55 protein-coding genes and 1 pseudogene (2 of these 56 cut by a window edge) are annotated in these 57,671 nt (G+C 40.7%); 33 read left to right on the top strand and 23 right to left on the bottom strand.

The genetic code is table 11. From position 1 onward, the window contains the following. A protein-coding gene (locus MKY65_RS19860) for a ribose-phosphate diphosphokinase (RefSeq protein WP_193064644.1) crosses the window boundary here: on the top strand, positions 1-529 show its 3' portion. Its footprint begins 419 nt before the window's first position; only the last 529 of its 948 coding nucleotides appear in the window; its start codon lies off the left edge, out of view; it ends in the stop codon at positions 527-529. A gap of 122 nt (positions 530-651) precedes the next feature. After that, positions 652-2,046: a serine hydrolase domain-containing protein gene (locus MKY65_RS19855; protein ID WP_339179932.1), complete on the top strand. Its 1,395-nt coding sequence runs from the start codon at positions 652-654 to the stop codon at positions 2,044-2,046. 58 nt (positions 2,047-2,104) lie between these two features. Here the strand turns inward: MKY65_RS19855 and MKY65_RS19850 are convergent, their stop codons facing one another. Further along, positions 2,105-3,616, bottom strand: coding sequence for an MFS transporter (locus MKY65_RS19850; RefSeq protein WP_339179930.1), 1,512 nt, complete (start codon positions 3,614-3,616; stop codon positions 2,105-2,107). Positions 3,617-3,965: 349 nt separating this feature from the next. Between MKY65_RS19850 and MKY65_RS19845 the strand changes: the two genes are divergently transcribed. From MKY65_RS19845 to mobB, 11 genes are all read left to right on the top strand, one after another. Then, on the top strand, positions 3,966-7,649 hold the full coding sequence (locus tag MKY65_RS19845) for a nitrate reductase subunit alpha (RefSeq protein WP_339179927.1): 3,684 nt from the start codon (positions 3,966-3,968) through the stop codon (positions 7,647-7,649). Beyond that, positions 7,639-9,111 (top strand): nitrate reductase subunit beta, encoded by a 1,473-nt coding sequence (gene narH, locus MKY65_RS19840; protein WP_339179925.1) that lies wholly within the window; start codon positions 7,639-7,641, stop codon positions 9,109-9,111. The genes MKY65_RS19845 and narH overlap by 11 nt, the downstream gene beginning before the upstream one ends. A gap of 60 nt (positions 9,112-9,171) precedes the next feature. Beyond that, the gene (gene narJ, locus MKY65_RS19835; protein WP_339179923.1) at positions 9,172-9,708 is read left to right on the top strand and encodes a nitrate reductase molybdenum cofactor assembly chaperone; all 537 of its coding nucleotides are present in this window, start codon (positions 9,172-9,174) and stop codon (positions 9,706-9,708) included. A gap of 11 nt (positions 9,709-9,719) precedes the next feature. Further along, positions 9,720-10,415 (top strand): respiratory nitrate reductase subunit gamma, encoded by a 696-nt coding sequence (gene narI / locus MKY65_RS19830; protein ID WP_339179921.1) that lies wholly within the window; start codon positions 9,720-9,722, stop codon positions 10,413-10,415. Between the two features lie 134 nt (positions 10,416-10,549). Continuing rightward, complete coding sequence (locus MKY65_RS19825) at positions 10,550-12,037, top strand: tetratricopeptide repeat protein (protein WP_339179919.1); 1,488 nt, start codon at positions 10,550-10,552, stop codon at positions 12,035-12,037. A 116-nt stretch (positions 12,038-12,153) separates the two neighbouring features. Then, positions 12,154-13,164 (top strand): GTP 3',8-cyclase MoaA, encoded by a 1,011-nt coding sequence (moaA, locus tag MKY65_RS19820; RefSeq protein ID WP_339179916.1) that lies wholly within the window; start codon positions 12,154-12,156, stop codon positions 13,162-13,164. 15 nt (positions 13,165-13,179) lie between these two features. Beyond that, on the top strand, positions 13,180-14,187 hold the full coding sequence (locus tag MKY65_RS19815) for a MoeB/ThiF family adenylyltransferase (RefSeq protein ID WP_339179914.1): 1,008 nt from the start codon (positions 13,180-13,182) through the stop codon (positions 14,185-14,187). A gap of 12 nt (positions 14,188-14,199) precedes the next feature. After that, positions 14,200-15,513 (top strand): gephyrin-like molybdotransferase Glp, encoded by a 1,314-nt coding sequence (gene glp / locus MKY65_RS19810; protein ID WP_339179911.1) that lies wholly within the window; start codon positions 14,200-14,202, stop codon positions 15,511-15,513. Continuing rightward, positions 15,506-15,979 (top strand): molybdenum cofactor biosynthesis protein MoaE, encoded by a 474-nt coding sequence (locus tag MKY65_RS19805; protein WP_339179908.1) that lies wholly within the window; start codon positions 15,506-15,508, stop codon positions 15,977-15,979. The genes glp and MKY65_RS19805 overlap by 8 nt, the downstream gene beginning before the upstream one ends. Continuing rightward, complete coding sequence (moaD, locus tag MKY65_RS19800; RefSeq protein WP_339179907.1) at positions 15,976-16,209, top strand: molybdopterin converting factor subunit 1; 234 nt, start codon at positions 15,976-15,978, stop codon at positions 16,207-16,209. The genes MKY65_RS19805 and moaD overlap by 4 nt, the downstream gene beginning before the upstream one ends. Then, positions 16,210-16,707 carry a molybdopterin-guanine dinucleotide biosynthesis protein B gene (gene mobB / locus MKY65_RS19795; protein ID WP_339179905.1) on the top strand — a complete coding sequence of 166 codons (498 nt, stop codon included), beginning with the start codon at positions 16,210-16,212 and terminating at the stop codon, positions 16,705-16,707. Between the two features lie 12 nt (positions 16,708-16,719). Here the strand turns inward: mobB and MKY65_RS19790 are convergent, their stop codons facing one another. Next, positions 16,720-17,442: a Crp/Fnr family transcriptional regulator gene (locus MKY65_RS19790; protein ID WP_339179903.1), complete on the bottom strand. Its 723-nt coding sequence runs from the start codon at positions 17,440-17,442 to the stop codon at positions 16,720-16,722. Between the two features lie 271 nt (positions 17,443-17,713). On the opposite strand from MKY65_RS19790, the gene MKY65_RS19785 reads away from it, so the two are divergent. Genes MKY65_RS19785 through modB form a run of 4 tightly spaced genes read left to right on the top strand, consistent with a single transcriptional unit; the run spans position 17,714 to position 20,299 of the window. After that, positions 17,714-18,313 carry a molybdenum cofactor guanylyltransferase gene (locus MKY65_RS19785; RefSeq protein ID WP_339179900.1) on the top strand — a complete coding sequence of 200 codons (600 nt, stop codon included), beginning with the start codon at positions 17,714-17,716 and terminating at the stop codon, positions 18,311-18,313. A gap of 12 nt (positions 18,314-18,325) precedes the next feature. After that, on the top strand, positions 18,326-18,844 hold the full coding sequence (locus MKY65_RS19780; RefSeq protein WP_339179898.1) for a MogA/MoaB family molybdenum cofactor biosynthesis protein: 519 nt from the start codon (positions 18,326-18,328) through the stop codon (positions 18,842-18,844). 15 nt (positions 18,845-18,859) lie between these two features. Next, positions 18,860-19,630, top strand: coding sequence for a molybdate ABC transporter substrate-binding protein (gene modA / locus MKY65_RS19775; RefSeq protein WP_339179895.1), 771 nt, complete (start codon positions 18,860-18,862; stop codon positions 19,628-19,630). Positions 19,631-19,639: 9 nt separating this feature from the next. After that, the gene (gene modB, locus MKY65_RS19770) at positions 19,640-20,299 is read left to right on the top strand and encodes a molybdate ABC transporter permease subunit (protein WP_339179892.1); all 660 of its coding nucleotides are present in this window, start codon (positions 19,640-19,642) and stop codon (positions 20,297-20,299) included. Between the two features lie 102 nt (positions 20,300-20,401). Here the strand turns inward: modB and moaC are convergent, their stop codons facing one another. Next, positions 20,402-20,884, bottom strand: a complete 483-nt coding sequence (gene moaC / locus MKY65_RS19765; RefSeq protein WP_193064651.1) for a cyclic pyranopterin monophosphate synthase MoaC — start codon at positions 20,882-20,884, stop codon at positions 20,402-20,404. Between the two features lie 123 nt (positions 20,885-21,007). Between moaC and cyoE the strand changes: the two genes are divergently transcribed. Together cyoE and MKY65_RS19755 are read left to right on the top strand one after the other, a co-directional pair. Beyond that, on the top strand, positions 21,008-21,892 hold the full coding sequence (gene cyoE, locus MKY65_RS19760) for a heme o synthase (protein WP_339179891.1): 885 nt from the start codon (positions 21,008-21,010) through the stop codon (positions 21,890-21,892). 116 nt (positions 21,893-22,008) lie between these two features. Continuing rightward, entirely contained in the window at positions 22,009-22,152 is a 144-nt protein-coding gene (locus MKY65_RS19755; RefSeq protein WP_193064652.1) for a lmo0937 family membrane protein, read from the top strand. A 470-nt stretch (positions 22,153-22,622) separates the two neighbouring features. Here MKY65_RS19755 and MKY65_RS19750 read toward each other — a convergent pair whose 3' ends face one another. The 4 genes from MKY65_RS19750 to MKY65_RS19735 form a co-directional block, all read right to left on the bottom strand. Further along, positions 22,623-23,369: a glucose 1-dehydrogenase gene (locus MKY65_RS19750; protein WP_339179888.1), complete on the bottom strand. Its 747-nt coding sequence runs from the start codon at positions 23,367-23,369 to the stop codon at positions 22,623-22,625. Between the two features lie 121 nt (positions 23,370-23,490). Further along, positions 23,491-23,862 carry a nuclear transport factor 2 family protein gene (locus MKY65_RS19745; protein WP_339179886.1) on the bottom strand — a complete coding sequence of 124 codons (372 nt, stop codon included), beginning with the start codon at positions 23,860-23,862 and terminating at the stop codon, positions 23,491-23,493. Positions 23,863-23,899: 37 nt separating this feature from the next. Then, positions 23,900-24,655 (bottom strand): glucose 1-dehydrogenase, encoded by a 756-nt coding sequence (locus MKY65_RS19740; protein WP_339179884.1) that lies wholly within the window; start codon positions 24,653-24,655, stop codon positions 23,900-23,902. 3 nt (positions 24,656-24,658) lie between these two features. After that, positions 24,659-25,060, bottom strand: a complete 402-nt coding sequence (locus MKY65_RS19735) for a MarR family transcriptional regulator (protein WP_339179881.1) — start codon at positions 25,058-25,060, stop codon at positions 24,659-24,661. Positions 25,061-25,353: 293 nt separating this feature from the next. On the opposite strand from MKY65_RS19735, the gene MKY65_RS19730 reads away from it, so the two are divergent. Continuing rightward, the gene (locus MKY65_RS19730) at positions 25,354-26,142 is read left to right on the top strand and encodes an SDR family oxidoreductase (RefSeq protein ID WP_339179879.1); all 789 of its coding nucleotides are present in this window, start codon (positions 25,354-25,356) and stop codon (positions 26,140-26,142) included. A 367-nt stretch (positions 26,143-26,509) separates the two neighbouring features. On the opposite strand, the gene MKY65_RS19725 is transcribed toward MKY65_RS19730, so the two are convergent. The 3 genes from MKY65_RS19725 to MKY65_RS19715 all read right to left on the bottom strand — a co-directional run bounded on the left by MKY65_RS19725 (position 26,510) and on the right by MKY65_RS19715 (position 29,142). Beyond that, the gene (locus MKY65_RS19725) at positions 26,510-27,058 is read right to left on the bottom strand and encodes a competence protein ComK (RefSeq protein WP_339179876.1); all 549 of its coding nucleotides are present in this window, start codon (positions 27,056-27,058) and stop codon (positions 26,510-26,512) included. Positions 27,059-27,377: 319 nt separating this feature from the next. After that, the gene (locus MKY65_RS19720; RefSeq protein WP_339179873.1) at positions 27,378-28,088 is read right to left on the bottom strand and encodes a DUF6612 family protein; all 711 of its coding nucleotides are present in this window, start codon (positions 28,086-28,088) and stop codon (positions 27,378-27,380) included. A gap of 166 nt (positions 28,089-28,254) precedes the next feature. After that, positions 28,255-29,142 carry a TetR/AcrR family transcriptional regulator gene (locus MKY65_RS19715; protein WP_193065466.1) on the bottom strand — a complete coding sequence of 296 codons (888 nt, stop codon included), beginning with the start codon at positions 29,140-29,142 and terminating at the stop codon, positions 28,255-28,257. A 330-nt stretch (positions 29,143-29,472) separates the two neighbouring features. Here MKY65_RS19715 and MKY65_RS19710 point away from each other — a divergent pair, with 330 nt between their 5' ends. The 4 genes from MKY65_RS19710 (at position 29,473) to MKY65_RS19695 (ending at position 33,905) form a co-directional block, all read left to right on the top strand. Continuing rightward, entirely contained in the window at positions 29,473-30,984 is a 1,512-nt protein-coding gene (locus tag MKY65_RS19710; RefSeq protein ID WP_332094492.1) for a DHA2 family efflux MFS transporter permease subunit, read from the top strand. 131 nt (positions 30,985-31,115) lie between these two features. After that, entirely contained in the window at positions 31,116-32,003 is an 888-nt protein-coding gene (locus MKY65_RS19705) for a protein phosphatase 2C domain-containing protein (protein WP_339179867.1), read from the top strand. Positions 32,004-32,207: 204 nt separating this feature from the next. Then, complete coding sequence (gene manA, locus MKY65_RS19700) at positions 32,208-33,164, top strand: mannose-6-phosphate isomerase, class I (protein ID WP_339179864.1); 957 nt, start codon at positions 32,208-32,210, stop codon at positions 33,162-33,164. Between the two features lie 165 nt (positions 33,165-33,329). Then, positions 33,330-33,905, top strand: a complete 576-nt coding sequence (locus MKY65_RS19695; RefSeq protein WP_339179862.1) for a GNAT family N-acetyltransferase — start codon at positions 33,330-33,332, stop codon at positions 33,903-33,905. A gap of 106 nt (positions 33,906-34,011) precedes the next feature. Here MKY65_RS19695 and MKY65_RS19690 read toward each other — a convergent pair whose 3' ends face one another. From MKY65_RS19690 to MKY65_RS19660, 7 genes are all read right to left on the bottom strand, one after another. Beyond that, the gene (locus tag MKY65_RS19690; RefSeq protein WP_256705054.1) at positions 34,012-35,058 is read right to left on the bottom strand and encodes a galactitol-1-phosphate 5-dehydrogenase; all 1,047 of its coding nucleotides are present in this window, start codon (positions 35,056-35,058) and stop codon (positions 34,012-34,014) included. Between the two features lie 14 nt (positions 35,059-35,072). Then, on the bottom strand, positions 35,073-35,225 hold the full coding sequence (locus MKY65_RS19685) for a hypothetical protein (RefSeq protein ID WP_175296999.1): 153 nt from the start codon (positions 35,223-35,225) through the stop codon (positions 35,073-35,075). 35 nt (positions 35,226-35,260) lie between these two features. After that, positions 35,261-36,295, bottom strand: coding sequence for a zinc-binding dehydrogenase (locus MKY65_RS19680; protein ID WP_339179859.1), 1,035 nt, complete (start codon positions 36,293-36,295; stop codon positions 35,261-35,263). A gap of 174 nt (positions 36,296-36,469) precedes the next feature. After that, entirely contained in the window at positions 36,470-37,729 is a 1,260-nt protein-coding gene (locus MKY65_RS19675) for a PTS galactitol transporter subunit IIC (protein WP_193065475.1), read from the bottom strand. Between the two features lie 65 nt (positions 37,730-37,794). Next, entirely contained in the window at positions 37,795-38,073 is a 279-nt protein-coding gene (locus tag MKY65_RS19670; RefSeq protein WP_339179856.1) for a PTS sugar transporter subunit IIB, read from the bottom strand. Continuing rightward, positions 38,070-38,561 (bottom strand): PTS sugar transporter subunit IIA, encoded by a 492-nt coding sequence (locus MKY65_RS19665; RefSeq protein WP_212928897.1) that lies wholly within the window; start codon positions 38,559-38,561, stop codon positions 38,070-38,072. Before MKY65_RS19665 ends, MKY65_RS19670 begins: the two co-directional genes overlap by 4 nt. 21 nt (positions 38,562-38,582) lie before the next feature. Further along, positions 38,583-40,646 (bottom strand): BglG family transcription antiterminator, encoded by a 2,064-nt coding sequence (locus MKY65_RS19660; RefSeq protein ID WP_339179852.1) that lies wholly within the window; start codon positions 40,644-40,646, stop codon positions 38,583-38,585. 1,438 nt (positions 40,647-42,084) lie between these two features. Here MKY65_RS19660 and MKY65_RS19655 point away from each other — a divergent pair. Next, positions 42,085-43,443, top strand: a complete 1,359-nt coding sequence (locus tag MKY65_RS19655; RefSeq protein ID WP_339179849.1) for a LysM peptidoglycan-binding domain-containing protein — start codon at positions 42,085-42,087, stop codon at positions 43,441-43,443. Between the two features lie 84 nt (positions 43,444-43,527). Here the strand turns inward: MKY65_RS19655 and MKY65_RS19650 are convergent. After that, positions 43,528-43,976: pseudogene (locus MKY65_RS19650) on the bottom strand (GNAT family N-acetyltransferase). Between the two features lie 225 nt (positions 43,977-44,201). Here MKY65_RS19650 and MKY65_RS19645 point away from each other — a divergent pair. The 3 genes from MKY65_RS19645 to MKY65_RS19635 all read left to right on the top strand — a co-directional run bounded on the left by MKY65_RS19645 (position 44,202) and on the right by MKY65_RS19635 (position 46,966). After that, complete coding sequence (locus MKY65_RS19645) at positions 44,202-44,645, top strand: hypothetical protein (RefSeq protein WP_339179847.1); 444 nt, start codon at positions 44,202-44,204, stop codon at positions 44,643-44,645. 23 nt (positions 44,646-44,668) lie between these two features. Beyond that, a complete protein-coding gene (locus MKY65_RS19640; protein ID WP_339179845.1) occupies positions 44,669-46,024 on the top strand; it encodes a tripartite tricarboxylate transporter permease in 1,356 nt (451 codons plus the stop codon). A gap of 96 nt (positions 46,025-46,120) precedes the next feature. Next, positions 46,121-46,966, top strand: a complete 846-nt coding sequence (locus MKY65_RS19635; RefSeq protein ID WP_339179842.1) for a Cof-type HAD-IIB family hydrolase — start codon at positions 46,121-46,123, stop codon at positions 46,964-46,966. Positions 46,967-47,081: 115 nt separating this feature from the next. On the opposite strand, the gene ytvI is transcribed toward MKY65_RS19635, so the two are convergent. From ytvI to MKY65_RS19620, 3 genes are all read right to left on the bottom strand, one after another. After that, the gene (gene ytvI, locus MKY65_RS19630) at positions 47,082-48,176 is read right to left on the bottom strand and encodes a sporulation integral membrane protein YtvI (protein WP_212928391.1); all 1,095 of its coding nucleotides are present in this window, start codon (positions 48,174-48,176) and stop codon (positions 47,082-47,084) included. A gap of 206 nt (positions 48,177-48,382) precedes the next feature. Beyond that, positions 48,383-48,883, bottom strand: coding sequence for a DUF3887 domain-containing protein (locus MKY65_RS19625; RefSeq protein WP_339179838.1), 501 nt, complete (start codon positions 48,881-48,883; stop codon positions 48,383-48,385). Positions 48,884-48,912: 29 nt separating this feature from the next. Then, positions 48,913-50,238 (bottom strand): alpha/beta fold hydrolase, encoded by a 1,326-nt coding sequence (locus MKY65_RS19620; RefSeq protein WP_339179836.1) that lies wholly within the window; start codon positions 50,236-50,238, stop codon positions 48,913-48,915. A 202-nt stretch (positions 50,239-50,440) separates the two neighbouring features. On the opposite strand from MKY65_RS19620, the gene MKY65_RS19615 reads away from it, so the two are divergent. Then, positions 50,441-50,848 carry a secondary thiamine-phosphate synthase enzyme YjbQ gene (locus tag MKY65_RS19615; protein WP_339179834.1) on the top strand — a complete coding sequence of 136 codons (408 nt, stop codon included), beginning with the start codon at positions 50,441-50,443 and terminating at the stop codon, positions 50,846-50,848. Positions 50,849-50,876: 28 nt separating this feature from the next. Continuing rightward, entirely contained in the window at positions 50,877-51,617 is a 741-nt protein-coding gene (locus MKY65_RS19610; RefSeq protein WP_339179831.1) for a tyrosine-protein phosphatase, read from the top strand. 63 nt (positions 51,618-51,680) lie between these two features. Here MKY65_RS19610 and MKY65_RS19605 read toward each other — a convergent pair whose 3' ends face one another. Further along, entirely contained in the window at positions 51,681-52,049 is a 369-nt protein-coding gene (locus MKY65_RS19605; protein ID WP_339179828.1) for a hypothetical protein, read from the bottom strand. A gap of 98 nt (positions 52,050-52,147) precedes the next feature. After that, on the bottom strand, positions 52,148-52,399 hold the full coding sequence (locus MKY65_RS19600; RefSeq protein WP_212928385.1) for a GlsB/YeaQ/YmgE family stress response membrane protein: 252 nt from the start codon (positions 52,397-52,399) through the stop codon (positions 52,148-52,150). A gap of 470 nt (positions 52,400-52,869) precedes the next feature. On the opposite strand from MKY65_RS19600, the gene MKY65_RS19595 reads away from it, so the two are divergent. The 3 genes from MKY65_RS19595 to MKY65_RS19585 all read left to right on the top strand — a co-directional run. Next, positions 52,870-54,840, top strand: coding sequence for a methyl-accepting chemotaxis protein (locus tag MKY65_RS19595; RefSeq protein WP_339179824.1), 1,971 nt, complete (start codon positions 52,870-52,872; stop codon positions 54,838-54,840). A gap of 484 nt (positions 54,841-55,324) precedes the next feature. Continuing rightward, positions 55,325-57,295, top strand: a complete 1,971-nt coding sequence (locus MKY65_RS19590; protein WP_339179822.1) for a methyl-accepting chemotaxis protein — start codon at positions 55,325-55,327, stop codon at positions 57,293-57,295. Positions 57,296-57,533: 238 nt separating this feature from the next. Continuing rightward, a protein-coding gene (locus tag MKY65_RS19585; protein WP_339179819.1) for a methyl-accepting chemotaxis protein crosses the window boundary here: on the top strand, positions 57,534-57,671 show its beginning. Its footprint extends 1,836 nt past the window's final position; 138 of the gene's 1,974 nt are visible here — the first part of the coding sequence; it begins with the start codon at positions 57,534-57,536; its stop codon lies beyond the right edge, outside the window.

Raw genomic sequence — 57,671 nt, 5'->3', positions numbered from 1 at the left:
TTTCGATCTGCCGGTAGACCAGCTTATGGGAGTACCTGTATTAGCGGAGTATTTTAAAAAGAAATTACCGACGGAAGAGGTTATTGTTGTTGCGCCGGATAATGGGGGCGTAGGTCGCGCCAGGAAGATGGCAACGATATTAGACGCGCCTATTGCGCTCATAGATAAACGGCGTCCCAAACCGAATGTATCACAGGTAATGAATGTGATTGGCGATGTGGCAGGGAAAAAGGTCATCCTTATCGATGATTTGATTGATACTGCCGGAACACTTATATCGGCTGCTGATGCGCTGGTTGATAGAGGAGCGGAAGAAATATATGCTTGCTGTACACATCCTGTTTTATCCGGGCCGGCAGTGGAGCGGATTAAATCCTCCATTATCAAGGAATTAGTGATTACCAATTCGATTTATCTGCCAGAGGAGAAACAAATTAATAAAATCACATCCTTGACCATTGCGCCGTTATTAGCTGATGCCGTGCTGAGAGTTCATAACAATGCTTCTGTCAGTGTCCTGTTTGAATAAGTTTTTAGCATTTAGAAATACCTGTATTAATGACAAAAGGATTCAGTTTAGATACAACACCCCAAATGTGAGAGCAAGCAACTGACGTTTGGGGTGTTTTTATATAGAGGGAGGTTCAAATCATGTTATCCAAATCTACACAAGAAAAATTGAATAATGAAATCAATCAAACCTGTGAAGAGCTAAAAATCCCCGGCATGGCACTAACTATTTACCAACACGGCAACAGCATTTATGAAAAATATTATGGATACAGAAACATGAAAGAAAGGCTTCCTATTACAAAGGATACAATATTCGGCCTGGCTTCCATCACCAAATCCCTGACATGTCTGATGGTTATGAAGCTGGAGGAAGAAGGCCGGCTGCATAGCAGTGATAAAGTAACCGAATGGCTTCCCAATTTGAAATTGCCAAGAGAGGATTACTTGAAACAGCTGGAGATTAGGCATCTTATGTCCCATACCAGCGGTTTACCGGGATTGCCCTCTATTCATCACGCCCGCATGAAAAGCATTAGGAAGGATCCGGATGGCGATTTTTTATTTGGAAAATGGCAGGGGGAGGATAACTCTGCCATTCAAACTGCGAATGAATTGATTGAACAAATAAGCAGGATGGACTTTGCATTGTCAGGTCCTCCAGGAACGGTGTTCAATTACTCTAATGAAGGATATGGGATGCTGCAAAAAATTATTGAATTGGCGAGCGGAATGACGTTTATCGATTATGTGGAGAGAAAATTATTTTCCCCGCTGCGGCTAAAGAACTCCTTTTTTCTGACTGAATCCATTATTAACAAAGAAAATGTAACGGAATTATATGCCTATCAAGAAAAGCAGTCGGGTATTTTTCATTCGCCAGCCTGGTGGGATGTTGGGGCTATTTACACGAACGGCTCCTGGAAGGCTTCGGCTGGCGATGTAATGAAGTATGCAGAACTGCTTCGGTTAAGTGGCAGGATTCAAGACAAGCAACTTATTTCAGAGGGGAAAATTGAAAAAATGACCTCCTCCGCTTATTCATTGCCAAATGCCGGTGATTACGGCTTTGGGATAGAAATAAATCCGATTGGGGGACACACCCGATTTGGACATGGCGGCAGCATAAAGGGAGTTTCCTCCAACTTTCAAATCATTAAGGAAAAAGGAATAGCTGCTTCCATTTTAATCAATATGGCAGATGTACCGGCTGAAAAGATATTGGTTTCTGCACTACATATTCTTTTAGGGATATCAGCGGAGAATCCTTTCAAGAAAGATGATGTGTTATCCGGAAAAACATTGAATTTAAGCCTGTTTTCCGGCGGGTATCAATCAGGAGAAGGGGATAAAGCTTCCGTTTCGATACAGGATGATTTGCTTTATTTGAATCGGAATGAACAAATCACATGCTTTTACCCGCTATCTGAAAATGGTTTTATCGCGGAAACCGGAGAGCGGATTTATTTTGCAAAGACTGGAGATTGCGTGCATTCGGTTCTTGTTGGGAAGAGGGTATTGGAAAAAGGGCAATGAGAATAGACGGAAAAAATCCCTTGGTTTTCATGATTGAACAGGAAACCAAGGGATTTTTTCAGCTTATAGAAGATTGCTTCATATTAGAAATATCATTAAACACGCCGACATACTGTATTATTTCACCAACATTATTTTTAACAGGACTGATGGTAAGCAGCTCTTTATATACTTCTCCATTTTTTCGCTGATTTTGGATTTCTCCTTGCCAGAATCCTTTGTTATTAATGGATTCCCACATGTCTTTATAAAATGCTTTATCATGCTTTCCAGAACTAATCACCTTAGGGGTTTTGCCAATGACTTCTTCTTGATGGTAGCCAGTAATTCTTGTGAAAGCAGGATTGATATGCTGAATGACTTTATTTTTATTCGTTATCATCATGCCCTCCGCAACGCCTTCAATGATTTTTCCTTCCACACTTACCCGATCTTGATAATACATAAATATAACGATGATAAAGCTGACGATAGCAAATTCAGACATTAACATAAATGCAATCGCATGATGTCCAGTGAGATTAGCTACACCAGTTAATAGTAATGGAGGGAAGAAACCGCCTAATCCACCCATCGCAGAAACAATCCCATTGACGATTCCAGCTTGCTTGGAAAAATATAAGGGAACTAACTTAAAGACAGTCCCATTTCCAATCCCTACGGTTACCGCAACGGCCAATGCCCCAACGGTATACCATGTGATGCCTGGTGAGAAGGATAATAGGATGCCTGAGAAGGCTACCCCAATGAATACAAACATTAAAATAATGAAAGCATTGAATTTATCAGCCAATAAACCCCCAATTGGTCTTAATGCTGTAGCAATCACAATAAAGATAGCAGTTCGAACGCCAGCGTCTACCGGTTCTAAACTGAAGTTATCTACTAAAAAGCTTGGCAGAAACATGGTGAAAGCAACAAAAGCACCAAATGTAATGAAATAAAATAGGCTTAGGAACCATAAGGTTGTATTTTTATATACACCTTTAATTTGTTCCGCCATCGATTTCTTCACTTTTTCTTCTGAACGGTCACCAAGGATAAAAACAAGTGCGGCAAATAAAAGTAAGATAATCAAAAAGATACGTATGGTTCCTTGCCATCCAATTGCTCCAGCGAGTACAGGTGCGCCAAAGGATGTAATTGCTGTACCAACGTTACCAATCCCATATACGCCATTGATAAACCCATGTTTTTCCTTTGGATAATATTTTGGAAGGGATGTTACTCCGATGGAGAATACCGCTCCGCCTATCCCCAATAGTAAGCCGCCAATGACCAAATCTGCGAAAGAGTCGGCAATGCTCAAGAAGAAAACAGGGAATAGTAAAATCAAAAAGCTAATGAGAAAAATAATTCGTGCCCCAAAACGATCGGCATAAAAACCAATTGGAATACGCAGTAAAGATCCCAAAATAACAGGGATGGCCGTAATAATAGATGCTTGGCCGGATGTTAATGAAATATCCATTGTAATGTATGGCATGAGCGATGAAATCAGTACCCACACCATAAATCCTATAAATAGATTTGAAGTCTGCAAGATTAATTGTAATCCAGGTTTTTTCATTTTTATTCTCCTTCCATGACGAGGTAATTCTTTCATTTGTTTTTTCGATGCTTCCAATTCCATTCATTTGATTACGTTGAAAATTTTAATCTTTCTTTAACAAATACGTAGTGAAATAAATCACATGATTTGTGTCATTTTTTTGAAGACAGAAAGAAGATTTTTTGCTGGAGCTTCATTTGGGCAGTAATAGCAGACTTTTTCAAGCGCCTGGCGGCAAGCAAAATGCTATCCATTTGACTGCATTTTTAATTTCTGGCCTACGTGTGATGTTTTTCACAACGGACAGAAATAAGAAATGATTTAATAGGTCATAGATTGATTAGCAATTCCATTAGGAGGGATTTAGATGGCGAAGAAACCATCTCCGCTTTGGCAAAGATTGAATTACTTAAAGCCGAAAGAGAAATATTCCAATAACCATAGTCAACTGCAAGAAGGAAACCGTGATTGGGAAAATGTTTATAGAAGAAGGTGGCAGCATGACACCGTTATTCGTTCTACCCATGGGGTTAACTGCACAGGATCATGCAGCTGGAACATCTATGTAAAAGACGGCATCGTGACATGGGAAGGGCAAGCGTTGGATTATCCGACAACTGGTCCGGATATGCCAGAATTTGAACCTCGCGGCTGCCCTAGAGGAGCCAGTTTTTCGTGGTACATTTATAGCCCTTTACGTGTGAAATATCCTTATGTAAGAAAAAAATTACTCACGCTATGGAGAGAGGCATTACAAACGCATGATAATCCATTAGAAGCTTGGAAAAGCATTGTAGAAGATAAAGAAAAGGCGGCATCTTATAAACAAGCAAGAGGAAAAGGCGGCCTCGCACGTGCAGATTGGGGAGAGGTAAACAAACTGGTTGCAGCCTCCTGTCTGTATACTGTCATCAAATATGGACCGGATCGAAATGTTGGATTTTCTCCTATTCCTGCCATGTCCATGATCAGTTATGCATCAGGCAGCCGTTTCATGCACCTTCTCGGCGGTCAAATGCTGAGTTTCTATGATTGGTATGCAGACTTACCGCCAGCTTCTCCACAGATTTGGGGAGACCAGACAGATGTGCCGGAAAGCTCTGACTGGTTTAATTCAAGCTATATTATTACCTGGGGTTCGAATGTTCCATTAACTCGTACACCTGATGCGCACTTTTTAGTGGAAGCAAGGTATAAAGGCACCAAAGTCATCTCGGTAAGTCCGGATTATGCAGAATCCACTAAATTCTCGGATGACTGGCTGTCGGTAAAACAAGGCACGGATGGCGCAGTTGCAATGGCGATGGGGCATGTTATTTTAAATGAATTTTATGATAAAAATAAAACGCCTTATTTTGAAGACTACGCGAAGCAATATACAGATTTTCCATTTTCCGTACGTTTGAAAAAGGAAAATGGGAGGTTCACAGCGGATCGCTTTTTACATGCAAAAGACCTTGGAATAGAATCAGAGAACAATGAATGGAAACCAGCGATGTACAACGACCTTACCGGGGATTTTTCCATCCCGCATGGCACGATGGGATCTCGCTGGGACGAAAAAGGAAACTGGAATTTAAAACTATTTGATGAAAGAACCAACGAAAAAATTGAGCCGGTTTTAAGTTTTCTTGACAGGGAGGATGAAGTCGTTTCTGTAGATATGCCGTACTTTGATGCAGAGACAAAGAAAGTACTTCCTCGTACCGTACCTGTAAAACGAATCCAGATAAATGGCGAGACAGAATATATTGCAACGGTGTATGATTTAATGCTTGCCAACTACGGAATCGACCGCGGACTGGGCGGGGAAGCGGCTGCGTCCTATGATGAGATTGCGCCGTTTTCACCTGCGTGGCAGGAACAGATTACCGGAGTGGACCGCAACTTAGTGATTAAAATTGCTCGTGAATTTGCTCAAAATGCCATTGATACAAAGGGACGTTCCATGATTATTATGGGAGCCGGAATCAACCATTGGTACCATTCCGATACGATTTACAGAGCTGTTGTTAACCTTGTTCTGATGGTCGGAGCGCAAGGGGTCAATGGCGGCGGCTGGGCACACTATGTCGGCCAGGAAAAATTACGTCCTGTAGAAGGCTGGACAACGGTCCAATCAGCAAAAGACTGGGGCGGACCTGCAAGATTGCAAAATGGTACTTCTTTCTTCTATTTTGCAACGGACCAATGGCGTTATGAAGAAACATCAATTAACGAGCTGGCAAGTCCAACGGTTGATAAGGCAAGATATGATCATCCGGCAGATTACAATGTATTGGCAGCACGTTTAGGCTGGCTTCCGTCGTACCCAACCTTTAATAAAAATGGGATTGATTTATACAACGAAGCATACGCAGCAGGAAATGAAACACCGGAACAAATTGGAAACTATGTAGCCCGGCAATTAAAAGATAAAAACTTGGAATTTGCAATTGAAGACCCGGATAATCCCGTAAACTTTCCGAGAAACTTATTTGTCTGGAGAGCGAACTTGATTTCCAGCTCTGGAAAAGGCCATGAATATTTCTTGAAGCATTTACTTGGTGCTTCCCATGGCGTACTCAATACGGATGAAGACAGTCTTCGTCCCGAGGAAATAAAATGGCGGGAAGAAGCCCCGGAAGGTAAAGTAGACCTTCTTATCAATCTGGATTTCCGTATGGCAGGAACCGCTTTGTATTCCGATGTTATTTTACCGGCTTCTACCTGGTACGAAAAATATGATTTATCCAGTACAGATATGCACCCATTTGTGCACCCGTTCAATGCGGCTATTTCTTCTCCATGGGAAGCAAAATCAGACTGGGATATTTTTAAATCATTGGCAAAAGGCGTTTCCAATTTAGCGGAAGAAATCGATATGGATACGATGAAGGAAGTGGTTGCTACCCCGTTAAATCATGATACGAAAGCTGAAATGGCCCAGCCTTATGGAGAAATAAAGGATTGGTCCAAAGGGGAATGCGAGCCGATTCCTGGAAAGACAATGCCGCAAATTCATGTGGTCGAACGGGATTATAAAAACCTTTATCATAAAATGACATCGCTCGGTCCGAATATTGTTAATAAGCCTTATGGAGAAAAAGGAATTAACTGGTCCATGAAAGAGGAATATAATCTGGCGAAAAATACCTTTGGAACGATTGATAATGGTTCGATTGCAGATGGTCATCCAGATATTACTGACGCGAAGGGTGCTTGTGAAGCCATTTTAATGCTTTCTTCTACCACCAATGGAAAGGTCGCTGTAAAAGCATGGGAAGCGTTAGAAGAGAAAACCAATCTCGAATTAAAGGATTTGGCGGAAGAGCGGGAAGAGGAATTATTTACGTTTGAACAAATTAACGCCCAGCCGAAGACGGTTATTACTTCTCCTGCATTCAGCGGCTCGGAAAAGGGTGGAAGAAGATATTCTCCTTTTACGACGAATATTGAACGAATGATTCCATTTAGAACCATTACCGGTCGTCAATCTTACTTTGTTGATCACGAAACAATGAAGGAATTTGGAGAATCCTTTGCGATATTTAAGCCAATTTTGAATCAAAAACCTTTCAGCTCAAAACGACCGGAAGTGGAAGGAAAGGAAATTACGTTAAATTATTTAACGCCGCATAATAAATGGTCTATTCATAGTATGTACTTTGATGCTCAGCCGATGCTGACACTGTTCCGTGGAGGGCCGACGATTTGGCTGAACAACGAGGATGCGGCAGAGGTTGATGTGGAGGATAATGATTGGATCGAATGCTTCAACCGTAATGGTGTGGTTGTAGGAAGGGCAGTTGTTTCTCACCGGATTCCTAGAACCATGGCATTTATGCACCATGCGCAGGATCGTCATATCCATACGCCGGGGACAAACTTAACGAAGAATCGCGGCGGTACACATAATAGTCCAACGCGAATCCATGTAAAGCCAACGCATATGATTGGCGGATACGGTCAATTAAGCTACGGATTCAATTATTATGGTCCAACAGGAAACCAGCGTGACTTAAATGTGGTCATACGAAAAATGAAGGAGGTGGATTGGCTTGAGGATTAAAGCGCAAGTCGGGATGGTCATGAACTTGGATAAATGTATTGGATGCCATACGTGCAGTGTGACATGTAAAAATACATGGACGAATCGCCCAGGTGCTGAATATATGTACTTCAATAATGTAGAGACCAAACCAGGTATTGGTTATCCAAAACAATGGGAAGACCAGGAGAAATATAAAGGCGGCTGGGAATTACACAAGGGTGAATTACGTTTAAAATCAGGCTCCAAAACCAATCGTTTAATGAACCTGTTTTATAACCCTCACCAACCAGAGCTGGATGATTATTATGAACCGTGGAACTATGATTATGAAACATTAACCAACAGCCCAGAAAAAAATCATCAGCCGGTTGCCCGGGCAAAATCGGCAATCACTGGAGAATTTATGGATTTAGAATGGGGACCTAACTGGGAGGATGATCTGGCTGGAGGTCATATTACCGGACTGCGTGACCCCAACGTGGTGCAGATGGAAGAGTCTATTAAGACGGAATTTGAAGAGGTATTTATGATGTATCTTCCGCGTATTTGTGAACATTGCATTAATGCACCATGTGTTTCTTCTTGTCCATCAGGTGCGATGTACAAACGGGATGAAGATGGCATCGTGCTTGTCGATCAAAATGCATGCCGTGCTTGGAGACACTGTACGACTTCCTGTCCGTATAAAAAAGTGTATTTTAACTGGCAAACCAATAAAGCAGAAAAATGCACGATGTGTTACCCAAGAATTGAAAATGGTCAGCCGACGATTTGTTCAGAGACTTGTGTCGGACGGATCCGTTATATCGGAATCATGCTGTATGACGTGGACCGAGTATTGGAAGCAGCATCTGTGGAAGACGAAAAGGATCTGTATCATGCACAGCTGGATATTTTTCTGGATCCAAATGATCCTGAAGTAATTGAGCAAGCAAAAAAAGATGGTATTCCAATGGATTGGATTGAAGCAGCACAGAAATCACCGCTGTACAAAATGATTATTGACTGGAAAATTGCCTTACCACTGCATCCAGAATATAGAACGATGCCGATGGTCTGGTATGTGCCGCCACTTAGCCCAGTGATGAATATGATTGAAGGAAAAGGAAGCACCGCAGATACTGCGGACATTTTTCCGGCAATCGATGACATGCGTATTCCTATCGAATACCTTGCTAATTTGTTAACCGCTGGAGATACCAATCATATTCGTAAGGTGCTTAAGAAAATGGCAGTAATGCGCAGCTATATGCGGGCTGAACAAACAGGAAAGGACTTTGACAGCGATCTGATTACAGAGCTTGGCTTAACAGAAAAAGCAATTAAAGAAATGTATCGTTTATTAGCGATTGCGAAATATGATGATCGATTTGTTATCCCTAGAAGCCATAGAGAAGAAGTTGCCGACCTTTACGAAGAACAAGGTGCATGCGGTTTGGACTTCGCAGGCGGGCCAGGAAGCTGTGGCGTATTGCAATAAGAAGGTAGGATTGGTAAACAAGGCTTTGCCAATCCTGGTTTCAAATAAGGAGTGAAGACAATGAATCCATCAATCTACCAGTTGATTTCTTTTCTTTTAACCTACCCAAATCAACAAATGAAAGAAATTTTGCCGGAAATAAGAGAGGAAATAGAAGAACTATCAACAGATGGTGTCAAAGAAAATCTGCAGCAATTTATTCATGAGGTTGACCGTTTGTCACTGGATGACTGGGTGGCGCATTATATTAACCATTTTGATTTCGGCAGATTAACCAATCTGTATGTAACGTATTTGAAATTAGGAGAACAGCGGGAAAGAGGTCTGGAATTATTAAAACTTAAAAAATATTATGAGGCACATGGGTTTGATGTAACAGATAAGGAACTGCCAGATTACTTGCCGCTTCTATTAGAATTTTGCGCCCATGTCCCGGTAGAAACAAGCAATGAGATACTAGATATGCATGGAAAAGCAATTGCTGAAATCCAAAAGAAATTACAGCAAGAAAATAGTTTTTATCATATCTTATTTGAGGCTCTTTTCATACAGATGGAGAATCATGGACTACATGTCGTAACAGAAGACGCCATTTAGGAGGGAAACAGATGGACCTATTATTATGGGGCGTATTTCCTTATATTGTACTAACGATTTTTATTTTAGGACATATTTATCGCTATCAAAAGGATCAATTCGGCTGGACAACCAAATCAAGTGAATTTTTGGAGAAAAAACGGCTGCGAGTTGGTTCGCTTTTATTTCACTGGGGGCTCCTATTCGTGTTTGGCGGACATGTTCTTGGCTTGATTATTCCGGTAGGCTTCTATAATGCCTTAGGGATTACAGAGCATCAATACCATATGATTGCCATCGGATTCGGGGTGCCTGCTGGTATCGCCGCATTTGCAGGAATCCTTCTATTAACCTATCGAAGGATTAGTGTAAAGCGCATTAAAGCGACCACCTCTCCCGGTGATTGGGCAGCTTTGATTTTTGTTCTTTTAGCACTTCTGTCCGGTTTGATAGCAACTTCATTCAATGTAGATACCCAGGGATTTGATTATCGAACAACCATTGCACCGTGGTTAAGAGGATTATTTATTTTTAACCTGCAGCCAGAGCTGATGCAATCCGTCCCAATTTGGTTTAAGATACACATCTACTGTACATTCGCATTATATGTTATCTGGCCATTTACCAGATTGGTGCACGCCTTTAGCTTCCCATTACGCTATTTACGCAGAAGCTATGTTATTTACAAAAAACGTGTCCCAAGGAATACAACCAAAGAGAGCTTTTAAACATGCTCTCTTTTTGACTATTAATTTATATCAACGAGAATATGGTTAACCATGTTTTCGGATTAACCTGACAACTTTGACATAGTTACTCATCTTACAAAAAAGTCAATAATAAATTAAGGTGGTGAGTGTTTATGATGACAAATGTGGAATTTCCTTTATCTATTTATCAAGAATTAAAGGAAGACATTATTAATGGAAAGCTAGATGAAGTGAAAGAATCGATCAGAGCATTAGAAAGTCGGCTGGGAGGTAAAGAATTCTCCATAACAGAGGAGTTCTTTGTCCGAAGTGTTTTGGGAAAGTATTATCGTAAAGTGAAAAATTACGACAAAGCTGGAGACTATAGCCGCAGTGCTATTCGCCTTTCCAAAAATATCGAGAAAGATTATTTAGAAGAGGTTATTGATACGTACTTGGATTATGCTCATTTAGAAATAGAATATGGACAGGAGTCCAATGGAAGAATAGAGCTTGCAAAATTATTAGCTCTTCTGGATACAAATCATTATCAGGATGACTACACATATGGCGTGATTTACAGTAGTTTAGCCAAAGTATCTTTACATGAGGAAAATATAGAAAGCAGTATTACACAGTTTGAGAAAGCATTGCTTTATTACAGTGAAGCGCTGCCCGAAACGCACCCCGTTTTAATTTCTGCTAAATACACATTATCTGATGTATTGGTGCAGATTGAAAATTATGCGGACGCTCTGGAGCTGCATCAGCAAATCTGGAATGCTTATACGAAGGAAAAAGATCCGCTTTCCGCAGCGAGAGAACTCTTAAAAATCGGTGAAATAAACTTCTATATCGATTTAAAAGAAGCAAGAAAAGTGGTAACGAAAGCAATCAAAACGCTTGCGTCGTTACCAGAGGAAGTTCCTTTAGACATAGTTAAAGCTGTGTTGATGCTAGCTGAAATTGATGAAAATATGGGGAATTTCCCTAGAGCAATCAATTATTATAAACAAGCGCTGGAGCAGTTAATAAAGATTTATGAGAAAAATCATTTTATGATTGTCTATATTTATTCAAAAATTGGCACCATCTCTATTCGGACGTTTAAAATCAGCCAGGCAAAAGAATATTTAGAAGAAGGATTAACATTATCTCATCCTTTTCCAAAAATTCGTATGCAGTTTCTATATGCATTGGGAAAAATTTATTCGGATGAGAAAAGCTATGACAAAGCAGAAGCGGTTTTTACAGCGTTTTTAGAAAGACTGGAGGGGGAAGACCGTAAAAATTCGATGGCGTATGGAAATACACTGCAAGCGCTTGCGTTTAACTATATCGACCAAAATCAAATTGAAAAAGCTTTTGAACTGTACGAAGAAGCCTTGACCATCTACGATAACATATCCAATTGCAAAGAGGAAAAGGGCCTGACTCTCATTCGGCTGGGATACTGTTATGAAAATAGGAAAGAACCTAATCGAAAAAAAGCGGAACAATGCTATGAAAAAGGGTTTAAACAAATCGAAAAAACGCCTAATCAAGAACTGCTGGAAGAAGTATTAGCCGGTATTATTGACTTCTACAGCAGAAATGACCAGCCAGAGAAAAGAAAAGTATATGAAGAAAAATTTGTACAGCTGACGAATAAGAACCAATAACTTCATCTATTGAAAAATAAATATGTACAAATATACACATGAGTGATGTTTTTCACAACCTCTTCGAATCGAATCATGTAAACTTGCCCTATGATAGATAAAAGGAGGGAGCCAACGTGTCCGTTATAACAGATAAATTGGGCCGCCCGCTGAAGGATCTTCGGATTTCCGTAATCGATCGTTGTAATTTTAGATGTACGTATTGTATGCCGAAAGAGATTTTTGGCAAGGATTTTGTCTTTATGCCAAGAGAGCAGCTATTAAGCTTTGAGGAAATCGAACGCATAGCCAAAATTTATGTCGGTTTGGGTGTTCGAAAAATAAGATTAACTGGGGGAGAGCCTCTTTTACGAAGAGATTTACCCAATTTAATAAAAAGATTAACAGAAATTGATGGGTTAGAAGATATCGGTTTAACGACAAATGGTTCGTTATTGGGACATATGGCAGAGCGGTTAAAAGACGCCGGTCTCCAGCGTGTCAATGTCAGTTTAGATGCATTAAATGAAGAATTATTTCAATCAATAAATGATAGTGGGGTCAAACCGGAGCGTGTCTTAAAAGGAATTGAGAAAGCGAAAGAAGCAGGCCTGGAAGTAAAAGTGAATATGGTTGTAAAAAAAGGAATGAATGATCAAGAAATTATTCCGATGGCCGCCTATTTTAAAGAGCAGGGAATTGCGCTGAGATATATCGAATTTATGGATGTCGGCCAGTCAAACGGCTGGGATTTTAGCAAGGTCATCACAAAGAAACAAATCTTCGAGGAACTAAAGCAACATTTTGATCTGGAGCCTGTGGAACCAGCATACCTCGGTGAAGTTGCCCAGCGATACCGTTACCGGGACACGAGTGCAGAGGTTGGATTTATCACATCCGTGTCAGAATCCTTCTGTTCCACTTGTACAAGAGCAAGGATTGCTGCAGATGGAAAAATGTATACCTGTTTGTTTGCAGAGAAGGGCGTTGATTTCAGAGAAATGCTGCGTTCCGGCATGAGTGATGAAAAAATCAAGGATGAAGTTGTTCACATATGGAATCATCGGACAGATCGCTATTCCGATGAACGAACCGAAGAATCAGCGAAAAACAGAAGTAAAGTTGAAATGTCTTACATTGGCGGTTAAAGGAAAGTGATAAAGATGGAGCGATATTCCCGGCAAATGTTATTTATGCCTATTGGGGAAGAGGGACAAAGAAAAATCACGGAGAAGCGTGTACTGATTATTGGGTGCGGGGCACTTGGTTCAGCAAATGCGGAAAACCTGGCTCGGGCAGGCATCGGAGAGTTGATACTTGTTGATCGGGATTATGTGGAATGGAGTAATCTTCAAAGGCAGCAGCTCTATACGGAAGCGGACGTGGAAAATCAAATTCCAAAAGCTGTTGCGGCTAAAGCAAGATTACATGAAATCAATTCAGAGGTGGAGATAGAAGCCTATGTGATGGATGCTGATGCAATCACTTTACTGCCTTTATTACGAGGAATCGATTTAGTTATGGATGCGACGGATAATTTTGATACCCGTTTTATGCTGAATGATTTATTGCAGAAAGCTTCGATACCATGGATATTTGGGTCCTGTGTTGGCAGTACAGGAATGAGCTACACTATTTTTCCAAATGAATCTCCTTGTCTCCGTTGTTTACTCGATGCCATTCCTGTCAACGGTGCAACCTGTGATTCTGCAGGGATTATCTCACCAGCTGTACAGATGGTGGTCGCCCATCAAACGACAGAAGCGTTGAAAATTCTGGTGGAGGATCAAGCGGCTCTTCGTACGTCCCTTCTCACTTTTGATTTGTGGAATAATCAGTATCATACCATGAAAGTGGAGCGGGCGAAGAAACAGACTTGTCCTTCATGCGGGGAAAATCCAAGCTATCCATCGTTAAATTATCAACGCCGTACAAAATCAGAGGTACTCTGCGGTAGAAATACCGTTCAAATCAGAGCCTCCCAAGCGCCTGATTTTCAATTATTGAAGGAACGGTTAAAAAGAATTGGAGCTGTAAAGGCCAATGATTTTTTAATATCCGTGGAATACGAGACCTATCGTCTGGTTTTCTTTCAAGATGGAAGAACGCTGATCCATGGAACGAATTCAATTGAAAAGGCCAAAAGTATCTATTATCAATTAGCAGGATGAAGGTGAATCGCTATGGTAGAAAGAAGAAAACCGATTAACGTAAAGGAAGCTATCACACGTACGATGCATTTTGCAAAGGCAGGAAGCGTCGAATACATTCCAATCGAAGAAAGCTATGGCCGTTTTTTGGGAGAAGATTTAATTACTGACCACCATGTACCGCCATTCGACCGCTCTCCCTATGATGGTTTTGCGATACGTGCAGCAGATACGGATCATACATCCCGTAATCATCCGGTTGAACTGGAGGTAGCAGGAGAAATTGGTGCAGGTAGTGTCTTTGAACGTCCGGTAACAGCAGAAGAAGCAGTTCGGATTATGACAGGGGCCCAGATCCCTGATGGCTGTGATGCGGTCGTAATGCTTGAAGAGGTAAATGAGATAGAGAGAAACGGAAAAAAATATATCCAGATAAAAAGAAATATCAAAGCAGGAACCAACATTTCCTTTATGGGGGAGGACACTCAAAAAGGAAGCATACTTACCCAAAAAGGAACCTATATCACCCCTGGAATTGTAGCATTGCTTGCAACATTTGGTTATAAAAACGTACCAGCCGCCAAGAAGCCCAAGATTGGAGTGATTGCAACTGGCAGTGAATTATTAGAGGTAGATGAAGCTTTGGAGCCGGGGAAAATTCGGAACAGTAATGCCTATATGATTCAATCGCAAATTACTCGAGCAGGTGGAGAAGCACTGTACTTTGGACAATTTAGTGATGATTTTGACGTGTGCTATAACCAAGTGAAGGATGCTGTCGACGAGGTGGATATGCTGATCACTACTGGCGGAGTGTCTGTTGGTGATTATGATTATTTACCAGCTATTTATGCCAAGCTTGAGTGCAATGTTTTATTCAATAAAATCAAAATGAGACCTGGCAGTGTGACAACGGCAGCTGAAAAGGACGGGAAATTATTATATGGCCTATCCGGCAACCCATCCGCATGCTATGTCGGTTTTGAACTGTATACCCGGCCCGCTATCCGGACATATTTGCATAGCAGCTATCCATTTTTAAAGAAAGAAACAGCAAAGCTTGGGGCGGATTTTCTGAAGCCCAATCCATTTGATCGTTTTGTAAGAGGATATGTAAGCTATCAGCATGGCTGTTTAGTCGCCACACCAGTTGGGCTGGATAAGTCAAATGTTGTTTCCTCTTTAGCGGAAGCCAATATTCTCATTCTGCTTCCGGGAGGGACCAGAGGATACGAAGCCGGCATGGATGTATCCGTCATTTTATTAGAAGATCAAGAAGGAATAACGATGGAATCGTTTTTGGATAAAGATATCCATTCCAGAAAGGATCAGAGAAACGATGGTTGATTCATTATACGAGATTGTTGAGGATTCAATAGAAGTAGAGGAAATTATCAAGAAAGTGGAGCGCAGAGAAGCGGGAGCAATCAATACTTTCATTGGTACCGTACGCGAGTGGACAAACGGGAAACGTACCATGTATTTAAAATATCAAGCATATCAACCGATGGCTGTAAAAATGCTGCAAAAAATTGGTGCAGAAATAGAAGAGAAATGGCCAAACTCAAAAGCTGCTATTACCCATCGAATTGGCGAGTTGGATATTTCAGATATCGCTGTGGTTATCTGTGTTTCCTCTCTGCATCGAAAGGCAGCCTATGAAGCAAATGAATATGCGATAGAAAGAATTAAACAAATGGTGCCTATTTGGAAAAAAGAACATTGGGAGGACGGAGAGACCTGGATAGGGGATCAATTAGAAAAGGTTGCTTATCCGGAGGGAAGTCCGGATGTAAAGGATGTGAAGAAATGATTCGTATTTTACTTTTTGCAGACTTACAGGAAAAAATGGGAAAAGATAGTTTAGTGTATGAATGTGATTCCATAACGATTAAAGCGTTAAAAGAGCAGCTTAAAACAGCATTTGGATTATTCGAAATCGAACACGTCATGACGGCAGTAAATGAGGAATATGCAATGGAGGATGATATCGTGAAATCTGGAGACACTGTTGCTTTTATCCCGCCAGTCAGTGGTGGGTAAATGGATATTATTCAGGTTGTAGGATATAAAAACAGCGGGAAAACAACGCTTGCATGCAAATTGATCGAACATGCAGCTAAAAAAGGGTTCCGGACTGCCTCTTTAAAGCATCATGGTCATGGCGGTGTTCCAGAGGGAATATCCGATACAGACAGTGAAAAACATAAACAAGCAGGAGCGTTTATTTCTGGAGTAGAAGGAGACGGTGTATTTCAGCTGTCCAAGGGAAGTTGGACATTGGATGAAATGATTCAAATTTATGAATGGATGCAAATAAATCTATTGATTATAGAGGGATTTAAAGCATACTCCTTTCCAAAGGTGGTACTCATAAGCGATGAAAAAGATCTTGAACTATTAGATAAAGTGAAAAACGTAAAAGCTATCATCGCTCGAGTAGCCCTTGAAAAAAATGCTTATCCATTTCCAGTTTTTCAGCAACATGATTATAACGGAATTTGCAAGTGGTTAGAGGAACAGTTAAAAAAGAAAGCATAAATAGTGCACCATCTAATTGATATTGCATATTTCAATTGGGCAGTTTTCACAGCCAATTTGGTCTCGTAAATAATCGATGTCTTTGATAAAAATACGGCCAGACTTATCCATAGATATAATATCACGTTTTCTTAAATCGACGAGCATCCGGTTAACGCTTTCCCGGGTCGCAGCGCAAAACTTAGCTAATTCTTGATTGGTGAGGACCAAATCGATTAGTATGCCATCTTTTTTGTTTATGCCGTAACTATTCGAAAGACGGATGATGGTTGAATATAATGCACCTTTTTTTCCGTTCAACAATAAATCTCTAATTTTGGATTGGTATTTACGCATATGGCTGCTCGTCCATTTTAAATATTCAAATGTTAAATGCGGGTTTGACATTAATGCTTTTTCTAATTGATCTTTTTGAATAACTAATACTTCGCCGCTATCAATAATTTTAGCACTCAGCATATATCTGGAATCATCACTAAAAATTGTCAACTCGCCAATAATATCCTGCTGTTTGCAAATACGAAGAATCATTTCTTTCCCGTCTGCTGTTAATTTGGAAACTTGGACCAGTCCGGATTTAATAATAAATATTTGTTCTGATTCTGTGCCTTCATGAAAGAGATACATGTGTTTTTCCATATTTTTTACCGTGCCGATTGAATGTAAAACTGCTCTAAGCTCTTCTGAAATGCTGTCTTTTCCTGTTTTTGATTGTAATAATGCGCTCGTTTGCATAGCAGTCAACTCCTTTATGGATGCAACATCTTATTTCTATTTTAACACTCGTATCTTTGAGTTGGTTTTCTTTCCGTTACGAATTTGTGAAATTTACCGCAGTGTAACTGGCTATAAGACTCCCACTTCAAGAAATGAAGGAAACGTATTATTTCTAAGTGGGAGATCTAACAGCCAGTAACGGCCCGATTGGTTCAACTAACCTTCAGTGGGAGATAAAAGAAAATCCCCACTGAAGGAAGTTTCACTTTACTACAAGGAGGTGTATTGTATGGGAAATATAGCTGGTCTTCTGCTAGCAGGGGGGCAATCGAGAAGGTTTGGCAGTCCGAAGGCTTTTCTTCGGATGAATGAGAAATACTTCTATCAATATTCTGTTGATTCATTGAGGGAAATCACGGACTCCATTGTGGTGATAACCAATACAGAGCTGAAAGCATTATTCGATGAGGAGGCAGATGATTTAGCAATCATAACAGATAACAAGTATGTTAAAGGAGCAGGTCCGCTAGCTGGGATATATACGGGAATGGAATATCTGTCAGCAGATTGGTATATGACGGCACCAATCGATGTGCCGTTTATAAATACGGCTATTTTCCATACGTTATTATCCTATAAAAAAGAAAATATAGATGCGGTCGTGCCAGTAGTTTCAGGAGAAATCCAACCGCTTATTTCTATTTATCATCATAGCGTAAAAGAAGTTATCTTGGATCAGCTTCAAAAAGAGATATTATCCGTTCATCGATTACTGGAGAATTTAAACGTAAGGTATATCCCGATGAAAGAGGAAAAATGCTTTTATAATATTAATCTGCGGGAGGATTATGATAAGTGGATTGCTGGTCCAAAAAATGAAAATAATTAGAGGTGGGTTAAAATGCTGACAACGCATCGAAAACATGCTGCTAAACATATTTCGTGTGCTGTTATCACAGTTAGTGATACAAGGACAAAAGAAACCGATAAAAGTGGAAAGAAAATCATTGATTTGTTAACAAATCGTGAACATCAAGTGAACTTTTACGAAATCATACCAGATGATGAGGATCATATTCGGAAGACAGTAGAAACAGCGGTTTTCAGCGGGGAAATCGAGGCGGTTATTGTAAATGGCGGGACAGGCATATCCCATCGAGATGTCACTATTGAATCGATTGAGCCTTTATTTGAAAAACAGCTACCCGGTTTTGGGGAACTGTTCAGACATTTGAGTTTTCACTATGATATTGGGACAGCCAGTATCTTATCGAGAGCGGTTTGCGGGGTTTGTAACCATTGCGTTATTTTTTCCATTCCGGGGTCAACTGGTGCGGTATCATTAGCAATGGAAAAAATCATATTGCCGGAAGTTGGACATATGGTCAGAGAAATCCATAAGGACTTAGAACACAGATAAGAAGGATGTTTCATTATGAGAAAGTATTCTATTTTTATTGTTATTTTAATTTTGCTTGCTGGAGGATGCTCTCAAGAGGGTGGAAGTGAAACCGAATTAACGATTTCTGCTGCTGCAAGTATGACAGAGAGTTTAACAGAACTGACGGAAATGTTTGAAGAGGAATATCCTGACATTCACATTTCTTATAACTATGGCGGTTCTGGTTCATTACGAAAACAAATTGAACAGGGAGCTCCGGTTGATATTTTTCTTTCTGCGTCAAGTATTGACTATGAAAAATTAGCTGATCAAGACAGCGTGGATAATGGAAAAGCAATACTTACAAATCAACTCGTTCTAATCAAACCCAAAGAAGGGGATACAGCCTCTCTGGATGATTTTATGGCAGGAGATGAGGTAATGGCAATCGGCACACCAGATGCAGTTCCGGCAGGTTCCTATGCAGAAGAAGCGCTCCAAAAATCAGGCCTGTGGGAGCAGCTGCAAGAGCAGAGCCGGCTTGTATATACGAAAGATGTTACGCAGGTGCTTACATTAGTAAAAGAAGGTGCTGCTGACGTTGGAATTGTGTATGCCAGTGATGTAAATGACGAAAAAGATGTAACAGTCATTCAAACCTTTGATTCAAGCCTTCATTCTCCAATTGAGTATTATATTGCTGCGCTTCAAAGTGAGGAAAAGGAAGAAGACGTGGAGCAGGCAAAAGATGCTTTCTACCAATTTATATCTAGTGAAGCAGCTAATGAAGTATTTGAAAATGATGGATTTCAACCAGTGGAGTAGGTGAGTAGCATGCAATGGTCATGGCATCCTGTTCAGTTATCATTTTATGTAGCAACCATCGCAACCGTAATTGCATTTCTTTTAGCCATTTTATCTGCCTTTTGGATCATTCGTAAAGATAGAAAAGGGAAGGCAATCATAGAGACAGTCTTTTTTCTGCCATTGGTGCTGCCGCCGACAGTTGTAGGCTTTTTTCTTATTATGATATTCGGTACAAATAGCTGGATTGGTCAATTCATAGAGGGTATAGCTGGCAAGAGTATATTGTTTACATCGACAGCAGCAATCATTGCAGCAATCGTTGTCGCCTTTCCATTAATCTATCAATCCATCAAAACAGGATTTTTAGCGGTTGATAAGGATATCGTAGGGGCTGCGAAAGTGGATGGTGCGGGAGATTGGGCTGCGCTTATAAAGGTAATCCTTCCGCTGTCGTATCGTTCCCTTACTACAGGTGCGGTGCTTGGATTTACAAGGGGATTTGGAGAGTTCGGTGCCACATTGATGTTTGCTGGAAATATACCTGGAAAAACGCAAACCATCCCAACCGCGATTTATTTGGCAATAGAAACAGGAGAAACAACACTTGCTTGGTATTATGTTTTAATTAGCATTGGTTTATCTTTTTTACTGCTGTTAATCATTAATCGAATGAAACCAAATGATTAAAACGCTGGCAGAGCCCGTGAGCTGGCAATACAGGCTCTATGGATTGGAGTAAATAATCATCTTTACGAATAAGGAAAAAGGAAAGCGGAGTTCTCCTCTGCATTATCTTTTATAATCTCCGCTTTTACCGCCGCTTTTTTCAAGTAAGTAGGTTTGGCCGATAACCATGCTTTTGTCTACTGCTTTGCACATATCGTAAACGGTCAATGCGGTTACGGAAGCGGCGGTTAATGCCTCCATTTCGACCCCGGTACTTCCCACTGTTTTTACCTCAGCATCGATGAGAAGCTCATACATTTCCTTATCCGTATGAACCCATTCAAAAGATAAATCAACGCCGCTAATAGGAATTGGGTGACACATTGGAATTAAAGAGGAAGTTTGTTTCGCCGCCATAATTCCTGCAACCTGGGCAACGGACAATACATCTCCTTTTTTAATTTTTTGCTGTGTAATATTTTCATAAACGATTTGATTCATCTGTATACTGGATCTTGCAATGGCTTTTCGAGCTGTTTCATTTTTGTTAGAAATATCGACCATTTTTGCTCGTCCATCGTCATTAAAATGAGTGAAATTTGCCATGTTCGTCACCTGACTTTTCTTTTAGATTTCATAATAAGTTTAGCTTAAGCTACTATTAAATTCAATATAGGCAGTAAAAGGAACCCGGAATATAAAGGTGGAATACGTTTAAAAGGGTGATGAATGATGGAACGAAAAAAACAATCTGATTTCTTAAATGATATTAAGTTACTTATAAAATTTAATGTACTAGCCGCAAATGTTCTTCCGGTAATAACAGGCTTTGTGTTGGCTATTTATATAACAAATGCCAGATTCTATAATTATTGGTTTCTCTTTATACTTGCTCTCATTGGATCGACTTTCGTGATGGCCGGAGCTTTGATTATAAATAATTGGTTTGATGCCGATATTGATTCCAAAATGGAGAGAACGAAAAAGCGGCCGACGGTAACAGGACATTTTACGGACAAACAAGTATTAACACTTGGTATTGGTACAACTGCGTTGGGATTTATCCTCCTTCTTGCTGTTAACTTGGAAACCACTTTATATGCATTTATCGGCTGGTTTACGTATGTTGTTTTATATACAATGTGGACGAAAAGAAAATATACGCTAAATACGATTATTGGCAGTGTTTCTGGGGCTGTTACGCCGCTGATTGGCTGGGCGGTTGTGGATTCGGCGATTCATCCGGTTCCTTTGACGATTTTCTTATTCCTATTTATTTGGCAAATTCCACACACCTTTGCTATCGCAATAAAAAGAAGTGAGGAGTATCGTGCGGCAGGAGTTCCGATGCTCCCTGTAGTATATGGATTTGAAATGACAAAAAGGCAAATGCTTGTATATGTCACCTGCCTGCTGCCGTTACCATTTCTTATAGCACAATTAGGAGTTCTCTTTATCGTTATTGCTGCCATTCTTAACGTTAGCTGGATTATATTAGCGCTTGCTGGATTTTGGATGAAGGATGTTCGAAAATGGGCGCAATGGAATTTCTTATATTCGGTTAATTATTTAATGATTATATTTATGTTACTTATCTTGGTTACTTTGTTTTAGTCGAACCTATCAGTCCGTTACGGGCTGTTTGACATCCCATTTAAAAAATGACATTTTTGTTTACCAAAAATAAGAAAAGGGAATAGCTTTGAAAGAAGAAAGGAGGAGGTCAGACTATGCTTTGGACTATTATCATCGTTATTCTAGTTTTATGGTTACTTGGATTCATCGGAGACATCGCTGGAAACCTTGTGCATATCCTATTAGTTGTGGCTTTAATCATCCTGATTTATCGACTTATAACTGGCCGTAAATCTTAGCTGGGTTGGATGAAACTTATTTTCATAATTGATATTAGAAGATAAATACCGTGGGGGCATTATATTGAAATTACCGAGAACGTCATAGTCATATTTAATATAATGTCCCCAGTTATATAATCAGAAATGATACATATGTAAATAAAAAACAATCAGTCGGATGGAAAGCGGAAAAGATGTCCCTAAATTAATCACACTATTAAAATTAGCAAATGTATTGGAGTCAGAGCTATCCATGAGAGGTAATCAAATTAATGATGAACAAGCAGCATCCATTTCAACTTTCGTACACCAAATCAGATAACGCGTCTTTGGTAGTCTTTGTATCTATCTTCTTTGAAGCACTCTTCATCCGCCTAAAGAAAAACACCCTCTCTATACGGAATGTGATTCTCGAAAAATCAAATCTTCCATATAAAGAGGGTGTTTTTTCTAGTTGAAAACTTCTTGCCTGCAAATACTAAACTTTATTAAAGTGCAGTCCAGCCGCCGTCAATAACCAGTTCAGCTCCAGTCATAAAGCGTGATTCATCCGATGCAAGGAACAGCACACCATATGCCACATCTTCCGGATTTCCGAAGTAAGGAAGCTGGGTGAATGTTTGATAATAAGGGGTTGCATCCGCAAAGGAATCTGCCGTCATTGGTGTTTCAATGATACCAGGGTGAACGGAATTGACGCGGATTTTATCTTTGCCATATTCTACAGCTGCAGATTTTGATAGAGATCGTAAAGCGCCTTTAGCAGCAGTGTATGGACTTGAACCAGCCATCCCAACAATGCCTCCGATAGAAGAAATATTAATTAGGGAGCCGCCGCCGGCTTTTTGCATTTCCGGAATAACGTATTTCATCCCGATAACACAGCCGTTTAAATTGATATCCATGACTTTATTCCATTCGTCCATCTCCATTTGTGCGATGGTTTTCGGACTGGATACACCTGCATTATTTACGAGTACATCTATTTTTCCATAATGCGTTACAGCTTCCTGGATAACCTGTTTCCATTCGTTCTCTGATGTCACATTATGTTTTAAGCCGATGGCATCTCCGCCATTTTCTTTAATTTCGTTGATTACCTCTTGCAGTACATTATCGTTAATATCTGTTGCGATTACTTTTGCTCCTTCTTGTGCAAAAAGCTTTGCTTCTGAAGCTCCCATCCCATTAGCTGCCCCGGTAATAATTGCTACTTTACCTGTTAATCTTCCCATTGTAATCATCCTTTTTATAAGTTATATAATTTGTCCATGCAGGCTTACTGACTCCTCGTCTCCTGCCAGATAGACTTGTGAAATGATATCTATTTTATTTCATTTCATGAAGCTTGCAGTATTAAAGCTGCTGGATATCGTCCGGCCCCCAATAGGCATGCATTGTTGCAATTTTACCGTTGGAATCAAATGTCATGACATCGGTGACGTCGATTCGAATAGGGCGGCCATCCTTTTCTGTGTGAACGGCAAAGGTGATGGCTGCTGCGTTACCATAAGAGCCGCGCGGCGGTGCCAATAGTTCTAAGGTAGCGCCGGACATGCTTTCTTTGTAAAATGCTTCTACTTCTTTACGTCCTGTTTTTGGCGGTGTGCCAACAGGATCCTCCACACTTGCTTCATCCGAAAATAAAGCTATTAAACGTTCGAGATCGTTTGCGTTGAAAGCATCAACATATGCGTGTAATGCTTTTTTCATGGTGGCGTTGTCCATAAATAACATGCTCCTTTGTTGGATAGGAATCTATACTCTATAAAGTCAAACCGCCATCAACGGCAATAATGGAACCGGTCATATAGCTGGAGCCGGCAGAAGCTAAGAAAGCAACTACATTGGCGACTTCGTCTGATTCGGCCATGCGCCCGATGACTGGAAAATCAATTTTCGGTGTGTTTCCGGTTTCCTCCCATGTTTTTTGGAACCCGGATACCAGGTTTGTTTCCACGCCGCCAGGACAGATCGCATTGACGCGGATCCCTTTATCGGCATACTCTTTTGCTGCTGATTTAGTCAAGCCGACGACGGCATGCTTGCTGGCAGAATAGGCTGCTAAGCTGTGTTCCACACGCAGGCCTGAGCTTGACGAGGTATTAATAATCACACCGGAACCTTGTTCTTCCATGACTTTTAATACATATTTCATTCCCAGGAATACCCCTTTAAAGTTGACGGAAACGACGCGATCGTACTCTTCATCCGGGATATCTGCTAATAAATAAGGCTTTTGAATGACTCCGGCATTGTTAAAGAAGACATCAATCCGGCCATAGGCTTTAACGGCTTCTTGTACATAATTCTGAACGTCTTCACTTTTGGAAACATCCGCTTTGACAAAAATGCCTTCTCCACCTTGTTCCTTCACCAGGCGAAGTGTTTCTTCTCCGGTTTGTTCATTGAAGTCAACTAAGACTAATTTCATGCCCTGCTCAGTTAATTTAAGGCTTGAGGCGCGTCCCATCCCGCTTCCTGCACCTGTAATGACTGCAATTTGTTCTGCTTCAGACATACATCATTTCTCCTTATCTATTTTATATTCTTTTAGATTATCTACCATTTTTTTATAATATCCATGTAGTTCACTTAGTTCTTCATCCGAAAAATCTTTCCATAAGGAATCGGTCAGTGTAAAATACTTTTCATTGATTTGGTCAAGTACCTCGGAACCCAAGGGAGTCATTTGCATTAGGGTTATCCGCCGATCGTTTTCCGATGTTTTCCTCTCAATATACCCTTTTTGTACCAGTTTATTCGTAAGGTTCGTAATAGCAGGTAAGCTGATTCCGATTCTTTCTGACAGCTCGGAGCTTTTCTGGGCACCTTCAGCTGTTAAAATTTCCAGGATATAAACCTGCGAACCGGAAATATCGCTGTCCAGTATTTTTCCATAAGCGATAATAAATTTATGAACCATCGTGGAAAGCAGTTTGGGAAGTTCATTTTTATTTTCCTCGTTAATAAGTTTCCACCTCCAATACTTAAGGGGTTTAATAGTTAAAAGGGTTAACTATTTATTTGTTAGTGTAAGCGTATTTACTTTTACTGTCAATTAATTGGATTCCCATTACATATTTTTGCTTTTCAGACAAAGCTAATTTCACATAAGAAATGGGCTTTTCCCCGTTTAATGAATACCTGCTTCATCCTTCTATAACTTGCCCCATATATGATATCATGATGAATAACAACGAAAGGGAGCGATATTCAATGGATTTAAAACTAACGAACAAAAAAGTACTTGTTTTAGCATCCAGCAGAGGCATCGGCAGAGAAATTGCCAGTAGGTATGCGGAAGAAGGAGCTTCTGTTATGATTACCGGCAGAAATGAAGATACTCTGAAAAAAACAGCAGCTGAGCTTTCCAATCAGACAGACAGCGAAATAATTCCGTTTGTTACGGATGTTTCGAAAAAGGAAGATATCGACCGTTTATTTGCTTTTGTGAAGGAACAGTTTGGCGTGCTTGATGTATTGGTAAGCAATGCAGGAGGACCGCCGGTTATTGATTTTGAATCCAGTGAGGAAACGGACTGGTATGATGCTTTTGAGTTAACCTTGATGAGTGCTGTCCGGGCGATGAAAGAAGCGATTCCTTTGATGAAGGCGAATGGACAGGGCAGGATATTATACATTGCCTCTACTTCTATTAAAGAACCAATCAGCGAGCTGCTGCTGTCTAATATTTTTCGAAGCGGTGTCCAGGCTCTTTGTAAATCGCTGGCAGCGGATTATGCGGCGAATGATATATTAATTAATATCGTAGGACCAGGAAAAATTGATACGGACCGGTTACGGAGCCTCGATGAGAAAAATGCGGAAAAGAATCAGGTTGCATTAGAGGATTGGAAAAATAAAGTCCAGGCCTCGATCCCGATCGGCCGATACGGCACGCCGGAGGAATTTGCAGATGCGGCCGTCTTCTTAGGCTCCTATCGAAATACGTATGTTACCGGACAGACATTATTGATAGATGGCGGTGTGGTTAAGGCTTATTGATGATGTGATTTATTTCATTTTTTATGGTTTTAATTCAGCTGGAAAAATTAATCTGTTGGACAAGGCTATTCTATTTATAACGAACGTAAAAACGCTTCTTTCCTTTGATCTGGAGGGAGGAGCGTTTTTGTGGTGGTTTACTAATAAGTTGAAAGGAATGAAACTTTTTATAGAGGAGATAAGGAGAGGATATTCTTGTTATGAGGGCTGGGATATATCGGTGTAATTTCCTATGGTGAACGTGCTGATTTAGAAAATATCAAACAATACACAGAACAAGAGCAACCAGACTTATGAGGTGAAAAACTCAGAAGAATGATTCCTGTGAGTGATTGTCTTGCTGTGAGATTGTTAAAAAACGTCACGCTTACTTCTGAGGCTCAACAGGTCCTTTTTGAATCAGCGTACTAAGAATCCTGCCTAATGCTTCAGATGGATCCTCTGAAGGCGGCACCCCATTTTCTTCGATGTTTTCAATGATTCCATTTAGCCGCTTGCAGCGCGAAAGTTGGTTATTTAATTGCTTTTTAGAGATTTTTAAAAATAACGTTGTGCCATCTTTGAATATAATATCACTTCCATCGCTTTTCTTCACAATTTTGGAAACATGATGGTAAAAAATCCATGCACACTTTTTATTGGAAAGCCCCTGCGTCGGAAATACAATAATTCCCCGGGCAACGCTGACGGGGACAGGGGTTTTTTGTGTATAACTTGTGTAATGAAGAACAGAAGCTCTTCTTCCAGCATAAGAAGACAGATTTTTTATGCAGTTTTGCTCAATGATTTCAAAGGGTTTTTCTTCGAAAGTAAGCATATGTTCATTATCTGATTCAAGGACTTTTGATGCGACTTTGGATGTTGTTCCTGGTAATATCGCCATGGTTTTCCCGGTTATTTCGTAAGTAGGTGCCATAACAACCCTCCTTATGTTTATATTTTTAACAGATTATGTATCTCATAAAAATAGTTTACCATATTCAAAATAATAAATAAACATAAAATGTTTTTATTTTTCAAAAATTAATAACTATTATTTTGAAAAATGAATTTTGTAGCTAATTCTATGCAATCAGAAAAATTACTGGGCCTGTCTAATTTGTGTGCTTCTAAGGGGTCAATCTAGCATTTGCCTGCATAAAAAGAGCCCCTTCATAAAGCTTTAGCGCATTACGAAGAGGTTCTATTGCACATCTATTTCAATGAAACCTGATACCGGTACAAACTGCGTCTGGTTAAGATGCTTCTTCTAGCGCTTCATCAGGTATTTCAATGTCATCAATATTATTTACATCATCATAGTTTACAAGAATATTTATATCTACATTGCCGGTTTCATTTTCAACGGAGAGGTTGTATTCTAAATTCTCAATATAGAAATCCTTCTTGTTTACTTCAAAGGTGTAATCTAAAGTCATGTCCTCATCAGCAATATCCGAACCGCCTAACAGAATATTGAATGGGCCTTCAAATGCTTCATAAATATCCCGTTCAAAGCCATCATAATGAAAGGTGTAGGTTCCGCCTTCCGAATCAAATTCAGCATAATCAATGACAGCTTCCAGGACAGAAACAACCTCTCTGTAGGATGGGCTGAATAAAGGTTCATTTTCTTCCGCTTCTCTCACTACCCAAGGATTATCTGCTTCCTGTGTATAAATTTCCTCGCCGGCACGATACGTTTCGATGGAGGTTACTTCTCCATCCGCTTCCGCTGTAGAAATCTGATGCAGTGCTGCAGGGTCCTCTGTCACTTGAACTTCTATGTTATAGCTTGTCGTTCTGGTAAGGTCAGATGTATCAATTGTAAAGTCAGCTGCGTATTGATTCACATCACGATGGGAACTTAGTACATTTTCAACAACCTCATCTTCACTTGCTTCCTGAGAACAAGCAATCAAAAAGAATAGCAGGGAAATAGAAAGCAAAGTGTATATCTTTTTCACGTTTTCACCACCTTTCTTAAATATGGGTAAATTATCTCAAACTCTAACTTATAGTCTATAACATTCACAAAGGTTTTGTAAATTAGCTGCAACATCAAAATGTATGCGATTTTTTCTTTATTTTGGGAAAATAAACCTTTTCTAACTCTGGAAAGGAAAACGATTGTTAGCTATTTTCCCTTTTCTCCTCCATGAATTGCGTAAACAGTATTTGAATATATTTTCCCTTATCCTCTAATTCGGTATGCAATAAGGCGTTCTGATAGGAATTCATGACGCTTTCCATCAAAAATAAATTGGGATTCTCTAATTTGAGCTGTTCTAGTAAAAAGTGATGATAATATGTCAGTTTATCATTTTTCAGCTTGTCTACTCTGCAGTTTAACGCTGTTAATATTTGCTGTAATTCCACTTTGCTGTCTTGCTCTCCAGCATCCTTTATCTGATGGTAGGGGAGAAAATAGTCAGCCTGTAAAAAGGGCGGATGTAAGTTTGCTCGTTCAATCTGCCCGAGAGCAAAATAAATCGTTTCTTCTATCGGAATTTCTGTTTTGTTGATATCCATTAATATTTTAGAGGTTAAATGGATGGTGCCAAAGCAGGTAACCGCATCGTCATAGGCGTGTTTTTGTTTCTTAGCACCGAACACGTCACAAATCCGTTCAGCCATCCACGTGACTTCCTCCAGGTATTGCTGGTTTAGGAATTCTTTTAATTCTTGATGTGCTGTATCTGAACTGGCCAAAGAAGCGAACAAGGCCATCAGGTTATGTTTTTTATCAATATGAAAACGGGCAGCAATCTGTTTAACAAAAACCTCTTTGTCTGAGGAGGATTTTCCAAGAGCAAGCTGATGGCGGTCGTGGATAACTTCCTCCTTGATAAATGACAAAATGGCCATTAAGCATTCCGTTTTGGAAGAAAAATAATTATAGAATGTTCCTTTTGATACATTGGCTGCTTCTAAAATATCCTGGATTGGAGTCGCAGAAAACCCTTTCTTAATAAAAAGCGTTTGTGCAGCTTCAATAATTTGTTTCTTTTTCTTGTTCATGTAACCGTCCCTTTATATAAAATTTTGCGAAAATAGAATAGGTGTACAATATTTATGATAGTCTACATCCCTTGATATATCAACATTTTAAAATCATTGAAAGATTTATGTTGCATTTATTGGACAACAGGTATAAAATAGTTAAGTCTTAAGTGAGAGGCTGCTTTGAAACAACAAATAAATGTTTTTTAACCCTCTTCTTAATGCCGTTATTTGTATGTCAGAAAAGCACTACGCAGCATAGAAACGTATTTCAGTGCAACAAAAATTTTAACATAACAGACAGAAGGAAACATGATTTTTCCTATGGAGAGAAAGTGAGGGTATATAATGACAGACATAAAAGAAATGCATAAACAACCGCCTTACGGGATGATTGCTATTTTATTTATCGGGGCGTTTGTAGCTATTTTAAATGAAACATTATTAAACGTAGCACTGCCTTCAATAATGACAGAATTTGAAGTAAGTCCGACTACGGTTCAATGGCTGACGAATGGATATATGCTTGTGAACGGAATTCTTATTCCGGCAAGTGCGTTTTTGATTCAGCGTTTTACAAATAGAAAGTTATTTTTAACCGCAATGACATTGTTTACATTAGGTACATTAATAGCGGCTATTTCACCGACCTTTTCCATTCTTTTACTGGCAAGGTTGATTCAAGCAGCAGGATCAGCAGTAATGATGCCATTGCTTATGAATGTCATGCTGACTGCTTTTCCAATTGAAAAGCGCGGTACGGCAATGGGAACTTTCGGTCTGGTAATGATTGTGGCGCCGGCGATTGGGCCAACATTATCTGGATGGATTGTGGAGCACTTTGATTGGAGAACGCTATTTTATGTGGTCTTCCCAATTGCTGTGATTTCCTTATTAATCGGCGTATTCAAGCTGAAAAATATTACGCCCCAGCGTGGTATCAAGCTGGATGTTCTATCAATTATTTTGTCCAGCTTAGGATTTGGCGGTTTATTGTATGGATTTAGTTCAGCAGGAGATTCAGAGATGGGATGGAGTCATCCGGCTGTCTATATGACATTGATTGTCGGTGTAATTAGTATTGTCGCGCTGATTCTTCGTCAATTACGTATGGAAGATCCAATGCTTGAGTTCCGTATTTTCCGTTACCCGATGTTTGCCTTATCTTCAGCCATTTCTGTTGTATTGGCAATGGCATTATTTTCAGGAATGATTTTAATTCCGTTATATGTGCAGACTGTCCGCGGATTTACACCATTTGAAGCAGGGCTGCTCATGCTTCCTGGCGCGCTTGTGATGGGGATTATGTCGCCGATTACCGGACGTTTATTCGATAAATTCGGTGCCCGTACATTAACGCTTGTCGGGCTTACGATTACAGGTGTGACAACGTACTTCTTTACACAGTTGGATTTAGAGATTACGATCACATCGCTTATGGTCATTTTTGCGCTTCGTTCCTTTGGAATGTCGATGGTAATGATGCCTGTTATGACAAATGGGCTAAACCAATTGCCGATGCATCAAAACCCGCACGGCACGGCGATGAACAATACGCTGCAGCAGGTATCTGGAGCTATCGGATCGGCCTTGCTGATTACGGTGATGAACAGCCGGACGAACAGTGAGGCAGAATCGCTTGCTGAGGAAGCAATGAAAAATATAGATCCGTCACAAATGCCGACTGGTGCAGCAGCAGAGCAGATGCAGACAGAAATAATGAATGAGGCAATGCTTCACGGCATTAACTTCTCGTTCTTTATCTCCTTGTTGATTATCGGTTTAGCATTTATTCTGGCGCTGTTTATCCGGAGAGTAGGCACGGACGGGAAAATCATTACAAAATCAAGAGCAAAATAAGAAAGCAGAAAACTATCATCTGATGGACGGGTGATAGTTTTTTATGCATGGAGACGTTATTCGCATGTTAAACTAAGGAAAGGGTTATTCATTTGATTTAAAATCTGATCAACAAAGAAAGCAGGAATAGAATGATTCACATATCAAAAGTACATAAGCAAGGCAGTGCTCCGACAAATGAAGATGCCTATGTAGAAAATTTGGGAAGAAAGCTGTTTGCAGTGATTGACGGGGCAACTGGAGTAGGAGGCTTGCCAGGGAAAATAGCAGCAGAAACCATGCAGCATCGCTTAGATAACACGAATACTGGTGCTTCGTTCATCGACTTGATTCATCAAGGAAATAGAGATTTGGCGGAGAGGACAAAACAGGAGCTGGGTCAGGAAATCAATGCCATTTCAAAAGAAAAACGCAGCACCTGCGGGATGGCAGCAATACAAATACATGAAACGTATATGGAGTATGCACAGTCCGGGGATTGCATGATTTTTGTAAAGTATCAGGATGGCGGAATACAGGCGCTTTCCTATGATCATGTTATGCGACTGGATGAAAAGGTAATCTCTGATTTATATGAAGCTATTTCCGGGAGAATCGGCGCAGATGTCAGTGGAGAAGCTTTTCAAAAGGTCTATCAAGAGGAGAAAGAACAGATTATTCCTGCATTGGCAGCGAATCGAAGGAAGTTAAATACAGTTCAGGGTTACAGCATTATGGATGGTACAGCGGAAGCGATGGATTTTTTAAGTTATGGAAGAATTCCGCTTCAACAGGTGGAAAAGGTTATGCTGCTTACAGATGGGATGCAGCTCTATGGAGTGGATTGCGATGTTTGGAGAGATACGGCAATGTATGCGATGGAGTATGGCATTGAACGGTTGTTGAAATATGTTGTACAGCAAGAAGAAAGCGATATCTATCTGCAAAGGTATCCGCGGTTTAAGTATGCTGATGACAAAACGGCAATACTGTTGGAATGCAGCGATGAAGAGAGAGGTTTCATCGAAAAATCGAAATAACCTGGCAGCAGTTCATTTCCCCGGAAAGTGATATCGCTACAATATGCAACAAGAGAAGTGCAAAGCGAAGGAATAGGGAAACTGCTTGAGGAAGTTCAATAAAAGAAGCTATACTAAAGGAAGCAGGCTTCATTTAAAAGAATAGAGCAACAGGTAACAATAAGAAATTTTAGGGGAAGCAAGATTTTTCTGAGGAGGATCTGTATGTATAATGAACCACTTTTTTTAGAACCGGTTTTGCAGGAAAGAATTTGGGGAGGAAAGAAGCTTCAAACAGAATTCGGTTATTCGACGCCTTATGAACGTACGGGCGAAGCGTGGGTTATTTCCGCTCATCCGAACGGACCATGCCAAATCAAAAATGGACCGCTCGAGGGCAGGACACTTCAAGATGCGTGGGAAAACCATAAGGAATTATTTAATAGAGCAGAGGCTGCAGGAGAGACGTACCCGCTTTTAGTTAAAATCCTGGATGCGAATGAAAATCTTTCTGTTCAGGTTCATCCGGATGATATCTATGCCCAGAAACAAGAGGACGTTCCTTATGGAAAAACAGAATGCTGGTACGTACTGGATGCGGAAGAAGGAGCAGAATTAATCTTGGGCCATCATGCCGACAGCCGGGAAGAGCTGAAGCAAGCAATGGAAAACGGTGAATGGGATACGCTGTTGAAAAGCGTACCTGTAACTGCAGGAGATTTTGTCTATGTGCCAAGCGGAACCATTCATGCCATTGGTTCAGGAATTGTCATTTTAGAAACACAGCAAAGCTCGGATATTACGTATCGTGTCTATGACTATGACCGCACGGATACCAGCGGGGAGCCAAGGGAATTACATCTCGAACAGGCTGCTGAAGTAACCAATGTACCTCATGAAGATCCGAGTGTGGGAGCACTTCAGGAAGCAATAGAGGATTTGACAGTCCAAAAACTTGTCGAGGAAACTTATTTTACGGTCTATCATTGGGATTTACAAGGAGACGCCATGATGGAAAGAGATAAAGATTTTCTGCAGGTGAGTGTGATCAAAGGGGAAGCTTCGATTACGATAGATGATACATCCTTTGCTATTGAAAAAGGAGATCATTTTGTTATTCCTCATACGGTAAAAGCATTTTCTTTAAAAGGAAATGCGGAGATGGTTGTGTCTCATACGTAGCTAGTGGAACCTTTTGGGACGAAATAAAATGAGATCGTTGTGCGGTCTCATTTTATTATGTTCAACAGGAGACAGCTGATACTAGAAGGATCGTATTTTACAGCGAATGACAAGAAAAGCGCAAAAGATCTAAGTAATGCTTGCAATAAAAACTGGAGGATTATCATGCAATCGAAGAAATACTATTTAGAAAAAATGAATGTAACAAATATCAATATAAAAGTTATTTATAATTATTTAAAACAGGAATTTGGCCGGGAAGAGTTATTTCCCCGTATGGTGATACGGCGTAATTTCAAAAAGAGCATTTGGGAAGCTGTCTATCTTACGGATGGGCAGGAAAAATATGGCTATGCTATTTATCAGAAGGCGCCTGGGTTTAAAGGTGTTTTTATTGCATATCTGGCTATTCTTCCAAAATATCAATCAAAAGGCCTTGGCAGTGAACTCATTCGTCAGTTAAATGCGTTGTTTCCTGATGGTATTTTACTGGAGGTGGAGGATCCGGACGCTGCGAAGGATGAGAAGGACCAGGCAACGAGGCTTCGGCGAATCCGCTTTTATGAAAGAAATGGGCTGGTTGTGAATCCGGATATGAAGGTAAATACGTTTTTTGTCCCATTTCGAATGATGGATAATTTAGGTGGGACAGAGGCTTATGATATTTCTTTTTATCAAAAGCTGTATAATCGTATTTTGATATTGCCGTTAGGGAGTATATTTATTAAGGAGAATCGGTAATATGCCATCATGCAGGTAAATGAAAGAAAGAACTGTGTACAGCTTGATTAGCAGCAAAAAAGAAGTCGGAGCTCTGTTTCCGGCTTCTTTTTTTAAATTTCACAGTCTAAGGATGAAAAAGAACTTTCGCAGCGTCTATTTCTTTATGAATAAGCTGTTGGAAAATCTCAGGACCTTTCTCCAGCGGAAGATGATGAGAAATCATCGGCTTTACATCTAGCTGTCCTGTTTTCATATAATAGAGTCCCGTAGTCCATTCCTTCCCTGGAAAAGGTGCAGATAATGCATTCCAGGCACCTAAAATCTGCAATTCATTTCGGACGATCTTTTCAAAATAATAGCGGTGGAGGGTAATATCGCCATAGGGAATACCTAAGTATAAAACCTCTCCACCTTTTTTAGGGAGTGCTAGCACCTGCTCGCTTGTCAGGGGAGAACCTGCTGATTCTACGGCCAGGTCAACACCAGAGGAAGCGGTATGTTTTTTTATAACCGTTTCTGTATCTTCTTTCAGCGGGTTAATCAGAATATCAGCGCCCAGCTGTTTAGCGATTTTTAGTTTGTTTTCATCCATATCAATGGCGAAAATGGTTGCCGATCCAAAAATTTTTGCCCACTGCACGGAAAGAAGCCCAATACTGCCAACGCCCATGATTGCTACTGCTGCACCTGGTTGGATAGAGGTACGGTAAAAACCGTGCAGCACGACAGAAGATGGTTCCAGCAGGGAGGCAGTGTCAAAATCAATTTCATCCGGGAGCGGCAGCGCGTGAGATGCAGGCAAGACCACGTATTCGGCATAAGCTCCCGGCTGTTTTGCGCCAATAACCGTCAGGTCTGTACAGCGGGTTGGAAATCCTTGTCTGCAGTAGATGCAATTCCCGCAGGCAAAGGTCGGGCAAGCAGCTATGCGGTCGCCTTCTTTCCATTGTGTTACCGCACTGCCCATAGCAGCTACCACTCCTGAAAATTCATGGCCAAAAGTGGTTCCTGGAACATAAGGACCAAGCTTTTTGTAGCGGGATAAATCTGAACCGCATATGCCGGCGGATTGTACCTGAATAAGAATGTCCTCTTCACGAATAATTTGAGGAATAGGTGTATCTTCTTCATAACGTAAATCCTCTGTATCGTATAAATTTAGAGCTTTCAAGTCAGAACTCCTCTCTAATGCGATTGATTTGATTTCTTACTTCTTTTTACTAAGAAATAGGCAGCAATACCAACGACAATGGAATTGAAGATAACCTGGTATTCAAAATAAAATTGACTGATGCCGCGCATTGGACCGAGCATAAAATCTAAAAACATATCAACCATATTAAAACCTCATTTCGATTTATATTTCAGACACTTTAATCATCCAGAGGGGTGAGCATGACTTTTATGGCTTTCCCGCTTTTTATTGCCTGGTAAGCTTCATCCCACTGATTGATAGAATATTCATGTGTTACGAGGCTTTTTGCATCTACTTTGCCTTCTTTCATTAATTGGATGGAGGGTTCCCAGTCAGCAGGCTTTTGACTTCTGCTTCCGACTACCTTTATTTCCTTTTGAATGACTTTTTCCATATCAAGGGAAACCTGAGCTTCCGGGAAAATACCAATTTGCGCATAGTGTCCTTTTTTTCTTAATAAATCAAGACCTTGATTGGCAGCGTGAATCGATCCGGAGCACTCTAAAAGCACATCTGCACCGTACCCATCTGTCAGTTCATTTACTTTGTTTTTCAGGTTTTCTTTTTGAAGGTTAATGACATAATCGATGCCAATTTCGTTTGCTTTATCCAGACGAATCTGATCATTTGTCAGGCCGGTAATTAAAACGGATGCACCATTGCTTTTGGCTACTTGAGCTGCGAGTAAGCCTATTGGACCCGGCCCGAGAACAATGACTAAATCACCCTCGCGAATTTCTGTTTTTTGGATAGCGTGATATGTGCACGCCAAAGGCTCTGTCATTGCAGCAGACTGGTCATCCACTTCTTTTGGCAGGTGGTGAAGGCTTTCTTCACGCGCGATAAGATACTTAGCAAAGCCGCCATTTATTTGGCTTCCCAATCCTTTACGGTGATTGCATAAATTGTAGTCTCCTGATTGGCAATACTTACATTCTCCGCAGATATAGAAGGTAGTTTCTGATGTCACGCGATCTCCTACTTTAAACTTGGTAACGCCATCTCCAATCTCTGCGATTTCTCCAGAAAATTCATGTCCTAAGGTAACTGGAGCCGCGACTTTATAATGTCCTTCGTAGGTATGGATATCGGATCCGCAGATACCTGCCCAAGCTACTTTGATTTTCACATGATGACTGGATACAACAGGCTCCTCTACATCTTGCATGTGTAAATTCCCATGTCCCAGTTCTGTTTTTACAAGAGCTTTCATGATCTATTCTCCTCGTATTATATATTTTCAAATCAACTATATAGAAAAGCAGAAAAAAGATGATAGAATCTCGTTTCATGAAAGAATGAAGATACCTGGATAATATTTCGTAATACCATTATTTTCTGCTAGTTCCATATCAAAAGTAACTACTGATACGAATCAATCTTTTCATTAATTAAATAAGTCAAAGAATCTCCAGATTACCCAGTTAACGATATTACCTCCCTGGTCAATGCTGGACACCTGTGCAGAACCTTCCGGAAGATTAATGTCTGCACTCATTGCCATATCCGTGAACAATGGAGCGATATCCGTTGCTACATAGAGAGAAACCGCTATCATGAACGAGCCGACGATAACAGAGTGAATAATATTTCCTTTAGAAGCTCCGACAACAAAAGCTATAACAAATGGAATGGTTGCCAAGTCTCCAAAAGGAAGCACGGCATTACCTGGTAAAATAACAGCAATCAAAACAGTGACTGGCGTTAAAATCAAAGCCGTAGCAATAACTGACGGATGTCCCAGAAGAACAGCAGCGTCCAGACCGATATTGATTTCACGGTCGCCGAAATGTTTATTGAGCCATGCACGTGCTGATTCGGATACAGGCATTAATCCTTCCATAAGGATTTTTACCATTCGCGGCATCAGTACCATAACGGCAGCCATCGAAATCCCGATATTGATAATTTCACCGACACCGTAGCCGGCTAAAGCGCCAATCGCAGCACCAAGAATCAAACCGATAACCATGGAATCCCCAAATACCCCAAAACGTTTTTGGATGGAGTCTGGATCAGCATGGAGTTTATTAAGACCAGGAATTTTTTGAATTCCTTTAACCACAAAAATAAAAGGTGCATACGAAATCGTACTCCCGGTTGCAACAGAGACGCCTGGCATTTCATAAAAATCACGAACCATCGGCTGCGTCCAGTCTGCTATTTTTAAACAGACGATTTGGAATAATGTTGCGGCAATCAGTCCTTGCACGATACTGCCGGATACCGTATAAACAATCGCACCCATAAAGGTATAATGCCAAAAGTTCCAAATATCAACGTTCATCGTTTTCGTTGTTTTTGTTAACAGCATGACAACGTTTACAACTAATCCTAACGGAATAATAAAAGCAGCAATCGTCGATGCCCATGCAATCGATGAAGTAGCCGGCCAGCCGATATCAATGGTATTTAAGCTGACACCGAGTCTGTCTACCATTCCTTGTGCTGCTGGGCCAAGGTTTAAGGTCAATAAGTCGATGACAAGGAAAATACCTACAAATGCAACACCGATCGTCAGACCAGAACGAAAAGCTTTTCCAGGCTTTTGGCCGAATAAAAGTCCAAGTAAAAAGATGACAACGGGCAAAATGACAGTAGCTCCCAAGCCTAGAAATGCTTGTATAAAATCAACAAATCCTTGCATTAGTTTTCCCTCCTATGGGTTAGGATGCTGCTCTATCTCTTAACAAGAGCAGAGCAGCAAAATTATTATTTTAATAATTCTTCTAAAATCTGTTTCTTTGTATCTTCTACACCAATTCCTGTCAGGAACGTACGTGCATTGATAACAGGGAAGGGATATTCCTTCTTTGTCATTGCAGTAGTAACCAATAGATCTGCTGTATCCTCATAGGTGCTTACTTCTGCAATCCGGATTTGTTTTACATCTATTTTTACGCCATTTTCTTTTGCTAATTCTTCAATCGCATTATTTACTACAGTGGATGTAGCAATTCCTGCTCCGCAAGCTACAAGTACTTGTTTCATAGCTTCTCACCTCCTTTAAAGTCATGCAGATCAAGCTTGTCAGCTAATTGTTTCTGTATTTCTGATGCATTATCTGTCTGAAGTAATTGATTGAGAAAAGTTCCTTCTTGAAAAATCTTCATTAAATCCTGCAGAAGCTTCAATTGTGAATGAGGCTCATCCATTGCCAGCATAAATACGATTTGAACAGGTGTGGTCTCCGTTTCTTCTCCCATAATGACAAAATCTACTGGATTTTTTAATGTAGCGATACTGATAGTTTTATGATTTACATGAACAGCATCTGTATGTGGAATAGCCACAGATACACCTGCTGTCGGTAATCCCGTTGCAAATTCTTTCTCTCTTTCTATAATTGCCGGAATAAAGCTGTCTTTGACATACTGATGATTTGCTAAATTTGCTCCCATGTGTTGAAGAACTTCTATATAATCAGCTGCCTCTAAATTCATTAAAATAACTTCTTTATCAAAACGTAATTCACTCATGAAATAACACTCCTGCCTTAACTATTGATCAACGATATAATCTCGAATCAATTTGTAAATATATTCTTTGGAACTCGCTTGCGTCAGTTTCGGTAACAGGCTGGACGAGGAAGCAACCTTCATCAGTTGCATCAGTGCATGAATATGCTGTTTTTTATCTGCTGCAGCAATCATAATCATCAAGTGAATCTGATGATTTTCTTCCCCGTACGGCACGCCGTTACGAATTTTTAACAGGCTCATGCCAACTTTTTTGACACCTTCCTCTGGTGTAGCATGTGGAATAGCCACGTGTTCGCCAATTGCAATATACGAATCTTCTTTCGAATGCTGGATAGCTGCATCAATATAATGCGGCGTAATGTATCCATTTGTAAGCAATGGAGCTCCGCATAGCCGGATGGCTTCGTCAAAAGAGGGGACAGATTCTCTCAACGTAATATGATCCACTGTCAGAAAATCATGTAAATCCTTTTCTTCTGATGCAGCGTCTTGTTTTGTAATGGAATCATTTTTATCCCTGTGGATAAAAGCATAAAGTTCCTTCCGCAGACGCTTTTCATCGGAAATATTAGCATGTAACTGGATTTTAGCCATCAAATCATCCACATTGATTTCATTTGGAATATAATCGTATATCTCCAGCATGACTTGTTTACGAATACGCTGTTTGTCTTCCGCACGCAGAATGGGTTTGCAGATAAACAATTTTTTCTCTGTTTCTAATGAAACGGGCGAGAAAACAATATCGTAATCCAGCTCGTAATGTAAAAACTCTCTGACAGACAGCCAATCCAGAAATACGAATTCAGGAAATAGCTCACGAAGCTGCTGGAACATTAAACGGGAAACGGAAATCCCCCGCGGGCAGACTACCAGTGCTTTTGTTTTCTGTGCCATGCTTTCCCCTTGTTTGTGCATCCATCCACTGATCAGCATCACAATATAAGTGATTTCATTTTCGGGAATCTTGCTTTCTATCACTTCTTCAAGCGGTGTAATTGCTAAATGGACCAAATGGCGGATCTGTTCGAATTCTTCATTATCGTTATCTTCAAAAAGAATGGAATCTGTCAGCTGATATTTGATCCGATAATATGCTGGTGTTAAATGCTGCAGAAGCTTATCAATCAACTGTTTTCGATCGTGAAAATTGATGCAGGCATTCTTTTCAAAGAGCCGGACCATTTTATCAATGGCTGGTACCAGGTCAGGAATGTAATCCTCGGCCATCCATGAATTTCGGTGGACGCTTCCGGTTAACAAATTGAGCGTAATAAAGATGCGTTCAGGTGTCGGCAGATTTTTGTCATATAGTATTTCTTCCGTTGCTTGATACTCCTTTGTATTGGAGAGTTCATCATAGCGGATAAATAAAGGCTTAATCGAATATCCTTTTTGAATTCTTCTCAGGATTAAGACAAAAATAGCTGGAAGTGTCATCATAATTTCATCAGTGAACTGAATGGTAAGCTTTTGTTCAACCCGCTCTAAACGGCGCTCGAACTGTGCAAGCAGCTCATCCTCAAGCATCAGAACTTCCTGCAGTTTACTCTTGTTGTCATCATGCAGGATTAATTCATTTGCGAGTCCTATCATCATTTTACGGGCCTGAAATTCGTTTCCTGTAATCTGATATCCGTCTTTTCTTGTATGCTGGATTTCCAATTGGTAAGCATTCAACAGCTTCTGCGCATGCTTCATATCATTTAGAATAGTGTTCTTGCTGACGTCTAACAGGTTCGTTAACCCGTTTAATGAAATTGTTTCTGTTCGCCCTAATATAGCCATGGTAAGAAATTTTACCCGATCCTGCTCTGACATGATTCCATCCTGGAATTTGGAGTCTGCAACAGCGTCTTGCTTCACGGTTGCAGTTAAAATAGATTGATCAATAATAAATTGACCTTTCTTGGTTCGTTCAATTTCGGGTAAACGGCTATCTTTTAACCACGTATTTATTTTTTGAAAGGTGTAGCCCAGCTGTCGGCGAGAAAGATTATATTTATCTGCGAGCTCTGAGCTTGTAATACATGTATCATTAATCAATGCGTTAAAAATAATCTCTTCTCTTTCTCCTAACACAATGCCGCCTCCTTTGATTAAAATCATAACAATTGCTAAATAATAAATGAATGCGTTTACATCACAAAATAGAGAATCATCTTTGTACCATATTGTGATAATCCATCTTGTCCTATCTTACTTAAAATTTTGAAATGATAGAAGTAATGGGGAGATAGCCTGATGATTTATTTTAACAGGAAAAGACATTTATCATGGAGAACCGTCCATTAAAATCCTGCAAAATGATGTTTTGTTTTGATAGAAAGAGTAACTCTCTCTTTTCCATAGAAAACAGGAGTTGATCGTTCCTTTGATAACTCCCTTGACAAAGATTATAGAAGGCGAAGTGTAAAGCGCCGCTGCGGCGGACCGTTTTGCTTTCCTAGGGGCACGCTCTTCAGCTAACTTTTGCCAAGAAGAGCACTTGGCAAAAGTGGATCTTCAGATGGTGCTGATCCCTCAGGAGTCAAAACGGTCCGCCTCCGCTAGTAAGATATTCTATACGTGAAAAAAACTCACTAAAATAGATTTTTAATCAGATAAAACATATTCTTCATGCTGCATGGTAAAATGTTCCGTCAAGATTACTTCCTGTGCATAAATGCTATTCCCTGTATTTCATATCCATGCTGTCATGATTGGGTTGTTCAGACGACAGCTGCTATTATGTCCAGCTCATTAAAATCTTATTTCTTTCATTCGCTGTAGAATACTATCAGAGCGCAGGCCAACCACGGAGACTCCTAAGTGGTTTGCAGGCTAAACCCGTGACTCCTGTCCCAACGCCTGCACTTGCACGTCCTGGGACTGCGATTACTCGCCCCATCGAAAACATTTGTGCATCGCAGGGCGAGCTGAAGATCCACTTGAAAAGCGGTTTTCTTTTCAAGTTAGCTGAAGCCGTCCCCATGGCAGACTAAGACCGCAACGTCCTGGGGTTGCGATTACTCACCCCATCGAAAAGAGTTGTTGCAACGTCTGCACTAGTACGTCCTGGAACTGCGATTACTCGTCCCATCGAAAACATTTGTACGTCGGAAAGCGGAGTGGTTGGCCGGAGCGGAGCTATGCACCATCATCAATTCCAAAAAGTCCGGATATTTCACCAAAATGCAAGCATGGTAATGGAGAACATGTTCATCCTGGAATAGCAAGATATATGTGCTTATCCTTAGGTGTGAAAGTTAAGTAAATAAGAAATGAAAAGGTGGAAGGATTCCGGGCAGCTAGTTAATCATATATTAAAGCTGGAGAATTATTTAAATCAGATTGAACTTAGAGTAATAGAATCGAAGTAAACGAATGACGCAATAAAATGGAAAGGTTTAGGATGTTAACATTAAATTATTACTTATTTCGATACCGTTTGTAATAAACTATTAATATTTTTGTAACTTATTGTTTGGTAAAATGTGCTATTATTAAATTTGTCGAATATTTATAGGGGGACTACATAATGAAAAAATTAGTAGCTACGGTTGCTACGGGTGTCGTTCTAGGCGGCTCTTGTTTATCAAATGTTTCAGCTGCGGAATATCAGGTTCAAAAAGGCGATAACTTGTGGAATATAGCAAAAGAACATAGTACGACCGTTGACAGATTATTTGATTTAAATAATTTAAAGTCATCTCTCATTCAACCAGATCAAGTATTAACTATTAACGAACAATATAAAGTAAAAAAGGGCGATACATTATCTGGTATCGGATATAAACTAGGTGTAACGGTTGCTGATTTGAAAGAATGGAATAATCTTGAATCAGATCTTATTTTTATTGATCAAATGTTAACTATTAAGAAATCAAATGTTAAACAAAAAGGTGCACCGGTTGTACAAGCACCTGATAATAAATCAGCTAATGAAGATGAATTGAATGAAAATAATAAAGCAAGTGAAAATATAGAAGCGGCGCAAGCGGAAGCAGAAGCTGAAGAAGCAGCGCAAGCGGAAGCAGAAGAAGCGGCGCAAGCGGAGGCAGAAGCTGAAGAAGCGGCGCAAGCAGAGGCAGAAGCTGAAGAAGCGGCGCAAGCAGAGGCAGAAGCAGAAGAAGCGGCGCAAGCGGAAGCAGAAGCTGAAGAAGCGGCGCAAGCAGAGGCAGAAGCAGAAGAAGCGGCGCAAGCGGAAGCAGAAGCAGAAGAAGCAGCGCAAGCGGAGGCAGAAGCAGAAGAAGCGGCGCAAGCGGAGGCAGAAGCTGAAGAAGCAGCGCAAGCGGAGGCAGAAGCAGAAGAAGCGGCGCAAGCGGAGGCAGAAGCTGAAGAAGCGGCACAAGCGGAAGCAGAAGCTGAAGCAGCAGCGCAAGCGGAGGCAGAAGCTGAAGCAGCAGCGCAAGCGGAGGCAGAAGCAGAAGAAGCGGCACAAGCGGAAGCAGAAGCTGAAGCAGCAGCGCAAGCGGAGGCAGAAGCTGAAGCAGCAGCACAAGCGGAGGCAGAAGCAGAAGAAGCGGCGCAAGCAGAGGCAGAAGCTGTGAACTCCTCAGAAAATGAGGAACCTGTAACGGAAACCAACACACAAGAACAAGCTAGCGGTGAAACAATCTCTGTAACTTCTACCGCATATACAGCTAACTGTGAAGGATGTTCTGGTGTTACATCAACCGGAATTGACTTAAACGCAAACCCGAATGAAAAAGTAATTGCTGTTGATCCAAGTGTAATTCCACTAGGTACAAAAGTATATGTTGAAGGCTATGGTCATGCAGTAGCGGGCGATATCGGCGGCGCAATTAACGGTAATAAAATTGATATTCATGTTCCGACACGTGATGAGGCTCTTAACTGGGGCGTGCGTGAAGTTAATGTGACTGTAGTAGAATAGTAGAAACTTAATAGAAAAAATTTGAGGGAAAGCACTTTGCAATAAGGTGCTTTCCTTTTTTTTATGGAATATGAAGCGATTATGTCAATGAATATCTTCCCAATCCAACTCCCGATAAAGCATCGATTCCGTCTGCTTTTCTTTTTTCATATTCACTTTCTCAAGCACCCGCATGGAAGCAGGGTTATCCAAATGTGTTTCGGCTATAACTTTATCAACCTCGTAAGTATGTTTTGCCCATTTTAATAAAGCGGCAAGCGCTTCTGTTGCTAAACCTTATTCCAACAGCTTTCCAGAAATCCATAACTGACTTCTGCCGTTTTATTTTCATCTGGTCTTCCTTTAAACCCCATATCTCCAATTATTTTGTCATCTGCCTTACGCTTGACAAGCCAAACACCCCAATATAATAGAGCAGGGTCTTCTTTTAATGCATGTAAATGCTGGATAATATGAGGACCGCATGGATAGTCTGAAGTCATTGTCTGTTTTGTACAAGGGACAATGATAAGTCTGTCTGTTTCCAGTTTCATAAAACCGCTCCTTTTCATTGCATTTTAATTCGGGTATAACAGATTTTCACAGCTATTAGTATAACAGATTATATGGGTGATAAGCCTTCCAGCTTATAAGTTATGCTGCGATTAGTATCTGCTAATAACTCCTAGTATAATTAGCATGTGTGTAGTATAATCAGGTTATTTCATTCTGCAAATAATTGTTTCAGAGATATTTTATATAGAAGGGTGTTTAAAAAGATGGAAGAACCAGAACAAAAACGTTCTCAAGCATATGTTGAAATCATTGGTGATACGGTTGTCGGCAAAGACTTAATCATGACAATCTCCATCAGTGTGGTGTTGAGCTTTCTTGGCTTTTTTGCTGGCAGAGAGCTTATTTTTCCGCGGATTGCTCCGGAAGAAATGATCCTGTCTTATTCTCTATTGTCAGGCATCGCCGGCAGTGTAACAGGCTTGCTTGTCAACACGTTTTTATTTAAACCGAAGCGTACTTTAAATGAAACGGCGTCTACAAATGCAGAGCTGTCGGAAATATATGAGAAGCTGCAGCTGGATATGAAGGAAGAGCGTGACTCTATTTTGAATGATCCAGTTACCATGGCAGAGATGAAGGAACAAGGATTTTATGAGATGTTTATCTCAGATGAGAAAACGCAAAGCGATGAGAAAGAAAAGAAATAGTTGAAAGAGGAGAATGAACGAAAATGGATGTATTACTGATATCAATCGGATTAGCGATTGTAGCCGGGCTGATCTTTACGGCAATCGGCTTGATTTCCGGCTCCGATGAAACCGCTGTGCTTGTTCCTGCTACATTGATTGTAGTGCTGCTGGGAGCACCTCCGGAAGCTGTTTTTGCCTTTTTTATGGCTGCCGTACTTTCCAAGCATCTCACACATGCGATTCCTACTGCATTAATGGGTGTTCCTGGAGATACGACGGCGACGCCGATGCTGGATCATGCGAACTTTATGCGGCGCATCGGCCTGCCGCATATTGCGTTGCGGAAAATGATTTCCGGCGGGATTATTGGTGCATTTATTGCGCTTCCTGTATCCTTGGCGTTTGCTGTATTTTTAAGCCAGTTTGGTGAATTTTTTCAGGAAAACGCCGGGATTATATTTACATTAGCAGCTGTTTTGATTGGTTACTTTTCCAAAGGACGCTGGGCGAGTATTATTTTGATCATTCCGCTTGCACTTGTGATCCAAGGGTTGAATATGGTCAGCACCACGATTCTGGGAACCGGATTATCAATCAGCTTTTTCTTAGGGATTGCGATTGGACCTATGCTTACGGATATTTTATTGGCAACTTCCGGGAGCGGACGTTTGATGATTCAGCGTCAGCAGCCCAATGAATATAAATTAGCTCCAGAAAAGAAATCATGGTCGGGGTATTTTCCGAATCCATTTAAAGTATTAACTAAGAAACAAACAGCATCGGTTGGAGGGACGTCGTTTTTATCTTCGTTAACCTTTGCATTAAGTCCTGTCGGCATGACCGCATTGATGGGAGAACTGGTAGGTTCCAGGGTGAAGGGACAATACAAGAAGTCAACGACCAGCCTTTCTACGATGAATGGGGTAACGGAATCGACGTATATTGCGGAGACGATTATCCCGCTCGTGGCCTTTGGAATTCCACTTAGTCCGGTAGCAATCGGACCTGCACAAGCATTATTTAATGCGCCGCCTGTATTTACAACAGAGCCGGTCCATAATTTGCATACATTAATGGAGCCACTGGATTTCCTTTTATACGGGTTGATTGGAATTATTGTTGCGGCTGTTATTGCCTATCCATTTTCGATGAATTTTGCACGGAAAGCGACGGTTCTTGTATTAAAGCATATTAACCAGGAAGCTATTATTGCTATGTTTATCGGTGTGGTTACCCTGCTTGCGTTCTATGAAGGCGGCTTGGTTAGTGTTACCGTTACGTTTGCTATGGCAATGGTCGGCGGATTATTGAATCGTTTCCTTGGTGTAGGAATCGGGGTTCAATTTATGATATTCTATGGCTCCGGCTGGATTGTAACCACGTTATTAGGCATGTAAGGTGTAAAATACAGCGGAACAGATATAGCAAAACAGGCCGGGCAATCAACCCGGCTTCAAATATGGTAAGATAGCAACTGGAAGGATGTGAAGCACGTGAAGTTAATTGCAATTGATTTAGATGGTACATTACTAAGTGAAGACGGAAAGATCAGTGAAGAGAATCAAGAGGCGATTCATAGAAAACAAGCAAACGGCGATATCGTTGCTTTTTGCTCTGGAAGATCATTGCATGATATGCAGGAAATTGCGGAAGCGGCGAATTTAGAAGTTCCATTAATCTGTGCGAATGGTTCGTTGACCAGTGTAAATGGGGAAATTATCCGCAGCCAGATACTTGCTGCAGATAAGCTGACGGAAATCATGGACACGGTGGCGAGTGCGGGATTATATTTTGAAATTTATACAAATAAAGGCGTCTACATTCAAAAGGATAAGAAGCCGATTTTAGAAGAAGAGAAGGAAGCTTTGTTTGACACGCCGGAAGAAAAGGAAAATGCCGGGCATATTATTCGAATACAAAATATGCAGTATGGGATGGTAGAAGTAGATGACTACTTAGAAGCAGGCGTTACCGAATTGGAGCCATATAAAGTATTTATTTTGTCCTTCCGTCGTCAGGAGCTGGAGAAACTTGCAGAGAACTGGAAGGACAGGGAGGATATTTCCATCACCACCTCAGGCTATCAAAAATTAGAAGTCGCTCATCCCGACTCCAGCAAAGGAAATGCATTAGAAGCGCTGGCAGCGTATTATGAAATCCCGCAGGAGGACACCGTCAGCATTGGAGATAATTTTAATGATATTTCGATGCTTGAATATGCAGGGACAGCTGTAGCGATGCATAATGCTGAGCCGGAAGTAAAGGAATATGCAGACCATGTAACAAGAAGTAATGAAGAAAATGGCGTCGGCCATGCATTGAATGAAATCATCAAATAAGGCAGCAGATGCTTTGCTTATAAAATGAAATGTCACTCAGCGGGAGTTTTACGAATGGCTCCCCGTAATAAAAAATCCGAATCTGCAAAATCAGATTCGGATTTTTTATTTGCTTTTATAGACTTTCTTCTTCTACCTTTTCAATCGACTTCTTCTTCACAAATTGGAATAAGCCAACTTCATGGGCTGCTTGAAACGCACTGACAACGAATGGTCCAAAAATAAGTCCGAGTACACCGAAGAAGACAAATCCAAAATACATGGATAAAACGGTTGGCAGTGCCGCGAGTCCCATTTGATCACCGAGCACCTTAGGCTCCGTAATCCGTCTGATGACCAGGAGGAATAAGGCTAATACCATCAGCTGCAGACCGGTTGGCACGTCGCCGATAAGCATCATCAGTCCTCCCCATGGAACCAGAATTAATGCCGGACCGACATACAGCGGAATAATGTCCACGAGCCAGATAATAAAGGTCATTAAGAGCGCAAACCGAGGTGAGATAAATAATAAGCTCACATAGGTAAGTATGAAAATCATTACACTAAGCAGGAATTGCGCTTTCCAGTATCCCCAGAAAACCGTTTTTAAACGCTGGAAGAAGGTCTTTAGTTTTGTAGATGTTGCCTCTGGAAATAGAGAGAAAAAAGCTTGGAACAGCTTTGGCAGATCCAGACTGAATAAAAAGAAAGTAATCAGATAGACAAGCGATACAAAAAGCAGATTAGGAATGGATTGGACCCAGGAACCGAGCATGCCAATCAAACTCTCTACTAAGTCATATCCTGTGTTTAACAGCCGTTCTGATTGACGTTCCAGTTCACTGATGATCGCATCACGCTGTGGCAAATCAGCAATTAAATCATTGAACCTGTTAATAATTTCAGTGATGATGGTCTGAATTTCACTTCCGTACCTGGGAACATTATAACTCCATTCCACGATACGGCTGATGGTACTTGTGAGCATGACATAAATTAATCCGCATGCCACTACCACGAAGGTCGTAAAAACGATGGTAACCGGCCAGATTCTTTTTTCTTGTTTTAATACTTTTTGCAGCAGCTTCACCAGCGGTTCAAAAATAATTGCTGTTAATAATGCCAGCAGGACAGGTATAAACACTGAAAAGTAAAAATATAAAAACACAGCTAGTGCGATAAGTAAGATACCGATAATAATTTTTTTGATTAATGATTGATTTAACAAAAGCTTTCCCCCTGCCGAGTAACACAATAAAATATCATAATATCATTTTATAATCCGGCTTTCAAATTGTAAACCAGATTAGTGGAGTTCACGGATTTATCACTGTATGATCCAGCCAGAGGAAGCAGTGCAGCTTCCGGCGGGATAACAATTCGATGTTTCACGAAGAAATTTCCGTGAAACTCCTGCTCAATCGATTTTCTTCCTCATTCTGGCGGCCGGATAAAAAATCCGCTAACTTCACTAGTATTGCCGTTCATGGTAAGATTTAAAATAACTATATGGTCACCGAAAGTGCTTTCATAAATAAATGAATAGTAGCCCTCTATTTGTTGATTCTCTACATAATCGAAGCCGGTAAATTCTCCAAACTCCGTTTCGAGCTGGGTCCAAATTGCTTCCAGCTCCATAGAACTGATTTCGGAGGCCATTATCTCATCCAGCAAAGCTTCTGCTTCATCAAAATCTCCCTCATCTAGATAGGTTAAGAATGCTTCGGAAGCTTGGGATGCTTCTTCTGCTGTTATCGTCACTTCCTCTTCTATTTCATATGCTTCTTCGTTTTCATTATTTTCTTGACCAGCGGATGTTTCCTCTTGAGCAGTGTCATTATCCGTTTCTGGGGAGGAATCGGAACCTCCACAAGCTGCCAGCAGTATCATCAATAAAATGGAGAGGATTGAAATCGTTAAGTGCTTTCCTTTCATGATTATACGCTCCTTTATAAAGTGAAACTTTATTCCGCCTGTTCATGAATCCAGTCGCTGATATCCTTGATAACCTGCTTATCTACATGACCGGGAATATTGTATTCAGCTATCGTGCCTTTGTTTTCCCCTTGGGACAGAATAAAGTTATGGTTAAGGTCCGGATAGGTTTTTAATGTTGCCTGCGATTCGTTTTCAAAGATGTCTTCCCATGCAGCAAAATCATTCTCCACGGTGACCTGAAAGTCTGCTTCGCCCTGAAGAATAAGCAATGGTTTATTGGAATCGAGCGCGATTTGGCCGACATCGTATTGGTCCATTTCACGAAGGTAATATCCGCTCATTCCGCCAATATCATATTCCATGGCTTCTTCTGGAGACATACCTTGAAAGCTTTCGGCAAGCTCTTTAAATGCATCTGCTTGGTCCTGCAGCTGTTCTCGTGCTTCTTCACTCAGATTATCAGAAGCTAAATCTAATTGCTGATTGTACAGAATTTCCCATAATGACCGGGGAGAGCCTGCTAAAAGAATCATGCCAGCTGTATCTGCTTCGTCGTCAATGCGCGGCGCCAGCATTCCTCCGAGAGAGTGTCCATTGATGTATACTTGATCCGTCTGAATTCGGTCGTCCGCTTGCAGCATGCGGGCTGCTTCCACTGCATCATCCACCGTTTCTTCCTTAACGGTCAGTGCCGCCCCCAGCTCTTCTACCATTTTTTCTCCATGTGTATACGTACGCTTATCATAACGTAACACCGCAATCCCTTCTTCTGCTAACCCATAAGCAATATCCTGAAAGGGTTTGTAGCTAAAAATAGTTTCATCCATATCATTTGGACCAGAGCCATGTACAAGCACCACAGCTGGATATGGTCCGCCTTCCTCATCAGGCAGGGTCAATTTTCCATTTAAGGGGTAGCCGTCTTCCGCTTCTATCGTGATATCCTCTTCCACTGCAGCATCAGGGAGGGCTAATTCCTCCATTGGGCGCTCTATTTGTAAGCTCTCCAGTTTTTCTTCTTCATTCCAATCCATGGTTACCTCCATTCGTGCATCATCAAAAATGACTTCACCGGAAACGGCCGTCTCCTCCTCATCTGTGGTTGCTTCCAAATTACTTATTTCTTCAAATGTACTCCCGCGATTGGCTTCCCAGGACAGCTGTAATTCGTCTGCAGGGTATGATTCCTGCAGTTCATCAGAGAAATATTGGTCGGTAATTTGTTGATATTCCTCCTCTTGCAATTGCTGAAGCACTTCTTCTGCGTTCTCTTCCGCTGTGCTTTCCTGACTCGAACAGGCAGAGAGGAGGAAAAAGGCTAAACCAGCCAGAATTATGTATGTTTTTCGCAACATCATCATCCTTTTCATATAGTTTGTGTTTCGCTCAAATGATTGAAAGAGCATATAAAGCCTATATCCTATCGTACGATTTGCGAAGGGGTTATGTTTCAAAACTGCCTAATTATTTGTTGGTTTGTCCATATTTCGTTAAGATAGGATTATAATTGAAAGAACGCATGATAGAATGAATTTATGGAATGAGGTGGGAGACATGACTACAAATGCAATCGAATTTCAAATAAAAACAAAGAAGAAGCAGGAGTTTGTTTTCTTGGATAGCCAGCTGGAAGAGATTCTGGATCAGAGCGGTGTGCAGGAAGGAATCATGCTGGTATATTGTCCGCATACGACCGGCGGGATTACAATTAATGAAAATGCTGATCCGGATGTACGGCGTGATTTATCGCTTGGCTTGAACGAAGCCTTTCCAAATAAAGAAGCTTATGTCCATATGGAAGGCAATTCGGACGGACATATGAAATCATCTGTTGTCGGTGCCAGTGAAACATTGATTATTTCCAATGGACGAATGATTTTGGGAACATGGCAGAGTGTCTATTTCTGTGAATTTGATGGGCCGAGAACACGGACAGTGTACGTGAAGATAATAGAAGGATAAGGTTTGTAAATAAAGGGGAGGCAGAAGCGTGACAACAGAAACTTTATTGTTTAATCCGGAAAGGCATATTGCATTAGAAGGAACACAAAATATTCGTGATTTGGGAGGCTATCCAACGGAGGATGGCAAGCAAACAAAATGGGGAAAGTATTATCGGGCAGATTCTCTGCATCAGGTGAGCCATCGGGAACATGCCTTTCTGCAAAAGGAAAGAGGCATTCATACCGTTATTGATTTACGCATGAGCATGGAAGGGAAATATCGAAAAGAGGATAAAGCACGTTATGATTTTTATAATATCCCCTTGCTGGATCCCGCTACATTTACGACTAAAATGCCCAAAACTCTAGTGGAAATGTATATCTTGATGTTGGAGACCAGTAAGCCGAAATTTAAACAAATCATGGATATTTTTCTTGAGAATAAAGGAAATCCGGTTCTATTCCACTGCCGGGTCGGGAAGGACCGTACAGGTGTCCTTGCCGCTATTTTATTAGATTTAGCAGGCGTGCCAAGAGATATTATCGTGAAGGATTATGCGCTGACGGGCGAGTATAAGAAGATAACGGATGAAGAGCTTCATCATCGTCCGCCGTTGATGTCACGCAATCAATTTAAAGCGATGCTGAGCTGCGAACCTGCTTACATGGAAGCATTTTTAGATTATTTGTATAAAGAATATGGCAGTGCGGCTGATTTTCTGAAAGTGATTGGTTTGAAAGAGGAAGAAATCACTGCATTGCGAGATGATTTTATAGAGGAAGTATAAAAAAGGGAGAAAAACGGATGAGATTTGTACCGTTCTTCTCCTTTTTAGCTATTTCCCTGTCTTCTAATAATACGGAGGGTAAGGGTAGCCGTTATAATACCCAGGTGGCCCGGGCGGTCCAGGAGGGCCAGGTGGACCCGGCGGGCCATAATATCCCATTGGTCCAGGCGGTCCTGGAGGTCCGGGCGGCCCGGGAGGACCATAATATCCCGGTCCTCCGCCAGGACTAAAAGCGCTGCCCAATAAACCGCCGGCTAATCCGCCGATGAACGGGAAAAAGAACGCACGCTGTTCTGGTGCATGCTGACTAAACGGCTGTCCCGGGTATGCATTATATGGTGAAGCAGGCATATCAAACTGCTCAGGATGCTGATAATCCATCACTTGATATTCATCTGCATGGGAATACGCATGATTCGGATCAGGTTGCATATACATTCCTCTTTTCTGCATAAGCTATATACCTAACTTATGCAGCTGCTTCAATTATGTTCACCTATTCCTCCGTATCGTCTTTTAGAATCCGGTCATTAACGGCGGAATAGTCGCATGATGAAACTGACAATCACAATAAGGATGATTGCACCGATCAGAGCGGGCACAATAAAGAATCCGCCTATTTCAGGTCCCCATTGTCCAAATATTGAAGAACCGAGCCATGCTCCAATGAAACCAGCAAGAATATTTCCGATGATTCCGCCCGGCAAATCCTTACTTACTATTAATCCGGCTACCCAGCCGATAATTCCGCCAACAATTAGACTCCAAATAAAACTTAGCATAATAATCATTCCTTTCTATATTTTATTTATCCCCAACTATATAAACTTTAAAACAAGAAATGCTTCATTTTTTAACAAAAAATAGAAAAAATGATTCAGAATTCCTAGTATGGAAAATAAAAATGAAATACAGCTATAATTTTTAGGTTGAAAGTACTTTTATAAATAAAAAAGTTAATAGGTAATAAGGTGTGTTCACCCTGTGGAAATCGTGGATTTTTATTGAAATCAATCTTTCATACATAAAACTTTTATCCTTATATACTGTATTTAGATTTTTATGATTTGATGTTAAAGCGTTATTTCTATTTTATTATTTGATTCTAAAGGAATGATAAATTAACTTTATATCCCTTTTATTTCTTTTTATTGGAATTAATAAAAATATTTTATAATATTTATTGTATTTAGATACATTTATTCAGTTTTCTTCCGATAAATAATTATAGACAATTAGGAGAGATGAAAAAATGAAGAAATTATTTAAAGCCAAAGGAATCCGGTTTAAGTTAGTCTTATCTTTTTTCTTAATACTACTCGTCCCGGGAATAATCGTAAGTACGATGTCATTTTTTACTTCAACAAATACTGTAGAGCAGCAGAAGCGGGACCAGGTGCAGGAATTAACTGCGGTGATGAATCAGACTATCAATAATACTTTTGAGCTGAAGCAGAGGGATATGGAAGTCTTATCAAGCGTAATTACAGCCGATGTTATAGAAGATACAGCCGAATTAGATCGAAGAATGTCTGAGTATATAGAGATTCACGAAGAGGCTCCGGAATTTTATCTTGGAACGACAGACGGCGATTACCATATGCAGCCGGACTTAGAGATGGAGGAAGGCTACGATCCAAGAGAACGTGACTGGTATCTGGAAGCCATGGCAAATCCGGAAGAAGTCATTATTTCTGATCCATACCTGACAGCAAGCGGAGACGGGCAGATAGCGGTCAGTATTTCGAAAGCGCTGGAAGATGGTTCGGGAGCCATCGGCATTGATGTCTCCATGGACTTTATACAACAGCTTGTATCAGAAATGAGCATAGGAGAAAATGGATACGCTATCCTGCTGGATACGAATCAAAACTTTATTTATCATCCGGAAACAGAAGCTGGAGAAGGTGCAGAAGAAGCTTTCTATCAGAATATGTATGGAAATGATTCTGGGACGTTTGACTATGATTACAACAATATGTCTAAAATTATGGTATATGATACGAACAGTTTAACGGGTTGGAAATTGGGAGGAACCATTGACCAAAGTGAAGTAGAAGCTGCAGCCAGGTCTATCTCTACACCGGTTACCATTGTACAGGCTCTGACGATAGTCATCGGAACAGTCATTATTTTATTTCTGATTCGTTCGATTATCCGCCCAATCAAGGATTTAAAAGAAAAAGCAGAAGTCATCAGTACGGGAGACTTAACGCAGTCTGTGGAAGTCAAAACAAATGATGAGATTGGCGAGCTGGGCACTGCTTTTAATAAAATGGGGGAGAGCCTGCGGGAGCTGGTTGGCGAGGTGGAATATAATGCGCAGCAGGTAGCCGCCTCTGCACAGGAATTAAATGCAAATGCTGATCAGATGACAAGCTCATCGGAGCAGGTTTCCCTGGCTATTCAAGAGGTATCCTCCAGTGCAGAGCATCAGTTAAGCGGTACGGAAGATGGAGTGAATTCGCTGGAAGAAGTGTCTACAGGCGTGCACAGAGTCGTTGAAAGCTCTGCCCAAGTAACGGAATTCGTGCAAAAAATGAATGAACAGGCAGAGGTCGGCGGACAGGCTGTGAGCAACACATTAAATCAGATGACCTCGATTCAATCATCTGTCGAAAATACCAATGAAAATATTTCATCCTTATTAGAACGGTCGAAGCAGGTCAGCACGATTTTAAATGCCATTACCGATATTTCAGAACAGACGAATCTGCTCGCATTAAATGCAGCAATCGAAGCAGCCCGGGCAGGAGAGCATGGGAAAGGCTTTGCAGTTGTGGCAGATGAGGTGCGAAAGCTGGCTGAACAGTCGAAGCTTTCCGCTACGCAAATCAGGGAAATCATTGTAGGAATCCAGACAGACGTTGAGAATGCAGTAGATAAAATGGGGCAGGTTACCTCCAATGTCAACAGCGGACTGGATGTATCCTATGATGCCATCGATAAATTCGGTGAAATTCTCCGCTCCAGCGAAAGCATTAAACCGCAGATGGAAGAAGTAACTGCCATTTCGGAACAAATGTCTGCCGCTGTAGGGCAATTAATGGAGACCGTGAGCAATCTGGCTTCCATCGCCCGCAATAATGCCGCATCCTCTGAGGAAGTAGCCGCATCTTCTGAAGAACAGCTTGCCTCCATGGAGGAAATCTCGGCATCTGCGAAGTCACTTTCTTCCATGGCAGAGGATTTATCAGAGAAAGTGTCAAAGTATAAATATTAAAGCCAAATAAATGATTTTATAAAACAAGTACAGCGGTAAGCATAATTACTGCTGTACTTGTTTTTTTACAAACAATTGTCCATAAATATTCCGCGGAAGGAAGCCTCTTATTTGTTTATCGATAGATAAAACCAATAAAAAACTAGAAAAGAACTTTAGTTATTTGGGAATGATCCGATATAAATAATATAAGGAATTTTACTCATTGAACGGAGGAGGAGAGGAATTAAGACGTGAAATGTAGTGAATATGAATTACTTTTTTAGATGTAAACATGTAACGTTTCGGTGAAAACAGAAAGCGTGCGATAGGAACAAATGGTTTTCATTTGGATAAAGGAATCGATTATAAATACGTATGTTAACCTATTACTCGTGGTACCGCAATAAGAATGACATTATCTGAAGAACAGCTTTTATCAGAAGATGAACTACTACTATTTTCAAAAGGGATAAACATTAATCTATCTAGGAGAGATGGGAAAATGAAAACATTATTTAAAGCGAAAGGTATCCGATTCAAATTAGTTTTGTCTTTTTTCTTAATTTTGTTAGTACCAGGGATTACGATTGGAGTTATTACGTATTTCAGCTCGATAAATACCGTGGAAAATCAGCAGATGAATCAGGTTGATGAATTAAACACAATGTTAAATCAGGCAATTAATGATCAATTTCAATTAAAAACACATGATGCAGATGTGATGTCTGAAATGATTACTGCAGAACAAATTAACGATACAGAAGCATTAAGCAGAATCTTATCTCAATATAATGGATTACATAATGAGGTTACCGAAATTTATGTAGGAACAACAGAAGGAGATTTTTATAATCAGCCATTGCTTGAGGTGGCGGATGATTATGATCCGAGGGAACGTGATTGGTATGCAGAAGCAATGGCAAATCCAGGTGAAGTCGTAATATCCAATCCTTATGTTTCAGCAAGCGGTGATGGGGCAATCGGAGTCAGTGTTTCCAAAACGCTGGAGGACGGTTCCGGCGTTGTAGGGATTGATGTTTCTATCGATTTTATTCAGAACCTTGCATCCGAAGTGAATATAGGGGATGAGGGGTATACACTTTTATTGGATACCGATCAAAATGTCATCTATCATCCGGAAATTGAGGTAGGAGAAGAGGCGGAACAAGCATTTTATCAAAATTTATATGAGGATGAAGCAGGCAGCTTTGAATATGAGTATAATAATACGTCTAAAATGATGGGTTATAGTACAAACAGCTTGACTGGATGGAAGATTGCGGGAACCATTGATTACAGTGAAGTACAGGCAGCGGCTAAGTCCATTACAACAACCCTTGCCATCGTTCTGTCGCTTACTTTAATTTTGGGTATAGGCGTCATTTTATTGCTCGTGCGTTCTGTTATCCGTCCAATCAAGGAAATAAGAGAAAAAGCAGAAATCATTAGTACAGGCGATCTCACACAAACTGTAGAAGTCAAAACAAATGATGAGGTCGGACAGCTGGGAATAGCATTTAACAAAATGGGGGAAAGCTTACGGAATCTCGTTCGTGATGTTGAATTTAATGCCCAGCAGGTTGCTGCATCAGCAGAGGAATTAAATGCGAATGCCGATCAGATGACAAGCTCGTCTGAACAAGTATCTCTGGCTATCCAGGAAGTATCCTCCAGCTCGGAAACACAATTGAATGGGACAGAAGACAGTGCGAACTCATTAGAAGAAGTCTCGACAGGGGTCAGCAGAATCGTCGACAGTTCCTCTCACGTAGCAGAATTGGTAAATCAGATGAGCGACCAGGCAGAAATCGGCGGAAAAGCGGTTACGGATACGTTGAATCAAATGACATCGATCCAATCTTCCGTGGATAATACAAATGTCAATATTACCTCGCTAATGGCACGTTCAAATGAAGTAAGCACGATTCTGAAGGCTATTACGGATATTTCGGAACAGACCAACCTGCTTGCGTTAAATGCAGCGATTGAAGCAGCCCGCGCCGGGGAGCATGGAAAAGGGTTTGCGGTTGTTGCAGATGAAGTGCGGAAGCTGGCTGAACAATCGAAAACCTCCGCTGGAGAAATTAGTACGATCGTTCAAGGGATTCAACAGGATGTAAAGGACGCTGTTGAAAAAATGTCCCAAGTAACCGCCAATGTAGATAAAGGTCTGGAAGTGTCCGATGATGCGAAGGACAAGTTTAAAGGAATTGTCCGATCCAGTAAAGATATTAAGCCGCAAATGGAAGAAGTTATGGCCATCTCAGAGCAAATGGCAGCTGCGGTACAAGAAGTTTCTTCCACAGCGAATGACCTGGCCTCGATTGCCAGAAATAATGCCGCATCTTCTCAGGAGGTAGCAGCTTCCACAGAAGAACAGCTTGCCTCCATGGAAGAAATCTCTGCATCTGCCAAATCATTATCTACGATGGCAGAGGACTTAACAGAGAAAATCAATCAATACAAATACTGATAAAGACTGGCTTTCATCATGAATAACCGGACCTTTCTATTCCAAAGCGCTGGAATAAGGTCCGGTTATTTTATTTGCTGTTATGCATTAGAAGGATAAAGAATCGTGGGTATTTTGTTTTATTAAGCTGATTTCGTTCTAGAATCGAAGTAGGGAAACAAGGAGAAATGATTCATTTTACATAAATACAGCCGATAAATAATTAGAAGAATTTAGTAAAAAAAGGAGGCTGGAAAGAATGAAGCAGAAAAAAGAAACAAATGGAGTAAAGCGAAAATTAGTGATATCCTTTTCATCTATCTTAATTATACCGGTTGTTCTCATTGGCTTTTTAACGTACAACAGCTCTGTCAATACCATGCAAGTACAGCAGGAG

The organism is Oceanobacillus sp. FSL W7-1293, from assembly GCF_037969815.1.
In the GTDB taxonomy this organism is placed as follows: domain Bacteria; phylum Bacillota; class Bacilli; order Bacillales; family Amphibacillaceae; genus Oceanobacillus; species Oceanobacillus oncorhynchi.
This window is presented reverse-complemented; position numbering and strand designations above follow the sequence as displayed.

Coding starts and splice junctions, on each gene's coding strand:
- MKY65_RS19640 (WP_339179845.1), top strand. CDS start 44,669: ATGGATGTATTACTGATATCAATCGGATTAGCGATTGTAGCCGGGCTG.
- MKY65_RS19815 (WP_339179914.1), top strand. CDS start 13,180: ATGGAGCGATATTCCCGGCAAATGTTATTTATGCCTATTGGGGAAGAG.
- MKY65_RS19785 (WP_339179900.1), top strand. CDS start 17,714: ATGGGAAATATAGCTGGTCTTCTGCTAGCAGGGGGGCAATCGAGAAGG.
- MKY65_RS19745 (WP_339179886.1), bottom strand. CDS start 23,862: ATGGACAACGCCACCATGAAAAAAGCATTACACGCATATGTTGATGCT.
- MKY65_RS19845 (WP_339179927.1), top strand. CDS start 3,966: ATGGCGAAGAAACCATCTCCGCTTTGGCAAAGATTGAATTACTTAAAG.
- MKY65_RS19685 (WP_175296999.1), bottom strand. CDS start 35,225: ATGGTTGATATGTTTTTAGATTTTATGCTCGGTCCAATGCGCGGCATC.
- MKY65_RS19605 (WP_339179828.1), bottom strand. CDS start 52,049: ATGCAACCTGATCCGAATCATGCGTATTCCCATGCAGATGAATATCAA.
- MKY65_RS19675 (WP_193065475.1), bottom strand. CDS start 37,729: ATGCAAGGATTTGTTGATTTTATACAAGCATTTCTAGGCTTGGGAGCT.
- MKY65_RS19780 (WP_339179898.1), top strand. CDS start 18,326: ATGCTGACAACGCATCGAAAACATGCTGCTAAACATATTTCGTGTGCT.
- cyoE (WP_339179891.1), top strand. CDS start 21,008: ATGATGGAACGAAAAAAACAATCTGATTTCTTAAATGATATTAAGTTA.
- MKY65_RS19595 (WP_339179824.1), top strand. CDS start 52,870: ATGAAGAAATTATTTAAAGCCAAAGGAATCCGGTTTAAGTTAGTCTTA.
- MKY65_RS19740 (WP_339179884.1), bottom strand. CDS start 24,655: ATGTCTGAAGCAGAACAAATTGCAGTCATTACAGGTGCAGGAAGCGGG.
- MKY65_RS19855 (WP_339179932.1), top strand. CDS start 652: ATGTTATCCAAATCTACACAAGAAAAATTGAATAATGAAATCAATCAA.
- MKY65_RS19625 (WP_339179838.1), bottom strand. CDS start 48,883: ATGAAAGGAAAGCACTTAACGATTTCAATCCTCTCCATTTTATTGATG.
- MKY65_RS19735 (WP_339179881.1), bottom strand. CDS start 25,060: ATGGTTCATAAATTTATTATCGCTTATGGAAAAATACTGGACAGCGAT.
- MKY65_RS19850 (WP_339179930.1), bottom strand. CDS start 3,616: ATGAAAAAACCTGGATTACAATTAATCTTGCAGACTTCAAATCTATTT.
- MKY65_RS19695 (WP_339179862.1), top strand. CDS start 33,330: ATGCAATCGAAGAAATACTATTTAGAAAAAATGAATGTAACAAATATC.
- narI (WP_339179921.1), top strand. CDS start 9,720: ATGGACCTATTATTATGGGGCGTATTTCCTTATATTGTACTAACGATT.
- narJ (WP_339179923.1), top strand. CDS start 9,172: ATGAATCCATCAATCTACCAGTTGATTTCTTTTCTTTTAACCTACCCA.
- MKY65_RS19790 (WP_339179903.1), bottom strand. CDS start 17,442: ATGCAAACGAGCGCATTATTACAATCAAAAACAGGAAAAGACAGCATT.
- MKY65_RS19715 (WP_193065466.1), bottom strand. CDS start 29,142: ATGAACAAGAAAAAGAAACAAATTATTGAAGCTGCACAAACGCTTTTT.
- MKY65_RS19750 (WP_339179888.1), bottom strand. CDS start 23,369: ATGGGAAGATTAACAGGTAAAGTAGCAATTATTACCGGGGCAGCTAAT.
- MKY65_RS19725 (WP_339179876.1), bottom strand. CDS start 27,058: ATGGCACCTACTTACGAAATAACCGGGAAAACCATGGCGATATTACCA.
- MKY65_RS19730 (WP_339179879.1), top strand. CDS start 25,354: ATGGATTTAAAACTAACGAACAAAAAAGTACTTGTTTTAGCATCCAGC.
- MKY65_RS19805 (WP_339179908.1), top strand. CDS start 15,506: ATGGTTGATTCATTATACGAGATTGTTGAGGATTCAATAGAAGTAGAG.
- moaD (WP_339179907.1), top strand. CDS start 15,976: ATGATTCGTATTTTACTTTTTGCAGACTTACAGGAAAAAATGGGAAAA.
- MKY65_RS19655 (WP_339179849.1), top strand. CDS start 42,085: ATGAAAAAATTAGTAGCTACGGTTGCTACGGGTGTCGTTCTAGGCGGC.
- manA (WP_339179864.1), top strand. CDS start 32,208: ATGTATAATGAACCACTTTTTTTAGAACCGGTTTTGCAGGAAAGAATT.
- modB (WP_339179892.1), top strand. CDS start 19,640: ATGCAATGGTCATGGCATCCTGTTCAGTTATCATTTTATGTAGCAACC.
- modA (WP_339179895.1), top strand. CDS start 18,860: ATGAGAAAGTATTCTATTTTTATTGTTATTTTAATTTTGCTTGCTGGA.
- MKY65_RS19590 (WP_339179822.1), top strand. CDS start 55,325: ATGAAAACATTATTTAAAGCGAAAGGTATCCGATTCAAATTAGTTTTG.
- MKY65_RS19600 (WP_212928385.1), bottom strand. CDS start 52,399: ATGCTAAGTTTTATTTGGAGTCTAATTGTTGGCGGAATTATCGGCTGG.
- MKY65_RS19670 (WP_339179856.1), bottom strand. CDS start 38,073: ATGAAACAAGTACTTGTAGCTTGCGGAGCAGGAATTGCTACATCCACT.
- MKY65_RS19680 (WP_339179859.1), bottom strand. CDS start 36,295: ATGAAAGCTCTTGTAAAAACAGAACTGGGACATGGGAATTTACACATG.
- MKY65_RS19665 (WP_212928897.1), bottom strand. CDS start 38,561: ATGAGTGAATTACGTTTTGATAAAGAAGTTATTTTAATGAATTTAGAG.
- moaC (WP_193064651.1), bottom strand. CDS start 20,884: ATGGCAAATTTCACTCATTTTAATGACGATGGACGAGCAAAAATGGTC.
- MKY65_RS19615 (WP_339179834.1), top strand. CDS start 50,441: ATGACTACAAATGCAATCGAATTTCAAATAAAAACAAAGAAGAAGCAG.
- MKY65_RS19705 (WP_339179867.1), top strand. CDS start 31,116: ATGATTCACATATCAAAAGTACATAAGCAAGGCAGTGCTCCGACAAAT.
- MKY65_RS19645 (WP_339179847.1), top strand. CDS start 44,202: ATGGAAGAACCAGAACAAAAACGTTCTCAAGCATATGTTGAAATCATT.
- mobB (WP_339179905.1), top strand. CDS start 16,210: ATGGATATTATTCAGGTTGTAGGATATAAAAACAGCGGGAAAACAACG.
- MKY65_RS19755 (WP_193064652.1), top strand. CDS start 22,009: ATGCTTTGGACTATTATCATCGTTATTCTAGTTTTATGGTTACTTGGA.
- MKY65_RS19710 (WP_332094492.1), top strand. CDS start 29,473: ATGACAGACATAAAAGAAATGCATAAACAACCGCCTTACGGGATGATT.
- glp (WP_339179911.1), top strand. CDS start 14,200: ATGGTAGAAAGAAGAAAACCGATTAACGTAAAGGAAGCTATCACACGT.
- MKY65_RS19825 (WP_339179919.1), top strand. CDS start 10,550: ATGATGACAAATGTGGAATTTCCTTTATCTATTTATCAAGAATTAAAG.